Consider the following 57,671-nt stretch of genomic DNA (forward strand, 5'->3'; position numbering starts at 1 on the left):
CGTTGTGGGTATCTCGCACGAACGCGGATTGATTCCTGACATTCACGAGCCAGTTGCCAAACTGATTCACGATGGCGGTTATGATTCGGAGCAAAACCGGAACATCACGTGGGAGCACCACCTCCAGCAATCCAGCGAATGGGAAGGTTCGTTGTGGGGTAAAAATAGCGACTTCGTTGGGAAAGAAGCGTTTGGCCGTGGGGAGCGTAAACCCCGTACGCTCCAAAAACCCGGTACGTTCTATGAGTATAACGACGTGCGTATCAACCGGATGGCGCTTTCGCTGCTACGTCTCTGGAAAAAGCCTATCCCCGACGTAGTGCGCGACGAGATCATGAACCCAATTGGCGCATCGGATACTTGGCGCTACGTTACGTACCCAAACGCAGTAGCCGACATTGGCGGAAAACAGATGCCCTCGGTTAGTGGTGGCACGCGTTGGGGCGGTGGTCTCTGGATAAACACCCGCGACGAAGCTCGGTTTGGCTACCTGTTTCTGCGGCAGGGTCGGTGGGGGAACAAGCAGATTGTTTCGTCGGATTGGGTGAAACAGGCTACAAAGCCTAGCCCATACGGCCCGGATTATGGGTATTTGTGGTGGCTCAATACGGGCACCAGTTCTACTGGTAAGAAAGCCTGGCCAGATGCTCCAACCACAAGTTATGCCGCCATCGGCGCGGGTTCCAATATTATCTGGGTTGACCCGGAGCATGACATCGTGATTGTCTGGCGGTGGCACGACGGTAACCCTAATGAGTTGATAAAGCGGGTGCTGGCAGCGGTGAAGCAGTAAACGTCTGGGCCAAGCTGGAACGCCAGCCCGGTGGAACGCCAGCCCGGTGGAACGGCTTGGCCCCAGACGTTTACAAGTAGACTAATCCACTAATCTGCTTAGGTTAATACGTATTCTCTTCGGCATATGCATACCAGAGTCATCGTATTTAGTGGGGCAATTATCGGCGTGGGTTTGCTGCTTTCGTCGTTCCTGGGTTTGTTCGAGGAACGTGTCGACTTCAATACGCAGGTAAAACCGATTCTGAATAAGAACTGCATTGCCTGTCACGGAGGAGTCAAAAAGGCGAGCGGTTTTTCGGTATTGTTTCGCCACGAAGCGCTGGCTCCGGCAAAATCGGGCAAACCCGCCATCATCCCCGGCGATGCGGATGCCAGCGAAATGATACGTCGGTTGACACTCACCGATCATGAGGAACGGATGCCGCTGGAAGCTGACCCGCTTAAGCCGGAAGACATTGACATACTTCGTAAATGGATTGATCAGGGTGCCGAGTGGGGCGATCACTGGGCTTACACCCGCATCGAAAAACCGGAAGTACCCAAAATCGGTACGTTCTGGAGTCGTTTAGGAATCGCTGAGCATCAGGAACAGAATTGGGCAAAGAATGAAATCGATCATTTTATTCTGGAGAAAGTTCGCGAACACGATCTCAAACCATCACCCGAAGCGAATAAAGCCACTCTTATCCGCCGACTTTCTCTTGATTTAACTGGCATCCCCCCTACTGAAAAGGAGGTTGCCGATTTCATGAATGATACGTCGCCGAATGCCTACGAGAACGTAGTGAACCGGCTTCTTGCCTCGCCAGCCTATGGTGAACGCTGGACGTCGCTCTGGCTCGATCTGGCCCGTTACGCTGATTCAAAAGGGTACGAAAAAGATGCCCAACGAAGCCTCTGGCGGTACCGCGACTGGGTTATCAACGCGTTCAATCAGGACAAACCCTACGACCAGTTTACAGTCGAACAATTAGCCGGTGATTTGCTTCCCAGGCGCACCGAAGACCAGTTGATCGCAACGGGTTTTCACCGCAACACCATGACCAACGACGAAGGCGGTACGCAGGACGAAGAGTTCCGTACGGCCGCCCTCATTGACCGGGTCAATACAACCTGGGATGTTTTTCAGGGTACTACGTTTGCCTGTGTACAATGCCATAGCCACCCATACGACCCATTTACGCACGACGAATACTATAAATACCTCGCTTTTTTCAACAACACCCGCGACGAAGACGTAGAGAATGACACGCCTAAACTCCGGTTTTTTAAAGGCACAGATTCAGTGAACGTAGCGGAGTTGAAAACGTGGGTGCAATCGCACGCTTCGCAACCGCAGCAGGTGCAGGACTGGATGAATTTTGTTCGATTGAACGAGCCAAAAATCAATTCGCACGACTTCGATCAATATGTCAATTCATCACTTCTTGGCGCGCAGTATTACGGCTTTTACCACGGTGGTTCGTCACGTATCAAAAGTGTAAATCTCACCGGCATGAACCGGCTGGTCATGGCCATCGGGACAAAATCGGACAGTGCTACGTTGACGCTACGTCAGGACAGTCCGACAGGAAAACCGTTCCTGACGCTGCCCGTTCCGAAAACCGGCAGCCCCTGGAACGACTCAATTATGGTGCTGGCTCTACCAAAACTAGCAGGTCGGCATGATCTTTACGTAACGCTCGACAATCCGACAAAGCCGCAGGACTGGACCATGATCAAGTGGCTGTCGTTCAGGCCCGCTTTACCCGGTACACCTGCTACGTCACTGGCAGATGCCGACCAGAAACTTCAAACCATTCTGAATGGCAATCCCGAAACTACGCTTGTTCTTTTGGAAGGATCAGGCCGTTTTGCCCGTAAAACGCACGTTTTTGAGCGGGGAAATTGGCTGGTCAAAGGGAAAGTTGTGGAGCCGGACGTACCAAAATCACTACCCGCCTTCGCAACGCATACAGATGGAAATGACCGGCCCCGGAATCGGTTGGGCCTTGCGCAATGGATGGTTAGTCGCGAAAACCCGCTCACGGCCCGGGTAGCTGTCAATCGCTTGTGGGAGCAACTATTCGGCACAGGTCTGGTTGAAACGGTTGAAGATTTAGGTACGCAAGGCATTCCGCCCACGCATCGGGAGTTGCTGGATTATCTGGCCGCCGAGTTTATGGAAACGGATCAGTGGTCAGTAAAACGCCTGTTGAAACGCATGGTCATGTCGGCCACGTATCAGCAACGGTCGAATGTTTCAGCCGACGTATTGGCCAAAGATCCGTTCAATCGCTGGCTGGCACGGGGGCCCCGCGTGCGGCTCACGAGCGAGCAGGTTCGCGATCAGGCTCTGGCGGTCAGCGGGTTACTGAGCCACAAAATGTTTGGCCCAAGCGTAATGCCCGCTCAACCCGATGGCATCTGGCAATCGCCTTATAATGGGGAGAGCTGGAAGTTGAGCGATGGCCAGGATAAGTACCGTCGGGCTTTGTACACGCACTGGAAACGTACCGCCCCCTATCCATCGATGCTTACCTTCGATAGCCCGAGCCGCGAATTTTGTCAGATACGCCGGATACGTACCAACACCCCGTTGCAAGCGCTCGTTACGTTGAATGATCCGGTTTTTGTGGAGTCGGCGCAGGCGTTGGCGGCTGCGATGCAGCAACAGGGCAAAACCGCCGAGCAACAGATTCAGGCGGGTTTCCGGCAGGTGACACTACGTAACCCAAATCCGAACAAACTGGCGGTGTTGCTACGTTTATATAAGCAGTCCGAAACGTATTACAAACAACATCCAGCCGATGCGCAGACGTTTATGGGTTGTTTTGGTCCTAATGATACGCCTAGAACAACCCCCGAACTGGCGGCACTGACCGTAACGGCCAATACGATACTGAATCTGGATGAGGTGATTACGAAAGAGTGATATGAAAAAACTCCTTGAAGAACTCCAAGAAGCGGCTCTGCAACGCGAAACCCGGCGGCATTTTCTGCATACCTGCTCAACGGGTTTGGGCGCTATGGCGATGAGTACCGTACTCGGTAGCTGCGGTTTTTTTGGCGAATCGGAGAAGAAAGACGTGGCAAACACTACGTTGCCGGGTACCAGTGAAGGGGAACCGATGGATGTTCGGACGGCGCAGTTTGCGGGGAAGGCTAAACGGGTGATTTACATTCATATGGCTGGCTCACCTTCGCAGTTGGAGCTGTTCGATTACAAGCCCGAATTGCAGAAATACGACGGAAAAGATTGCCCGCAATCGCTGCTCGAAGGGAAGAAATTCGCGTTTATTCGCGGAGTTCCCAAGATGCTTGGCCCACAGGCCAAATTTGCTCAGCGGGGACAATCGGGTGCTTGGATTTCGGATTATTTACCGCACCTGCATCGGGTGGCTGATGAAATTACGTTCCTGAAGGCCATGCATACCGATCAGTTCAACCACGCTCCGGCGCAGTTGCTGATGCATACTGGTTCGGCTCGGTTGGGTCGGCCCAGTATCGGCTCGTGGGTGACGTATGGATTGGGTTCTGAAAACGATAATTTGCCAGGGTATATCGTACTAGCATCTGGCGGCAAACAACCTGACGCTGGCAAATCAGTGTGGGGAAGCGGCTTTTTACCGTCTGTTTATCAGGGCGTTCAATGCCGCACCGACGGCGACCCGGTTCTTTACGTATCGGACCCTGCCGGAATGCCCCGCGACATTCGGAAAGGAACCATCGACGCCATCTCCGAAATCAATCGCCAGCAATACGACGAAGTCAAAGATCCGGAAGTGCTTACTCGAATTGCTCAATACGAACTAGCCTTTCGAATGCAGATGTCGGTGCCCGACGCGATGGATATCAAAGGTGAGCCCCAATACATGCTCGATATGTACGGCGTTGATCCGAACAAAGGCTCATTTGCCCGTAACTGTTTGTTAGCCCGGCGGTTGGTGGAACGTGGCGTTCGATTTGTCCAATTATTCGACTGGGGTTGGGATGCCCACGGCACCGATACCAGTACCGCTCTCAATCTCGGTTTCCACGATAAATGCCGCCAGTCGGACCAAGCTGTGTCTGCTCTACTGACCGATTTAAAACAACGCGGTTTGCTCGAAGATACGTTGGTGGTTTGGGGTGGCGAGTTTGGTCGGACGCCGATGCAGGAAAATCGCGATGGACAAAATCTTCCTTTCAAAGGCCGCGATCACCATCTGGATGCGTTTACGGTCTGGATGGCGGGTGGTGGTGTTAAACGCGGTTTCTCGTTCGGCGAAACCGACGACATTGGCTATTACGGCGTGAAAGATAAAGTACACGTCCACGATTTACAGGCCACAATTCTGCATCTGCTGGGCTTTAATCACGAAAAATTCACGTATCAGTTTCAGGGCCGTCCTTTCCGCCTGACCGACGTAGCAGGAAAAGTAATTAAGCCTATTCTGGCGTAGCTCATGTAGCCTGGACGTCCACTCCCGGACTATATAATTATCAAAAAGCCAGACCGCTACGTTGGTCTGGCTTTTTGATTTTACAATCGGCCCAACGTAGCACAAGCAATCTTTTTTTCGCTATTGACTTACCTTTTCTTTCCTTCTCCGATATACGCTCGAAGTCTGTTACCACAATTACTACGTAGCGTATGAAACCTATTTACAAACGTTCACATAGTCTCCAATGGCTATATCTATTATGGGCCTTTTTTTTCTCGTTGCCCCTGAAAGCGCAAATAGACGCACCGCCTGCACTTCAGTGGCAACAAGTCATTAAAGGCAATGGACTTACATTCTTGGAAGATCTGTTCGTGGCGCAGGGCAGCGACGGGGGTTATGGCGTACTTCACAATCAGGGGTTAACTTATCTGAGTCCGTCAGGAGAGATTCGGCTACAGGTCGCTCTCCACGAAAACAAACAAGATTCACTCGTAAGGCGGACAGGAATAGTACCGACGGATGATGGAGGTTTTGTGGTACTGGGCAATAGCAGCTCGGAATTGTTAATGATCCGAAAAGACCGTGCTGGAAGAACCGTATGGAAACTGCCCTTAACTAACTCTCGGAGTTTGGCAGTACTTCCCTATCAGAATAACAACTACCTTGTTTTTACGAGCTACTACCAGGGAAACCTCTTTAAAAGATTGGCCCTGTTTGTTGTATCTGCCGACGGCCGATTGTTACAAAGCAAAGATGTAGTCAGTGATACTTATTTCAGAGATACCTACGATATCTCCTTTCAAAAAGTAGTCAGAACCCGCTCATCCTATGATTATAATTATTGGATCATCGGCGACTGTTCGTATAATCAGAAGTCTCGTGGGCTGATGGTTAAACTTGATGAGATAGGTAATTTACTCTCGGCGAGCGTTCGTTTTGATATAAGCTGGTTTATCGATGCTACGCCAAACCCCTACGAAAATGGCACAATGCTCGCGTTAGCGTCAATAAATACGGCCTCTCCTGGCGTTCATCCCTTTAAAACTCAGGATGGTGCGTTTATTCAAATGAGTTCGTATGCATTGAATTATCCGAATGAGGCATACGCAAAAATTGCCAGTGATGGCTCAGGCCAGCCACACTATGCGCTCCTTGAAGTTGGTACCCAAAATCGAAATGATTTTCAGTTGAGGGGATTCAATCAGCAGGGTAATGTACTCTGGACCAAAACGCTGGGAGGTTCAGGCAATGATACCCCCAGCCGAATTCTGACCACCAGCGATGGGTACTTACTTCTTGGGACTACTAGTTCCACGGATGGTGACGTCAAAGGGAAGCAGGATATCTGGGTGGTCAAATTACAAAAAACGGCCAATCCGCTGACTCCGTTAGCGCCAATCTATAGCTGCCAGACGGGTAACATTTTCTTCAAAACCAGCGGGGGCGATGGTTCGCCAATTACATTCCAGGCACCGGGCGTCCGGCGCGATTCGCCGACCAACAACTTTGGCGTTGTGGCCGATAGTCTCCGCAACGACCCCAACGTAATTCCCATCACAGCTACTCAAAACGCCATCAGTGTTACGTATAACTTTGACTTAAAAGCAGCCTGCACGAACGTATCAACGCCACAGTCTCCCCGACTACGTGAGCCTATTCCAGATCAGACGTTGGTGGCAGGTGTATCGACAGGATCAGGATTAGGTATTGATATAGGCAACTACTTCACCGATCCAAACACCGGACCCGGTTACAAATCAAGATGGGAGTTTACCACCAGCGATTTACCGCCGGGCCTCAAACTTTTCACCCTGCCCGTCTTTACAGAAAACTCTCCCTATGCCTATATCAACGGTTTACCAACTACGCCGGGAACATACCCTGTGGCCATCAAAGCCAGTACTGGTATTCTGCGAAACAGTCCTGTGGTGGCTCATTTTACGATTAGAGTCTTACCGAATCTGGAAACCAAGCTACTAGTCCTAACTCAACCTTATTACTCTTGTCAGTCGGGTTATATTGCCTTCAACACGCTTGGTGGCGATGGTTCGGACATTACTTTTAGAGCGCCTGGAGTTACCCGTGACGGAACATCCAGTAGAACCGGCGTAGTTGAGCAAGAACTTCGTAACGATCCTAAGCCCATCGCCATTACTGCTACTCAAAGTGGGAAAACTGCTACATATGTTTTCGACTTCGGCGCTTTTTGCAAAAGTACACAACCACCAATTCCACCTACGTCCAGCGTACTAACGTTACTGGCTCCTACCTATGATTGCAATACCGGGGCTTTCCGGTTCAATACCAGCGGAGGAGACGGTAGTTCAATCGATTATTTTGCCCCTGGCATAACCGGCTGGACTACCAACCCCAATCAGTTTGTCGATAAAGACAGCCGCATAGCCAATGATGTTCAGCCCTTTACGTTAACGGCCCGTCAGAATGGCAAAACCGTTACGTACGTTTGGAACCTGAAAACAGCCTGCAACCGGGCAAGAGCCGGTGTAGACGAGGTGGGTACAGGTTTAGATGTACGTGTATTGGGAAATCCTGTCGAAGGCAAGACCGTTGATATCGAAATCGGTGGCGTAGTGGGTAAAACCGTCCATCTACAACTCGCCGACAGCCGGGGACAGCTCGTCTATAAGTCTACGATTCAACAAGCCGACGTAGTACAGCACGTTAGTATACCCGTTGATCATATAATAGGTATCCTCTTGTTGCAGGTGAGTACCGATCAAGCTTACAAAAAACTAAAAATAGTAAAACGATAACACATAGGGGATTTCAATAGGAAAACCAGACTGTTTTACGGTCTGGTTTTTTCTTGGTTTCGAGCTGCCGGTACTGATTTCTTTTGCTTCTTACGATATATATCAAGTTCAAAGTTGAATACGTAATTTTAGGGCTGCACAATACTGATATACCAATCACTTCACTACGTTCTTTCCTAAAACTTGATGACATCAAATCTTCTCTTACACCCACAAACGCTACGTAGCGTTCGGCAATCACTACGTCTGTTTGCGCTGGTTTACGTCCTACTGCTCACGCACAACGTAGCAGCTCAATCACTCAAATCGGTTTCGGTTGATAGTATCGGCGCAATTGTTCAGAAGCATATGAACGCCAAACATATTCCGGGCGTTTCGATTGCGGTTGTTCAAAAGGGGAACGTAGTGCTGGCCAAGGGCTACGGTCTGGCGAATGCAGAGTTGAACGTAGCGGCTACTCCGCAGAGTGTTTATGCGATTGGCTCAGTCAGCAAGCAACTGATTGCCAGTGGCATTTTAATTCTGGCGCAGGAAGGCAAACTGAAACTGGATGACGAAATTCACCAATACTATCCCAAAGCTCCGCAAACCTGGCAGGGCATTACGCTACGTCATTTAATGTCGCATACGTCTGGCCTAATTCGGGAATCCCCAGCATTTGATGGCACCGAGATAAAACCCGATTCGGCATTGGTAGAAGCCGCCTTTCCGCTTCCGTTAGTGTTTCCGGTTGGCACCAAATGGCAATACTGCAATGTCGGTTATTTTGCGCTAGCCGATATTATCCGCAAAGTTTCGGGGAAATCCTGGCCTACATTCATGAAAGAGCGCGTTTTTACTCCGCTGGATATGAAGGCAACCCGAACCACTACGTTAACAGAGGTTATTCCAAATCGGGCCGATGGTTATACTTGGGAAAAAGACCATCGGCACCGGGCAATTTCTTACCGGGCGCTACGTCCGAGTGGTGCTTTTTTATCGACAGTGCTGGACCTCGCCAAATGGGATGCCGCTTTGTATACCGACAAAATCCTGACCCAAGCGAGTCGCAAACAAATGTGGACGCCCTTTGTCCTGACCGATGGAAAACCTCATCCCTATGGTTTTGGCTGGTATATTGATTCATTACAGGGTATTCCGCGCGTTCACCACGGTGGCTCACTACCCGGATTTCGGTCGGAGTACGCTCGTTTCCCAGATTCTGGTTTATCGGTTATTGTCCTGACGAATGCAGATGAAGCGCTGCCGGGAGTTATCGCGCAGGAAATCGCTACGTTGTATCTGCGTCCGGCGCGATCAAAAGTGGTGCGTGGTCGATAGAATACGTAGTGGTTTTTGTTTACTTTTTTATTCCCAATTATGATTGCTGTTATTCAGCGCGTTACGCAAGCTTCGGTACGTATTGACAACCAAATTAAAGGCCAGATTGAGGCAGGTTTTTTAATCCTACTTGGCATTACCCATACCGATACGCGAGAAGATATTGACTGGCTTAGTCGGAAAATCGTTGGCCTTCGCATTTTCAGTGACGACGAAGGGAAAATGAACCTCGACCTGGCAGCTATCGATGGCAATATTCTGCTAATCAGTCAGTTTACGCTCCACGCCAGCACCAAAAAAGGAAACCGGCCCAGCTTTATCGAAGCCGCCCGTCCCGACGTAGCGATTCCCCTCTACGAAACCATGATTGCTCAATTGTCGGCTGAATTAGGCAAACCGATTCAAACCGGTACGTTCGGTGCCGATATGAAAGTATCGCTGCTCAACGATGGCCCCGTTACGATCATCATCGACTCTAAAAATCGCATCTGATTGATAAGGATTTGGAATTTAGTCCGGTTGCTATTTTGTAGGTTTCTCAGATGAGTAGCTTACTACAAATTATGTGCAGAAAATAAACCCAGAAGCGAGCCAGGTTTGACGTACTTTTCGCTTCTGGGTTTATTAACTAATTGGTCTTGCTGAACTCCGCCGATACACGACCCAGTTGGTAGCCGGGAGGCAAAAATACATAGGAAGCCCAGTTCGGCGAGGTAGCCGGGGCAACGGGAGGGGCAATCACCAACTCGCTTCCCAACTGATTATTGGGTTGAGTAGGGTTCGTTTCCAGGGTCAAATAGTAGCCTTGTGGCTTGGTAAGCACATAAACTTTGGCATAGGTGGTATCTCTGGCGGGCGAATAAAAGCCGTTGGCAGGAGCTTGCACCTTAACTCGTACGGTGTCGGCCGAAACTCGTTCGATCCGAAATGTTATCGTTTTCCCATTGATGGGATAAGGCTTTACGTCAGGAATACGGACTAGATCTGCCGTGTAGGTACCCGCTATTACTGTGGCCGCGTCGGGGGCTACTACCGGCTGAACATTTGGAGCATCATGTTTGCAGGCCGTGCATAGGCCGATTCCCAGAATTACAAGTTGCTTTTTCATGTCGTTAAGTGGTTAGACAATTGCAAATACCTCAAAAATGTTCTATAATTCTTTTGTATAAGACTATTGTTAGTCTAAGTTAGACAGATTTAGCAAGATTATCTTCCGCATTGGCTAATATATTACAGCCGTGATAGCTCCCCGAAGAGGATTTACAATTAATTGCAGCCTTATAATTTTACCTCCTGAGTTGACATAGAACTAGCATAAGTATGCGCTTCAGACCATTTTTACGTACTAGATGCGCTTTTTCGACGTTCGTTTTCTAAAAACTCATTAATTTTACCTAAACCAGCCCATTTGTTACTACGTTGACTTACCCAGGTGAGGACGTAGCAATGGTCCGCCGAATGGATTTTTTGCCCTCCGACATAGCTACGTATGCAGAAGCCCACACCTCGCCCGAAGGTGAGCTGCTACGTCGGCTCAATCGCAATACACACGCGCACGTAATGGCTCCCCGAATGCTGTCAGGGCATTTACAGGGGCGATTATTGGCTATGCTGTCGCAGATGATACGTCCCCGACGCATTCTCGAAATTGGTACGTATACCGGCTACTCCGCCCTTTGCCTGGCTGAAGGCCTGACCGACGATGGGTTGCTGATTACTATTGACCAGAACGAAGAACTCGAATCGTTTGCCCGTTCTTACTGGCAGCAGTCTCCCTGGGGCAATAAGATTGATTTTCGCATTGGCTCAGCTTCCGACATAATACCTACCCTCAGCGATACCTTCGATCTGGTGTTTATCGACGCCGACAAACGAAATTATCCGCTGTACTTTGATTTGATTTTCAACAAATTACGTACTGGCGGTTTTATATTGGCCGACAACGTATTATGGAGTGGCAAGGTTGTTGAGAGAGTAAAACAATCGGATCTCGACACCCAATCCGTATTAGCGTTTAACCAACTGATTCAGAACGACCCGCGTGTAGAAAATGTGCTGTTGCCCGTTCGAGACGGGATTATGATGATCCGCAAACGTTGATGTTCAACTGACCCCAAAACAGACCGCCGAAGCGGTATACACATGAAAAAAATTACGTATCCCCTAACCCTTTTCTACGTACTAGTCAGCTTGCTGGCGTCGGCCCAAACACCGGTGCCGACCGTGCCCGAACAGCTTTCCTTTGCTGATATTTCGGTCAGGCTCGACCCCGACGCCCGACGTATCATTCAGCAGGATGTTAACGCCCTGCTGGCCAATCGGCAGTACTGGACTGCCAAACTCGACCGGGTTGTGCTTTATTTTCCCATGATCGAGTCGATTTTCATTGACGAAGACGTACCGACCGATTTCAAATACCTGGCCGTACAGGAGAGTTCGCTCACACCCGATGCCGTATCCTCCTCATCAGCCGTTGGTTACTGGCAGTTCAAGCGCGAAACCGCGATGGATTACGGAATGCGGGTTGACGACCAGATTGATGAGCGAAAAAACATCACAAGTTCGTCGCGGGGAGCGGCTAAGTACCTGAAAAAGAGCAACGCGCAGTTCAACAACTGGGTAGCTTCTCTGTATTCGTATTACCTCGGCGCGGGTGGCATTGCCAAATTGATTCCGCCCGACTGGTCATACGCCCGCGAAATTGCCCTCGACGGACGTACCGACCGCTACATACTACGTTTCTTCGCCCATAAAGTAGCCATTGAAAACGCGCTTCAGACGCACCAGACCAGCAATCGTTTCGCCTTGATTGAATACCCAAACGGGGGCGGCAAAAGTATGAAGGCCATTGCGGAAGAGCTTGACGTTGACGAGTTTGAGCTTCGGAAATACAATCGCTGGGTAATTGGTGAAAGCCTCCCAACCGACAAGCCTTACATCATGGCAGTGCCCGTAGCCAGCAATCAAATCAACGATGTTCGGCAAAAAATTGTAAACGTAGGCTCGAAGAAGACCCCGGATTTTGTGCAGAACGACGTTGGTTTTCCGGTACTACGTCGGGTTACAACTGGGTTGAGCAGCAAAAACGATCCGGTTCTTTACGAAATCAACGGATTGCCGGGCATTCAGGCACAGGCTGGCGATAATGCCGCTTCGTTGTCGCGGAAGGCAAAAATCAGTCTGTCAAGTTTCCTTCGTTACAACGACATGAGCGAAAAAGACCCCGTTATTGTCAACGATGTGTATTACCTCGCCAAGAAACGCAAGAAGGCGCTCGTCCCCTTCCACACGGTTCGCGACGGCGAAACCTCTCGTAGTATTTCGCAGCGCTACGGAATCCGGCTGAAAAAGCTGATGCGCTACAACCGTTTAGATCGCGTACAAAAACTGCTGACAGGCCGTGTGATGTGGCTCCGCGAACGACGCCCGGCCAATAAACCCGTTGAAGTTATCAACGCGCCAGCACCGCCAGTTTACGATCAGACACCAACACCAAGCCGTCAGGAAGTGGCCTCGATGAGCCCGTCGGCAGGCACAGCCCGTGCAGTAAGTGGCAGCAGCAACGTACCCAAAAACGCTTCGGAACGGAAGTTGTATCAACCAAAGTTAGTCGGTGGCGGTGTTACGCCCAGCGATGGAACGTCGGAACCCGCTTCGGCTCCACCCCGTACGGAGCCGCAACGCCCGTCCATTCAGCCGACCAGTACCCCCGCATCTACCAATCGCCCGGCCCCAACGACTAGCAGTCCGACAGATGCCGATGGCTCACAGCGGGTAGTCATTGTCCGGACACCAGATGCTACACAACCCGTTAAAGAAGTTCCGGTAGCGACAACGCCCGAGCGCGACAAAACGGCGGAAACACCTGTAACGGCTACACCAAAACCAAAAGCGACAGATGTAACGGCTACTACACAGCGCTCTAAACCGAACGTATCAGATTCGGATATGGGTCGTCCTGAATTGGGTCGCCCTGAACAGGGTAAGTATGAAGGCCCCCGCGAGCAGCAGGCTGATGGTTCGCTAACCGCCGTTACCAAAACGCCTTCACGGTCGACCAACGCTGACGTAGCAAAAAACGACACCCGGCCTGTAACTCCAGAACGTACTGTTCCTGAACGCACTACGCCCGCTAAAATCGAACGTACTGCCCCTGAAACGAAACCCGTTACTTCGGCACCCATCACCCCGGCAGCTACCCGTCCGGCTCCCACACCCACAACAACGGGCAGCGGTAAAAGTGCTACCGGAACGCACACCGTTGAAGCTGGTCAGACGTATTACAGCATCTCCAAACTTTATGGCCTCACTGTCGATCAACTGATGGCGATGAATAATTTAACGAATAACGACGTACTGGAAGTAGGCCAGCAATTGCTCGTGAAAGCCAGCCCGGCACGTAGCACTCAGGCATCGGCGCCAGCCAGCACCGCTACGTCGACAACCGGCGGTTCGGTAACGTATCACACAGTGGCCAAAGGCGAAACCATGTTCCGGCTTACCCAAATCTACGGTGTAACGGCTGAGCAGATTCAGTCGTGGAACAACATGACCGACAACAACGTGAAATTGGGTCAGAAGATCAAGATTGTGAAGTAGATCTATTGATAGACGTGCGTCAGATTAAAGCATCTGACGCCACATGGCTATCTGTCACTACGTATCAACCGAAAAAGCCATCCTGTTTACCGGGGTGGCTTTTTCAATGATTGACTTTTCTCTTCGCCAAATTTGGAGAACGATACGTATCTTTACGTATATGATTCTCCTGGATAATACCTGTATCAGCGACGATGTTGCTGAAAAGTTTTTCGTTTGCAATCTCGACAAATGCAAGGGCGCCTGCTGTGTGGAAGGCGATATGGGCGCTCCGCTCGAACCCGACGAATCGGCCATTCTCGACCGAATTTACCCTGACATCAAACCTTACCTTTCGCCCGAAGGCATCAACGTTATTGAACAGCGTGGTGGTCATGAGCCCGATGGTTTTGGCGGTTCGGTTACGACAACTGTAGGCGGACGCGAGTGTGTCTATGCCATCTGGGACGAGCGAGGCATTCTGAAATGCGGAATTGAAGAAGCTTATAACGATGGTAAGGTCGACTGGAAAAAACCGATTTCGTGCCACCTCTACCCTATTCGGGTAACCAAATACGAAGCCTACCACGCCCTCAACTATGACCGCTGGCCCATCTGCAACCCGGCCTGTGGTTTTGGCGAGCAGTTGAATGTACCCATCTACAAATTCGTTCGCGAAGCTCTGATCCGTGCCTACGGCGAAGAATGGTACAATCGTCTGTCGCAGGCTATCGAAGAGAAAAGCACTACGTAATGGCCGAACAGCGCGATTATTTCGAGGAGGTCTACGAAGTAGTACGTCTGGTGCCGCGGGGGCGGGTTACTACGTATGGCACCATTGCTCGTTACCTCAGTCTTCGGGCGGGCGCACGCATGGTGGGCTGGGCCATGAACGGCTGCCACAACCGCCCCGACGTACCGGCCCATCGAGTTGTTAACAGTGTAGGCGTTTTATCAGGTAAACACTTTTTTGGAGAGCCAAACGTCATGCAGCGGTTGCTTGAAAATGAAGGTGTTCAGGTTGAAAACGACAAGGTCGTCGATTTCAAAACGGTATTCTGGGACCCCTCTATTGAATTAGCTTTATAACAATATTCCTTACCAATTACTGCTGATCCTTTCTTTCGAAAGGATCATTTTATTTATAACTGGAACTCCTCTCTACAATACCACTTCTTCCGGTTCTTATGAAGGCACAAAGGTTAGCCGTACGTAGTTCCGCTATTTGGCTATGAATTTTCGGGTATGTATACAGCTAAATAGCTGGCTTCACTCTGGGTTGCAACAGCCGCCTGTCAAACGCCTTTTGGTTAACTTATACCACCGTCACAAGTATACTTTTTTGATTATTTATACACTAAATATCCATACAGGAGAATATATCTCCAAACAAGATACCTATATGTTCATTTGAGTAGAGTTTTTGTCCGATTTGGTAGAGTCTGTTGGCTGGCAAAATCTGAGTTTTGCCCTGCCTTAGTTCACAAGGTCTCCCTAATAAACTTATCAACTCGTTCAAAAAATGTCTTATGAAACAATCAATCCATTCACCGACTCCCGCCAGAATATTTTGCGCTTTTTATCACCAGTATCCACTCTTACTGTCAATTCGCTGACCAGTCTAGTTGTCTGAACTTACCAATATCTACTCCCGTATTTTGTTATGCAAACACCTTTATCTCTTCACAATATCCGACCAATTTATTCGCGATTCGTACTGATCGCCCTTGTTTTGGTCGTTAGTCTACACAGTCAGGTCTGGGCCCAGCTCTCCTACAGCTCCGTACCGCTGACGGCCTCCAGCTTCAACGCCGATGTGGTGGCCAACGGCTCGGCCGCGAACCCGCCCACCGCTTCTACAACTGCCGACATCGATAACGCGGGCTACTTCCTCTTCGCCCAGGACTACTATACCTCAAGCATCCAGCACACCTCCGGCCTGCCCAACAACGGGCTGATTCCAAATGCGATTGCTGGCTATTCGTCTCTGACGTACCAACTGGCCTCTTACAATGGTAACAACTCGCTACGTTTGGCTGGTACCAACAACGGCACCGTTACGTTTGTTACGCCACAGGCAGCTTCGGAGGTATACGTACTAGGTGCCAGCGGCAGCCTTGCCTCAACGGTAGATATGATCGTAAACTACTCCGACGGAACCTCCACCAGCTTTACAGGCAAAGTTTACAAGGACTGGCAAGCCTCATCAGCGAGCACAGATGTATTTGGGGCCACAGGCCGCAGCAACGTGGCTACACCTCTGCCATCGCCTTATACAGCTAATGGCTCGGCGCCCTATCTTGAGCAGGTGAAGCTGACGATTCCAGCCGAAAAGCTGAACAACCCTATTGTGAGCATCACGTTTAACAAAGTATCAACACAGGGGTTCCTCAATGTTATGGCGGTAAGTGTTGGCGTGGTGCCGCCTACCTACACCTCCGTACCACTAACAGCCACGAGTTTTAACTCCGATGTGGTAGCTAACGGCTCGGCCGCGAACCCGCCCACCGCTTCTACAACCGCCGACATCGATAACGCGGGCTATTATTTTATATCCCAGGATTATTATACCGCAAGCATCCAGCACACCTCGGGCCTGCCCGATAACGGATTGATTTCTAACTCGATTGCGGGTTATTCGTCTCTGACGTACCAACTGGCCTCTTACAATGGTAACAACTCATTACGTTTGGCTGGTACTAACAACGGCACCGTTACGTTTGCGACACCACACATAGCCTCGGAGGTGTTTGTGCTGGGCACCAGCGGCAGCCTGGCTTCAACAGTAGACATGGTCGTAAATTACTCCGACGGCACCTCTACTACCTTCCCAAACCAAACGTATCAGGACTGGCTTATGTCATCGTCGAGCACAAATGTATTTGGGGCTACAAGCCGAGGCAGCGTCGCTACACCCGTGTCATTCCCGTATACAGCTGCTGGCAGCAACCCCTATCTTAATCAGGTGAGACTGACGATTCCAGCCAACAAGCTGAGCACGCCCATTGTGAGCATCACGTTTAATAAAGTTTCGACACAGGGCTTTCTCAATATCATGGCCGTAAGTGTTAATGGGACGCCAATCTGTGTGGCTTCGGCTCCAACGCTGACAGCCAGCGCTCAGGTATCCAATCAGTCTATTTCTGTCACGGCTACCGGTTGCGCCGGAACAATAAACTGGGCACCGACAGGCGGCACCGGACAGGCTAACGGGACTATTTACACCTTTTCTCAGCCCGGTTCATACTCTCTGTCAGCCACATGCACACAGGGTAGCTGCACCAGCCCGGCTTCAAACACGGTCGCTCTGCAAATATTACCAGCCAGCTTTGCCATTACGTCGGTCAACATGATTCAATGCCAGCAGGTTAATACTAGCCGAGGTCAATATCTGGTTCGATTCAACCCGCTTTATTCAGGGGCTAATGCCAATCCGATTAGCTTCTCGGTTGTTAATGAGATGGTTACCACCCTCAATTCAGGGCCCTATACGTTAACTCTCTTCAACGATAACCCCAGCATTACACTGGTAGCAAATCAGCCTGGCAACGGCGAAACCCGGTATAGCTACAACTGGTTGGCTTCCTGTCAGACGGGCACCAGCCCCAACCAGACACCGACTACGTCGGGCATCCCGAATCAGAATCTGACGCAGAATCAGCCTTATCAGCTCAATCTGACCACTTATTTCTCTGATCCTGACGGTCAGCCGCTTACGTTCACGGCACAGGGTTTACCCGCAGGTTTAAGCCTGACTGGTTCGCTCATCAGCGGTACGCCCAGCACCACTGGTGTTTCTGCGGTCAGCATCACGGCGCTGGACCCCGGCGGACTTAGCGTGAGCACCAACTTCCAGCTTTCGATTAGTGCAGCCCCGGTTACTCCTCCTTCGGGTTTCGCGATCAGTGGAGTCAGTGCGGTTTCCTGCCAATTGCTTATTCCTAACCGATATCGGGTCACGTTTAATCCTCAGTACGTAGGTCGTGATGCAAGCCAGCCTTTCAGTTTCTCTGTTCAGAACGAACTGACGCCCACTAGTCAGCCCGGCCCTTACAGCCTGGATTTATACACCGACAATCCAACAATTCGTCTGGTAGCTAGTCAGGGAGCATCGGTAAGCCAGTATTCATATTCCTGGCTAAGTGGATGCGCTACGCCATTACGTCAGGGGGCAAGTGAACCCGGTACAGGTTTGCAGGTACGCGTGCTGGGTAATCCCGTAGCAGGTAACACGTTCGACGTAGAGGTTCAGGGAGCCGAAGCGCAACCGCTCATGCTGCGATTGGTAAATATGCAGGGGCAGTTGATTAGTACTAAAAATCTGGAACAGGCAACGAATCAGGAGCGTATTCGCCTGGAGGTAGGCTCAACGCATGGATTGCTGCTACTTCAGGTCAATACGCCTACCCAACAACGCCAGCTCAAAGTGCTAAAACGATAATACGTTCAGCGTTACCAAGTGCACTCTGATACAATACAGAATCGCCCGAAGGTTTGCTACGTTCGGGCGATTCTTAAAAAACAGGAAGATTAACAACGTAATAGGTTTGTCAACGTAACACTTTCGTAATCTCGTTCAGCTTTTCCATTTTCTGCACAAAGTCGCCTTTAAGCTGGTTACGGATGGCGGTCAGATTGTCGAGTGTTTCTTGCAGGCTATCGGGTAAAATATCTTCCAGCACTTCCCGGAACCGTTTGGCGAAAGTTGGTGATTTGCCGTTGGTCGAAACAGCGATTTTCAGATCACCTTTTTTCACGACCGAGCTCAGGTAAAAATCGCATAAATCAGGCGTATCTGCTACGTTGACCAGAATGCGATTTCGTTTGCAGTCGGCCTGTACCTGCCGATTCACAGCTTTATCGTTAGTGCCGACAATTACCAGGTCTTTGTCTGATAAATAAATTTCGTGGTATGGCTCCTGGATCAGTTCCAGTTTTGGAAACTGAGTAGCCAGCTCCTGAATTTCGCTACGTATGTCGGGGGCCACCAACGTAATACGTGCTTCAGGCGAATTGCCCAGCAGTGCCGTCAGTTTTTCGAGGCCAACGTAGCCACCACCAACAATTAGCGTATGCAGATTTTCGGCCTTAACGAAAATGGGAAACAGAGTATTCATGACAGTTGAAAGTCAATGCTGGTCTGAGTTGTTTGATACGTAGCACTACGTTTTGCCTTCGCCATATAGACGATTTATGCTGACAAACTTACAACTTTGACTATCGACTATTGCCTATTTTCAAATTCAAAAATAAAAAAGCCGCCCCGATGAAGGGGCGGCTTATCCACTACACTAATTTATTAGACTTAGAAGCGGAAACCGAGGTTGAAAGCCAGCATGTTACGTTTCGTATCGTTGTTATCGAAAACGTTTTGCAGACCTACATTATAAACGGCGTCCAGCGTCAGCGGTCCAAGGTTGATACCAACACCGCCCAAACCGTTCAACAGGGTACGGCGTACATCGTCTTTGCCAATACCAAACTCGTTACTCGAATTGATAACCAGCGCCGATAACTCAGCACCAACCTGAACCCGCAGTCCTAATGCACCACCTACACGCACCCCAACGTAAGCTGGAATGGCTACGAATTTCTGATCGATTTGACCACGGATTTCGCTAGGTGTTTGTGTTGTTTGACCTGCTCCCGAACGTACCAGATTCGACGTAGAAGTCCGGTATTCCACGCCTAACTGACCGAAGATCGTGCCGCCAGTACGTCCGTAAATACCAGCCTGCCAGCCAGCACGATAAGCGCCGTCAGGGATTGGTTCGTTTACAAAACGAGAGAAATTCACACCGGCATAAATACCGAATTTGCCTTCTTTACCCCACGATTTTTCGCTTTTCGACGAAGTGTTCGATGCGTTCATGTTAGCATCGGACGAACTATACGTAGTGGTCGTAGTGGTCGTAGTTTCCTGTGATTGAGTCGGCGCACTATTCATGTTGCTGTTACTCATAGTTGAGTTACTGCTGTTCGTAGCGGGCGCCATGTTGGTGCTGTCAGTAGTCATCGAAGATGACCGGTACGTAGTGTCGGTAGTGGCAGGAGACGTACTGTAAGTGCTGTTCGTTGTAGTGGTTGTTGTTGTCTGCGCCTGAGCCAGACCGAAACTGCCGAAGCACAAGGCTAGCAGTGGTACATAGGTTTTCATGATGTTTTAAGAACTCGTTGAGTTGTACAAAAATAAGACGTAATCGAAATTACACCCTATTAACAGGCTACTACGAAACATTGTTTTGAACTATTCTCTTTTTCCTGAATGGAGTGCCTTATTAGTAATTATAACAACTATAAATTATGCCAACAAAGCTTTTCATCCTAGAGTTAATATTGTTGAGTAGGGCTTCATGATGAACGGCCGTTTAAATACAGTACGAGCCAGCCTAACCAATCAGTAGTACATTTTTGCTAACCTGATCGTCAACACTGAACATCCGAGATAAATAATCCTACTTTTTCGTTTGTCAATTAGTTGACGATAACACATACGGTCTATGAGAATCGTTTATCTGGCTGCCTGCCTTCTGCTGGGCAGTACAATGAGCATAGCACAGGTCAATAAGAAAACGCCTAATCCTCCCGCGCCCGGCTTCGATCAGGCGGGTTCTGATGCACGGGCTGTACAGATTGCCGACGCTGTAATGGAAGCCATGGGCGGACGTACTGCCTGGGATGAAACCCAGTTAGTTGCCTGGACCTACGACGGCTTACGCAAATTTGTGTGGAATAAGTACTCGGGCAGTGTTCGTATCGATAACCTGAACGACGATCAGACCATTTTGCTGAACATCAATAATGACCTGGGACGCGTGTATCGAAATGGCGAAGAACTCACCCAACCCGATTCGGTTGCGAAGTACGTTAAACAAGGCAAAAGACACTGGCTCAACGATTCCCACTGGCTATTCATGCCGTTTAAACTGAAAGACACGGGCGTAACCCTTTGCTACCTTGGCGACGAGCCCACCCAATCCGGCAAATCTGCCGACGTATTGCAGGTTACGTATAAGGGGAATAGTAACGTACCGGGCGTTCAATATAAAGTATGGGTCGACAAGAAATCACGCCTAGTTTCTCAATGGGCTCATTTTCAAGATGGTATCGACAAAGAGCCCACCTTTACGTTGCCCTGGGATGGCTATGAACAGCATGGACCTATTTTACTGGCAACTGAGCGTGGCGAACGCGATCTGAGTGATATTATGGTTTTTACAGGCTTACCCGGCGAAGTCTTCAGCGATTTTACACGTACCGATCTAACCCGGTATCCGGAAGCGAAATGACTTATAAATGAGCGATGAACGATAAGTGACAAGTAGCGGGAACCCATCACTCATCACTTATCGTTCATCACTTATCACTCATTCCCTAGCATGGAAGTTTCTGCTGTACAATCCTCTAAACATAGTCAAAAAACAGTTGGCAAAACGGGCGTTTTGCTCGTTAACCTCGGTACGCCCGATAGCCCGGCCGTGCCTGATGTTCGTAAATACCTGCGCGAATTTTTAATGGACGGTCGGGTTATCGATATTCCACTGATTCCGCGCTCACTACTGGTCAATGGTATTATTGCTCCTTTTCGGGCTCCGAAATCAGCAAAAATCTACAAAGAACTCTGGACTGAAACGGGTTCACCGCTGAAGTACTACGGCCATCAGGTTGAGGAGAAATTACAACAACTACTTGGGAGTCAGTACGTAGTAAAACTGGCCATGCGTTACCAAAGCCCAAGCATCGAAGCAGGCCTGAGCGAATTTCAGCAATTGGGTTTAACCGATATTGTTGTCATTCCTCTGTTTCCGCAATACGCATCGGCTTCTACAGGTTCTGTTTATCAGAAAGTGATGGAGGTTGTAAAATCCTGGGACGTTATTCCCGCCATTCGGTTCGTCAATCGGTTTCTGGAGCATCCGAATTTTATCGAGGGCTTCGCTCAAACGGCCCGGAAATACATGGCCACCCACGATTTTGACTTTTTTCTGTTCAGTTATCACGGACTTCCCGAAAGTCAGATTCGCAAAGGCGACGTAACGAAAACCACCTGTCGATTTGGCGATTGCTGTGCTACGTTCCATGCGCAGAATCAGCATTGTTACCGGGCACAGTGTTTCGAAACCACCCGTTTACTGGTCGAAGCGCTACGTATCCCTGAAGGCAAATACGTTACGTCGTTTCAGTCTCGGCTCGGTAGTGATCCCTGGATTAAGCCTTATACCGACGAAGTTATCAAGGAGTTGCCTGGCAAGGGCATAAAAAGCGTGCTGGCCTTCTCGCCCGCATTTGTCGCCGATTGTCTGGAAACAACTATTGAAGTGGGCGTTGAATACAAAGAGATTTTTGAAAAAGCCGGTGGTCAGCACTGGCAACTGGTCGAAAGCCTGAATGACAGCCCCATCTGGATTGACGCGCTGGTTGATTTGGTAAAAACAGCGTAGTAGAAAATGTAAAATGACTACCGAGCAGACTTTTCATTGTTCACTTTACGCTATTCATTAAAAAAACAAGCCCGCTTCTCTTTCGGAGAAAGCGGGCTTTTCGTTACGGCAGATACAGAACCCCTATTTACAAGATATAATTTATTACAAGACTTCAATACTCGATAATCGGTATCTAGTTTACAGCAATATAGTTTTCCTTATAACCAGTAGTTGTATCTGCATGACATATTGTAAACGATGTCAACCGGATAGTGTTTTAAAAAAAGGTTGATTTTTCAATTGAACTCCTACTAACCCAATCCTTTAAACAACTGATATTCAGTTGTTTATTTGAATTACAAATAAAGAAAAATCCCAATCATAGTTGACTGGGACTTAGTACTGAATTCAGTATGAATGGAAGCTTAGGCAGCCATGCGTAAGGATGAATCCTGTTCTGAAGCCGGTGGAGCAAGCAGGGGAGCGATGATGGTGTTCATTCGCTCACGCACAAAACTCTCCTGAAGATATGACGGCAGCTTCGCGACAAGCTGACGATAAGCCTGAATGCCTAGCGCCTTGGCAATGTATGCTTCGTGTACAGAGTTGATATGAGCCACAATATTGACCAGACTTTCGTGAAACAACTTCACGTCGATATCGGAATCAACAAAGCGTTCGATCTCACGTGGACCACCGCCCCGGTTCGACGACGAGATACGCAGTCGGCTCAGCATATCGAAATACGTCGTATAGCCAATCTGTTTCGCTAGCTGCTTGTACTGTTCTATGCTGAATTTCTGTAAAATCTCACCCGTTTTGGGGCTACGTAGCGCTGTTTTCGGATTATTCTGAATCGCGTTACGTAGTGCCCGTACGCGCTGGTCACGTGTGGTTTTCAGAAACTGCGCTAACTCGGCCTGCACCGATCCTTCACGCGAAGGAAGCTGCAGATCTGATTTGCCCACTACGTTGAAACGACGGGACATTGGCAACCGTTGAATCCGATAATTATTAATAGGGCCCAGCGCATAATAGCCAATAGAAGCCGGATAATAACCACGCACGACCATATTGCCAATCCGTTTGCGGATCAACTCTTCGTTGCTGACATTAATGCCCTGAACGGCCAGAAACGCACGAGCGCTGAACAAAGCACTGTAATACGCCTGCGGGAACGTCCAGTGCAATGAACTTTGCAGATACTGTTCGTCATTCACAACGGGCGTGATACGTAACGCATACTCGGCACTCCAGCTGTTGAGCAACAGTTTCTCCAGCGACCTCCGCGTTTCGTCGGTCACCAATCCGTTAAACTGTTGAAATATCGGAAAACGAGCTATATCAAACAGGTCATTCTGATGATGGATGTGGTAATCCATCGCGAAAAAATGGTTCAGAAACACCTGCGCCGGAATGGACTTCCGCCAGTTGTCATCGAGTGGCAAATTGCCCGTCGAAGTTGGAGCAAGGGGTGCCTGAGCGTTCGGGGAATGTATCGTTGCGTTGCTTATCTGTTTCATATTTTATTAACGAAAAAAGCCCATTTCACGTTCATTTTTTCGCATTTATTTTCACCACTTAACTATCTGATTTACAGTTATTTTTAACGTTAAATTTAACACCAAATTTGATGTCATTTTTAGTGTTAAATTTAGCGTCAAATCGTCCCTTAAACGTATCATCCGATGCTTACTTTTTATGCATTTCGACGTACTTTTGCCCACTCATAGTACGTTGCTTTTACAACATGAAGTGGATTAAGTTTATAGTGTTTGCCAGTTGGCTATGCCTGTGGAATACGTTGCCATCCCTAAGTCAGACCAAGCCACCGACCCAGACTGTTGCTGACGACGGCATGGCTACAGTTACAGGAACCATATTGGATGCAGAAACCAAAAAGCCAGTCGTTGGCGCCACTATAGAGGCCAAAAATCAGAGCGGAATTGTACAGGATAAGCAACCCACGAACGCCAACGGTACCTATCAGATCAAAATTTCCCCAAGGCAAACCTACCTTTTTACTATGAAGGCCGATGGTTATGCTCCTTTTGAAGAATCATTTGCTTTTACTTCCGATCGGGTCAATAGCCTTACCAGAGTGCGCCCTACTCTGCTATACCGCCCTGGAAAACAACCAATAGCCCAACAAACGCAACCTACCACAACGGCATCGGCGGTAAGCCAAACAAAGGCTGCTCAGCAACCAGTCGATCTTCCTGAAATTACCGCCCGAGGAACAACGCAGACACCATCTTCGACTAGCAGCGCACGCGTAGCGCCCCCAAAGACACTCGACGCCAAAATTACCTACACCCCTCCCCCGCTGGTCGTTGTGCCCGGCAAAACCACGCAGTTGAAGGCAATCCAGTTTGTGCAGAGTAAAGCGGAGTTATTGCCTGATGCCCAGCCCGCTTTGGAGCAGCTTCTGGCCTACATGCGCGACCACGCTACAACAGAAATTGAACTGGCGGGGCATACGGACAATCAGGGTGATTTCGACGAGAATTTACGGCTTTCCAAGCAGCGCGTCGACGTAGTGAAAGACTATCTGGTTCAGAACGGTATTGCCGCCAACCGAATTACAACGCGCGGCTACGGCCCCACCCGCCCCATCGCCAACAACCGTAACGAAGCCTCACGCCAGCTAAACCGCCGGGTGGAGATGACCGTAGTGAAGCAGTAAAGAGGCATGGGCTGAAAACTGTTTTTACCCTATGCCTTCCGTCCCAAATAAAGCCCACCAATCACCAGGAACGTACCGGCAACTGTGTAGGACGTAATGGGTTCGTTCATGAGCAAGTATGAATAGGTGAAGCCAAAAATCGGGCAGAGATACAGCCAGAGTGACGCCCGAATTGGGTCTTGCTTAACCAGATAGAACCACAATTGAAGCGCGCCCACCGAAACAGGCAAAATCAGCCAGAACACCGACGCCCAGAAACGTTCGTCATAATGCGCTCCTTTGAAATCGGCGAACAGGATCGTGAAGGGCAGTAACAACAAGCCGCCAATGAGTACCTGCCAGCCGTTAATCACCAGATTCGGTAATCGCCAGTCGAACCGGGCGTAGTATACCGTTGCCGCCGACACCGAAACCATGCCCACCGACAGGATAAGCAGTCCTTCAATGGTCGCGTAGCTATTTTGCAGGAGTGGATACGTAGCAACTGCTACACCCAATAGCCCCAACGATAAGCCGCCAACTTCATTCCAGCGGGGTTTCCGACGTAGCCACAACGCCGAGAGCATGGTAATCAGCAGTGGATTCGTTGCCGTTGACAAACTTCCGATCCCCGCCGATACCTGCTTCAGCGCCAGCACAAACGCACCAAGATAAATCGTTGTATTGAGTAGAGCGAAAATAGTCAGTCGTTGCCACTCCGTGCGCGTGGGCCAGGCATTGGGCAAACGCTGGATGCCATACGCAACCAAAATCATTCCACTTCCTGCAATTAAAAAGCGAACATTAGCCAGTAGTAGAGGATGGACAGATTGAACACCAAATTTAGTGGCAACCGAGGCTGAAGCCCAGAGAGCCGCAAAAAGAAGACCGGGTAATACTTGACGCACAGTTAGAATTTCTGAACTCAGTTTTTATTCACAACAATACGGCAAGCTCCTTAAAACCCAATCTTACCCTTCCGACTGTTTGGCTTCTGCTCGGCGGCCCAATCGCGCATCTCGGCGAGTTCTTTCTCAAATCCACCCGATAGAATCGGGAAGCGGCACCACGAACGCGGATCCAGATTGTGGTCGTCGAGGTGAAAACTGGGGGCGTAACGTTCGCGTTTCCACTGATTGCGGCTCCACAGTTTGAAGAAGCGCTCGACCCACATCAGCAACTTTTCGCGCTCATGAACACCCGCGTAACGTACCTCTACGATACGTAGTACATCCACCGGCGGCTGTTTATCGCGTATGGCCGCTTCTTCGATGGAGTTTAGTACGTCATACGGCATCAGGTCGTCTTCGTCGGTCTGTTTTTTGTCTAGTGGCCGAAGTTCGGCGGTGGGTTGCAGATTATTCACGGCGCTCAACCCTTTCACTTTTATTAATTGATCGGACGAGTTGGGGTCTGAGACTGAGCCGGTTCGGTCGGCGGGAGTCCATTCGTTTTTCACGTTCAAACCAACCGTTTCGAGCCAACGTAGCCAGCCCCGCAGGAAATGTTTGTCTATGCCTGTAATTGGCGAAATACTGCCCGCCGTATCGCCGTCCATCGTGGCATACCCAACAGCCGCTTCGGATCGGTTCGACGTACTGAGTAACAGCGCGTTATTAATATTCGCCATCATCCAGATACCCGGAGCACGCACCCGCGCCTGAATGTTTTGCAGGGCTACGTCGTCGGTATCCCAGGAAAGTTTCCGGCCCAGTTGCTCCTCGATCAGTCCACGATACGTATCAACCAAGCCATTGATATTGATATTTAGGAACGTAGCACCAATGTCGTCGGCCAGCGTTTTGGCCGAGTTGAACGTATCATCCGACGAATTTTCGGTACCCTGATACATGACTGTCAGCAACTTACCAACCATCTCTTCCGACGTAGTACAATCCTGAATCGCTTTGATGTAATTCAGTTTCTTCTTAACTCCGTCGATACCGATATTTTCAACCGCCATACGTATCATCAGAAACACCAGAGCCGCAATAGCCGACGAATCAGCGCCCCCGCTCAGCGAGAGAACGTAGCTCTGCGAACGGCTTTTCCGCAAATAATCAAATAAGCCCAAGGCAACAGCGCGGGCAAATTCTTCTTCTTTCAGATACCCGCCCCGCTCCCAGGCTTCGAGTTCGGCTTTTTGAATAACTGGCGCAATATCAGGCCAGTCGAACGTAGTGGTTACGCGTAGGTTAGGGTACGCCAGCGCAACATTGCCCCGATTCTGCGTCTGACTCAGGCGAGTAGCATCAACGTCAACAACGGCCGGAACAATCAGGAAATCTTCGTAACTCAACCGCGCCCCGGACACCAGCAGTTCGCCGTTAGAAGCCACCATCGCATCGCCGTCGAAAATGATACGTCCCGATTCGTTGCCCAGCATATTGGCGTACACATAACTCACTCCAAACGCCCGCGATCCATCGACCACGAATCGTTCGCGCACCTGCGATTTCAGAAAGGCAAAATGACTGGCCGTAGGATTCAGAATAATATCGATGCCCCGTTCGTAAAGCATCCGGCCGGGTCGGTTCGATACCCACGCATCTTCGCAAATCTCGAACCCGATCCGCACACCCGACAGGTCAAAAACGAGATCGCCAAACGGGTACATGAAATCACCGATTTTGATTTCGTCGCGCACATACGCGGGCCAGGGCTGGAACCAGCGCGTTTCGTAATGCACGCCGTTGTTGGCCATATTCTGTTTCACCGCAAAACCCAGAATTCGTTTGTTAGAAATCAGACAAGCTACATCGTACGTACGGTTATTGTGACGTAACGGCAAACCAACGGCCACCGCAATGTCGTTTGTGTACTCTACAATATCGAGTAGTGAGGCAATGGATTGATCGATAGTATTTTGAGCAAAGAAGGCATCTTCGCAGCCATAACCCGAAATACACAACTCCGTCAGACACAACAGACTAACGTTCTGACGTTGTGCCTCAGTAATGGCATTGATAATGTTCTGTTTATTGGATTCCCAGGCAAGCGGGGTTTGATTCAGGACACCAGCGGCAATTTTTAGGAGCTTCATGTATGCAATGAGAGAATGAGCGAATGAGAGAAAGCGCGAATATGGACGTATCGGCTCAGTTCTCCATTCAGCGTGAACTATACTTCTGCAAGAATAACAAAATTGTGGGGGAAATGGGTTTGCCCAAAAATGAGCAATTTAGACGAGAAGCAGGATGTCTTGTAGTTTGCCTGTAGAAATCATGATTTGCTAACAGCAAAACTGTTTCCCGAAAATTCCTATTCATGTAACTTTGTAATCGACCTAACGTAGCGGAAATCAAATGGATACACGACGCGAGTTTCTGAAAAAAGCGGCACTATTAGCAGGTAGTACTGGACTATGGGATGGCTTACCAGAATCTATCAAAAAAGCAATGACGATTGCCCCAGCGCCGGGCAGTACGTATCTGGATGCCGAACACGTCGTTATTCTGATGCAGGAAAACCGCTCGTTCGATCATACGTACGGTACGCTTCAGGGCGTCCGGGGCTTCAATGACCCACGAGCCATTACGTTGCCCAACAGGAATAAAGTCTGGTTTCAGAGCAATCCGGCGGGCGAAACATACGCACCCTTCCGTCTGAACATACACGACACGAAATCTACCTGGATGAGTTCGCTGCCGCATTCGTGGGCTAATCAGGTCGACGCGCGCAACGGCGGCAAGTACGATCGCTGGCTCGAAGCCAAACCATCCGGGCACAAGGAGTATGCGCATATGCCGCTCACGATGGGGTATTACGACCGAAAGGATATTCCGTTTTACTACGCGCTGGCCGATGCGTTCACCGTCTGCGATCAGCATTTTTGCTCTTCACTGACCGGGACTACGCCAAACCGGTTGTATCTCTGGAGTGGCACCGTTCGCGAGGATCATTCGATGAACACAAAGGCGCGGGTACGTAACGAAGACACTGATTATGACCGGCTTGCCAGTTGGCCTACTTTCCCCGAACGCCTGGAAGACAACGGCATTTCCTGGCGCATTTACCAGAACGAAATTAACCTGTCGACCGGGTTTACGGGCGAGGAAGACGGCTGGCTTGCCAACTTCAGCGACAACCCAATTGAGTGGTTCGCTCAGTATAACGTCAAGTTTTCAGCTAATTATCAGCGGTATCGGGCTGAAGCGCTACGTTCGTTACCGGGCGAAATCAAAACGTTGGAGCAAAAACTGACTACGTTGGCCGAAAACAGTCCCGAAGCTGCAACCACACGTAAAACGCTTCACCAGAAAATAACGCAGCTTAAAGCTCTTACCGACGAAGCCGACCAATACGTAGCAAGTCAGTTTGAGAAGTTATCGGACCGCGAAAAAGCGCTTCACCAGAAGGCATTTACGACGAACGCCAACGACCCGCATTACCGTGAGCTGGACCGACTAACGTACCAGGATGGCGACGTAACACGTACCGTTGCGATTCCGAAGGGTGATACGTTGCACCAGTTTCGGGCCGATGTAGAAAACGGGAAGTTGCCAACTGTGTCGTGGATTGTGGCACCAGAAAACTTCTCCGACCATCCGGGCGCTCCCTGGTATGGCGCCTGGTATCTATCTGAAATTCTGGACATTCTGACCAAAAACCCAGACGTCTGGAAGAAAACCATTTTCATTCTGACTTACGACGAAAACGACGGTTATTTCGACCACGTACCGCCGTTTGTAGCTCCGCATCCGAACCGTCCTGAAACGGGTAAAGTGTCGAAAGGTATTGATACACAGTCGGAGCACGTCAACATGGAGCAGGAATTAAAACGGAACGTAGCAAATCCGAAAAAAGACGCTCGCGAAAGCTCTATTGGTTTGGGATATCGGGTGCCGATGGTAATTGCTTCGCCCTGGAGCCGGGGTGGATATGTTAATTCGCAAGTGTTCGATCATACATCGGTGCTGCAATTTCTGGAAGGGTTTCTGAGTCAGAAAACGAAAAAGCCGATTCAGGAAACGAACATCAGCAACTGGCGACGTACCGTTTGTGGTGATCTGACGTCGGTTTTTCGTCCATACAACGGCGAGAAATATTCGTTACCTACTGCGGTTCAACGTGATACGTTCATCGAAGGCATTCACCGGGCGCAGTTCAAGGATGTACCGTCGGGATATCGAGCACTGAGCAAAACGGAGCTGGACGAGCTGAATCAATCGAAATCATCGCTGATGGTGCAGCAGGAAAAAGGCACACGTCCGTCCTGCGCCCTCCCCTATCAGCTCTCGGCCGATGGCAGCCTCAGTACCGATAATCGCCAGTTCAACATCACGTTCGGCGTTCAAACCAATCGGTTTGGGAAAGCCACGGTGGGTGCACCATTCACGGTTTACAACATGGCCGACCATTCGGTACGTGATTATGCCGTTTCGCCCGGCGACGTACTGAGCGATACGTTTCCCGTAACGCCCAATGCTACGTATCATTTTCGGGTATATGGCCCCAACGGTTTTTTCCGGGAATTCACGGGCAAAGCTGCTTACCCACTCCTGACGATACGTTGCATCGATGATAGTCCATCGCTTACGACGCCCAAACTGACGGTCCAATTAAGTAGTCAGGGTGAAAAACCGTGGAAAATAAGCGTTGTCGATAACGCTTACAAGCAGGATACTCAACGACGCACACTCAGCGGTAAATCTACTACGTTGAATTTAGACCTGAAAAACAGCCACGGCTGGTACGATTTCAGCGTTCGCGTTGAAGGCGATACGTCGTTTGAGCAGCGGTACGCCGGACGTATCGAAACTGGAGCGAGTAGCATCAGCGATCCGCTTATGGGTGGTGTAATTTAGTCGTCATTTTTTAGTTGGCGAATGAACATAACCACCTAGCCTAAGCAGCTCATTAAAAGCATTTTAAAAACTTTAACTTCTAAATTCCCTGAAGGGACTTTAGAAGTTAATATAGTGACTTTGACTATCTTACAGATCATCAATGTTCTTGTGTGTTATTACATTACCATTTTCATCCAAAGGGATATATGGATTGTAAGCCACCTCAAGCACATTGTCTTCCACGTCAGCAAAGCAGAAAAAGTAACCGCCAAAAGGTGTGTCCTGAGGTTCTGCCAAGATTTTAACTCTTTTCGCGTGCAGTTCATCAAATAATACATCAACCTCTTCTTTCGAATTTACATTATAGGACACTGTGAGGGCCCGGAAACCATTTCCTGTAGCGGATACTCCGGCTCCCTGCGCCAGACTCTTTCGGTCGAAAAGGCTGAATAGAAAACCATTCATCTTGTAGAAGACAATGTCTTTATTTTCTGCCTCTGTCTGCCAGCCCAACGTTTCGGAGTAAAAATTCTTCATCGCGGCCAGATCGTCTGTGCCTAACGTAATAACACTTAGTCGCTGATCCATTTTATCAACTATTACACGTTGCTACTTCTAATGTAAGTAACTCGGTCTGAGTAGAAACAGTTAGACAAAAGCAATTTATAACGCGCTTGCTATCTGGCACTAAACCAACATTTTTGTTTTAAAAAACGGATTGTGGAGCAGGCGATTTGGCCGAAAAACGGCCTTTGAAATAGAAGAAGGAAGCAGCCACCAGCACAATGTAGAGTATGGCTAACGTATAAGCTCCGTAGATAAAAAACTCTCGATAGCTGATGTTCGCGTGACCAAAATTTTTGTAAAGCAATACGCCAACGCTTCCCAGATAGCCGTACCAGTCGGCCAACGTAACGATGAATCCAACCGTACTAACGTAGCGAAACGAAGCAATCAAGCGTTCAAAATAAAGGCCATTGCAGGGCACGTAGGCCATATATAGCCCTAAGCCAGTGAGCAGAAACCAGTTTCCGGGAGAGAGCGAACCCGTAGTATAAGCATACGTACTAAGTCCGACCAGTGCGCCACCAGCCAGCATGAGTACGTTCAGCAATGTAAAAGCGCGAAAATTATCCGTAACTCGCTGGAGCAACGCCATCACAATCAGAATACCTACCGCCACCATCGTTTCGGTTTTGGCGAAAATACTGGCGTTTTCTACACCCGCATCTTTCAGGATTTCAGGGCCGAAATTGTCGCGAAAATCACGGAAGGCGGAGAGCAGTACGTAGGATAAAATCAACAAAATCAGGCCCGGACGGAAGTTTTGTACGAACGTTCGGCGTTCGTCGGCATCCATCGGTTTGCGCGTGGTACGTAACGCCCGATCTTCGTCGGTGGGCGGTGGCAGCAGGGTCAGGCCGTAAATGGAAATGAGCATCGGAACGATGAACAGGCTACCCGTCACAAAAGGAAGCCAGAACTCCGAGACGCCCCAAGCGCTTTTGATGGTGAGCGCCACCGTTTTCACAAATCCCGACGCAAAAATGAACGAAGCGGTCAGGCCAGCCACCAGCGCATCCGTTTGCCGACGACCTTCCAGAAAACCCAACATAGTGCCGTAAATCAGGCCGAGAGGAAGGCCATTCAGAAACAGAAACACGATATTCCAGGGAGCGGGCACCAGCGCAAAACACAGCAACGCCAGCAAAGCCACGGCCACATAAATCAGAATATTGACGGCACGTTTTGCCGGCGACATTTCCGAAACCACTTTCACGCCAATCCCCTTCGAGACAGCATATCCAAACACTTGTGCCGTAACCAGCCAGATTTTATAGCTCACGCCGGCAAACGTCATTCCATCGAACGTAACGGCAGTAATACCCCGTCGGAAGGCATACATGCAGGCATACGTGCAAAAGGCCACGACGGCCCCATAAATAACGAACGTAGTGGAGTTACGGAGAAAAGCGGGTGAACGCATAGTTTGTTGAATAAGCTTCTATTCTTCTGAAGCCTGACAAAATAGCAAATAATGGCCAGCTCACCAACGCTACGCTCCCTGGCATACGTAATGACCTAATAACCAGCGCTACGTTGACAAATAGCCATGTAGTAGTCCATATCGGGCGTGGGCAGTTGGGGAATTTTGGCCTGTTCGTCCCAGGTACGTAGTAATAGAATCCCTTTAAAATACGGGTTCGTTTCGAAAGCTGCGGCCTCTCCTGCCGTCATTGGTCCACCCTGAAATTCGAGCGTTTTTAGACTTGCCTCCGACAGACGGGCAAAGTAGTTTGGATTCTTAAAAACCAGATATCGTTTGGCATTAACGTGGTTTTCAATCAGTTGCGCTACTTTTTCCGAAAACCCGCGCTCACGCAAATAATCGGCGCCCAGTTTTTCGTGATCGACTGTACCGTAGCCATCCATGTAATTACCAGCCAATTCGGGCGGCAGCAAATGGCCAATGTCGTGTAAAAAAGCTGCTGCGATGGTATCATCATCAGCACCCGATTGCTCGGCTAAAAGAGCACATTGCAAAGCGTGTTCAAGTTGGGTAATAGGTTCGCCAAAATAGGCATCCTCACCACTCTGCGCGAATAAATTTCGTATCGATTCCATGCGAATTAGCTGTATTGCAGATAGGTACGTTCTACGGTGCCGTCGTCGTAAAGGTCAAAAAGTGCGTAGCCCGCTTTGGTTTGCTGATACGTATCGGCTTTCCACCAGTTTCCGCTTACGGCGCCGTTGCAGAGATACGTAACGCCATTATAATCAACCCGGTCCAACAAATGCATATGGCCACTCAGGGCTGCTTTTACGTTTGGATGCTGATAAAATAGTTTGATAAGCTCCGGTGTATTCGACAACACCAGTCCGCCCGAAATAGACCAGTTACCATTCTTCACATTCTGTTCGCTGAAGAAACCAGTTGGACTGAAAATGGGAATATGCGACAGAATCAGTACGGGCGTTTTGGCGTCAGTTTTGGCCAGATCACCTTTCAGCCACTCCATTTGCTCCGGATCAATAAAACCGGTGTACCACTTATTTTCAGGAGTAAGTTGTACACTATCGAGAATGATAAAATGCCAGCCGTTTTTGTCGAAACTGCGATAGCGATTGCCAATTTTCATCAGATCGACAGCCCATTTTTTGCCATACATCGGATCGCTTTTGGCTTGCTCGTACCCCCAGATGTCGTGATTACCAATGCAATACTCAATCGGTAATGAATTTTCGGCTTTGGCTACCGTATGCCAGGCATCCCACTGTTTCTGAACCTCCGCCCGATCCACTTTCAACGCATCCATAATCACATCGCCCCCATGCAGAATAAACGACGGTTTGTCGCCCTGACTCTGCACCTGATGAAAGCATTTGGCAACGCCCTGCATCGGTGTGGTTTCCGGTGTTATATGCGTATCGCCCATGTAGGCAAAGCGTAACGAGCGTTTGCGGGCGGCCACAACCGGCGTCGGCTGGGTCAGTGATTCAGGTAAAAAAGGAAGTAGCGAAGCAGATTTGAGGAGGGTTCTACGGTTCATAAAGCCTTAATGAGTGATCAATTATAAACGATGAACGATGAATGACAAACAAAGGTAGCTTGATAATGAACCCGTTCATCATTCATCGCTCATCACGTATCGCTAAATTATTTCAGCAACCACATTGTGTCGTTAATATCGTCTTTACCAGCATATTGGCTCTGTATCGACGTAGTATAATTTGTGGTGTTATACGAGCGCTCGGATGTTGGGTACTGCCACCGTTTCGGAATGCGCTGACTGTTGCCCGTGCCAGGACCGATCAGAAAGGCAGGCACACCCGTACGACGCTGATTATAAAATGCTTCCAATCCTGAATTCTGAAAAAATGCCAGGTATTTCTGCGTTAGAATCTGCGACAGACCAGCGGCAGAATTACCCGCATATTTTACCGATGACTGAGCGTAGTACGTAGCAAAATTGACATTTACCTGATACGTAGTGAAATTCCGATAGCCGCCATCAGCCGAGAAAAATACGTCGTTGTTTCCGTCTTTCAGGCCATAAAACGCCCAAGATTCCTGAATTCCTTTCTGGTAATACGTTTCGGCATTGCCGTTGGCCCAGCCCCGGTTGATGCCTTCGGCAATGTTGAACAGAAGTTCGGGATAGCCGATGAGTATGTACGGCTCGGCAGTGTACGTACTGTAATACCGCTTCCGGTTCTGAAACGAATAATCACCTTTGTTGGCTTTTGACGACATATCGGCCAAATCCTCGCCTGACGATGCGCCTACAAAAGCCGCAAAATCAGTTGGTTTAACCCCTGCGGCCAATTTGGTGGCTGCGGGCTCAGCTACGACAAACGTACGTGGGTCGTTCAATGAGGTCAACGTACCGAGATACGTAGCGGCCATGTTCTCCCGGGTGGCGTTCTGCCCGAAATTATCCGGATTGCGTGGGTATTTGTTGAACGTACTGTTGTAAACGTACTGAAGGTTATCGTCAGCACTGGTCATTACCGGAAACTTCGTTGGATTCCCCAGTACTTCCGCGAAACGCTGTTTTACGTTTAAATCCGAATCGGATTCTTTCTTACTTAGGCTGATAAGCACACGCAGTTTATACGTATTAACCGCTTTCTGCCACTTGCTCAGGCTGTTGCTAAAATAAATATCGCCTTGCTGGTTGTTGTCGTTTTTGGCGATCAGCGCAGCCAGATCGGTGTTAGCGTCATCGAGCCATTTTAGCGCCTGTACGTAAATGTCTTTCTGCGTATTGTAAGTCGGCGTCAGGTTGCTTTGTCCTTTAAGGGCGTCAGTCAGCGGGATATCGCCCACGCGCTGGCTCATATTCACGAAATAATACGCCCGGAAAAACTTACCCAGCGCCGAATATGGATTCACGTCGGGCAAACCAATTCGCTTGGCCTCTTCTTCCATTTTCACTACGTTCTTCAGTGTTGTGTACTGAAAACCAGTAGTGGTCCAGGTGTATTCGTTGGTAGCGTAATAGTTGTAATTACTGGCGTAAAACTGATTCCAGCGTTGTTCGGCTCCCCAGCCACCGCTACCAGATGATGAATACAAATCATTCAGTATGCCGTTGAAAACAAGTGCAGGAGTCGCATTCGTCGGCCGGTTTGGGTCTTTTTCGAGTTCTTCGAACGACTGCTCACAACTCACCAGCACGAGCGCGAAGAAGGGAAGAATGAGTTTATAAAGTTTCATAGTTGTAAAGTCGATTATGTAGGCTCCGACAGGCTCTGGCTGTCGGAGTTGCCGGATGGCTCGTAGCTAGAGGGTTAGCCGCTATGCGACTCTGACAGCCGGAGCCTGTCAGGGCCTTTATTAGAATGTCAGATTCAGGTTAATACCGTACCGGCGTGTGGTTGGCGTTTGCAGATCAGACGTACCACCGGTAACGAACTGATCGAGGTCGAGGTCGTTACGTTCGGCGAAGTAGAGCAGGTTGCGACCCACCACCGACACCGTTGCCTGACGCACACCAACGCGACTGAGGAACGTATTAGGCAAGGTATACCCAATCACCACTTCACGCAGTTTGGCGTAACTCCGGCTAATCAGGAAGGCTTCGGTTTGTCCGTAAACCCGTGCTACGTAGTCCTGCGCGAAGGTTTTCGTGGCATTCGGTACGTATTTTAACTCACCATAATTCACTACGTTGCCTAATGGATCGTAGTTGATCGTACCGCTGCTGAGCTGCACGCCTTCGCCCAGATAGGCCTTCACACCCTGCACGTCCTGTTTACGGGCTTCGCCAATAGCACCCTGTGTCGTTTCGAGGTTACGACCGCCCTGATACGTCTTCTGTTTGATGTAATCGCCAATGACACCACCAACCCGACCATCGAACTGGAAACTCAAATTCCAGTTTTTGTAAGCAAACCGGTTGTTGACGCCCCACACGAATTTGGGATTGACATACCCCAAAAACTGCGACACCGGATTAACGATAGGCCGACCACCGGCATCATTAATAAGTTGTCCGTCGGGCGTACGCACGAACGCGCCGGAGTAGTAACCATCTGTCCGGTCGCCCGCCGAAATGAATCGGCTCGAACTGCTTCCGCCCACGAAGAAATTCGACGCCAACGTATTGATATTTCCTTCCGGATAAACCTCTTTCAGCTTCTCCGTATAAGTCGAATAATTGGCCACTACGTCCCAGCTCAAACCGCTCGTAGTACGTAGCGCTTTACCCGTTACCGACACCTCAACCCCTTTCTTTTGGGTACTAATACCATTGACCAGACGTTCGGTATAACCCGTTGTTTCTGAAGTAGGTAGCTTGAAAATCCGCGGACCGTCGTTGCTCACAAAATAAGCCGCGTCAAGTGCAATCCGGTTGTTCAGAAAGCGAGCATCCAGGCCAAGCTCTATCTGCGACGTTGAGTTGGGTTTCAGGTTCGGGTTGTTCATCGAATTGGTGTAATACGCGGCCGGGCGGTTGTTGTACACCAACGGCACCGAATACACCGCTGCGTTTTCATACGTAGGACCACCGTAAGAAGAAGCGTAATTATCGCCATACCCGAGTGGGAACGACAGCCCCGGCGTCGAGCCAATTGTCGCGGCTGTCAGACCGTCTTTTACGTTGGCATACGACGCCCGCAGTTTCAGGAACGACACTACGTCCGGCAGATGGATGTAATCCGAAATCACCGTGCTCAACGCCACCGATGGATAGAAGTACGTATTGTTACCTTTGGGCAGGGTCGAGAGTTTATCCATCCGGCCCGTGGTCGATAACGTAGCGAGGTTACGGAACGTAAAGTCAGCGGAGTAATAGGCCGATAGCACCCGCATGTTGGCCGTGTAGTTGGTCGCCATCACGGGGTTCGACGAGTTGGCGAAGTTATACACACCCGGTACGTTCAGGTAGTTGGTGCTGGCGAAATCGGAATTATAATTCAGCACACGTAACTCGCCACCAGCCAGGGCGTTGATAGCCAGGTCAGGCGTTACGTTCTTGTTATACTGAAGCAACACCTGATTGATGTTGTCCGACAGATTCCGGCGGTCTTCGCGGTAATCGCCACGCGCTTCCTCACGGCCATACACCGTCATCGAATACGGGAATTTTTCGGTACGTAGCAGGTTCCAGCTGGTCAACTGGGTTTTGGCGGTCAGTTGCAAACCATCAGCAATCTGGTAACGTAGCGAGGTGTATCCATACAGGTCATTTTTGTAGTGACCGCGCAGCCAGTATTCGGCCATGAACCAAGGGTTATTGTAGCGCTGGTATTCGGCGTAAATCTGCTGCGTTCCTTCTTTGCCCGGCTGCCAGATTTGCTTCATGTCATCAACGTTCCAGTCGGCCCCGCCCCAGATCGCCATGTTGTAAATCAGCGAGTTCGGACCGTAGTTGATGTCAGGAAAGTTGGGGGTAGCCTGGCGACTGTAGTTGATGTTCGATTCGAACCGAAGTTTGGGTGAGAAATTATAACCCAGCGACGTATTGAAGTTGGTGATATTCAGCTTCGAATTCGGAACCAGACCGCGCTGGTAATTATGCGACAGCGAAAACCGCAAATCATGTTTCTCACCCGACGACGAAACGGCGATATTATTCGTCGAGAGAATCCCCGTCTGAATGAACCGGCGAAGGTTGTCTTTCCCGCGCGGAAGCCAGGGCGTTGGTGTGCGCTTGCCCGTTGCTGGGTCAATCGGGCTGTCATACTGCGGTAACAAACGACCATCGAGTGGTGGACCCCAGATGTCGTAATCACCGTCGTTTTTACCGTTGCCTTTGCCATCCACGAACTCATAAACACCGTGATCACCAGGACCGTACGCGTCCTGTAATTTTGGGATAGCAATAAATCCCTGATCAAACTGCTGACTCGTATTTACTTCGACCGAGAAACCGCGTTTGTCTTTCGAACCGCGTTTGGTCGTGATCAGAATCGCGCCGTTTTTCCCCCGAAAACCGTACAGCGCCGACGCCGATGCGCCCTTCAATACAGTGTAGGTTTCAATGTCGTCGTTGCTGATGTTCCACGTATCGGAGTTGATGGGCACACCGTCGACTACAAACAATACGTCGGTGTTACCACGTAGCGAAATCGTCGGGCGACGTAGCAGTTCAGCCGAAGGACCGATAGTCAGACCGGCCACCTTACCAACCAGCGAGTTGATTGGGTTTGGCTCACGCGCTTTCACCAGCGACAATCCATCGACAGTCTGAATGGCTACACCCGTATTTCTGACATCTTTTTTGATCCCGAGAGCGGTCACCACCACCTCGTTCAACGCTTTTGGGCTACCCATCAACGTAACGTCGATGGTGCTGCGATTGCCAATGCTGATTTCCTGCGTTTCGTAACCGATAAAAGAAAACGTCAGCACGTTGTTGGCTGATGTGTTGATCGAATACGTACCGTCAGCGCGCGACGTAGTACCGGCCGTAGTGCCTTTGACCACAATCGATACGCCGGGAAGTGGCTGATTATCATCGGCGGAAAGAACGCGTCCGGAGATGGTTTGGGCTATAACCGATAGGCCCGATAATAGGCAGAATAGCGAAACCACCAGTATCCGACGCAGCGCGCGAATGGGCGGTAACGATGAACGTAGCGTATGCTTCATACAAGTGCAGGTTAGTGACAGATTAAGTCCTTCCTGCAAAAGTAGGCTAAGTCAAAAAGAAGATTAAAGAATGATTATCAAGGCTTTATGAATAGATTTTAAAAAATTTCATAAATGTTTAACTTAAAATTGATCTTGTATTAACTCACTAGTTTTCAGATTTTCTGTAACCCAATACCGAAATCGAAGTTTCCAGCGAAATCGAAATCAAATGGGTAGCAACAAATATTATGTATGGGCCGGGCTATCGGCCTGCTTTTATCTTGTACTCTATTTATGTTCCTTCGGCCAGACTACGCCGACAAACTCAAGCAAATATCAATCCTCCAAAGAAATTGATACGTTTCTGCAAAAACAGATGAAGGAACGCAGGATTACCGGCCTTCAGCTAGCAGTGGTTCAGCATGGAAAGATTGTGCTATCGAAGTCGTACGGCATCGCGAATGTGCAGGATGACCTTCCCGTCACGAACCGGAGCATTTTCCCGATCAATTCCTGCACAAAGGCATTTACGGGTGTAGCCATCATGCAGCTTGTGGAGGATGGAAAAGTAGACCTTTCGGCCCCGGTATCCCGTTATTTGGATGGGTTACCACAAGCCTGGCAACCGGTCACGATTCGGCAATTGCTGACCCACGTTTCGGGTTTACCCGATATCAACCGGCTTTTAAATCCTGGTACGTACGGGCTTGCAGGTGTTGGTACGGAAGAAGCAACTTTTGCCAAAATTCAGACGTTTCCGATGGATTTTCAGACGGGAACGCAGTTTAGCTATAACCAGACCAACTACCTGCTGCTTGGCAAAATCATTGATAAATTTCAGGGCAAGCCGTTTGCGCAGGTCTTTCAGGAAAAGCAGTTCGACGTAGCAGAAATGCCCGGCACCGGCTTTGGCGATTCGCGTGATATCATTCCGGGAATGGTGCAATCGTATCGCTACGTAACGAACCTCGACGGCAAAGCACTTGGCAAAGAAAAACTGATTATCAATTACGCAGAGTTTCCGCCGATGCGCCGGACGGCTTCAGGCATGAATAGTACGGCGGAAGATATGGCACGTTGGATTATAGCGTTGCAGCAGGGCAAGCTTTTAAAAACAAAAGAAGCGCTAAAAACACTCTGGACAGCAGGAACTTACAACGATGGAAAGCCAACGCAATGGGCGCTCGGCTGGGTACTCAAACCACGTCCTAAACATGACGCTGTTGTAATAACGGGTGGAGGCCGGTCGGCCATGTTTGTCTATCCCAACGACGATCTGGCCATTGTGGCGCTCACCAATCTGGCGGGTACGTATCCCGAAGAGTTTGTCGATGAACTGGCCGGTTTCTTTAATCCAGCCATTCCGGCATCCGACCCCATTACTGCGCTACGTATGCAGTTGGAGAAGCGTGGTTTCGACCAGGCTCCCACCATCTTCGCCGATCTGAAACGAACAAATCTGACTTTTCAACCAACCGAAAATGACCTGAACGACTGGGGTTACCGACTAATGAATGGGCAAGGAAAACCAAAAGAAGCACTAGAAGTCTTCAAGTTAGTCGTCAACCAATACCCCGACAGTTGGAATGCGTATGATAGTCTGGGTGACGCCTTGTTACATAACGGAGAGAAAACTCAGGCAATTAGCATGTATCAGAAGTCGGTCGCGCTAAATCCTGATAATCAAAACGGCAAGAAAGTATTGGAGCGAATTATGAAGTAAAGGAAGTTGTAAGGTTATAATGTTGTAGGGTTGTAAAGTTGGCTGACGGGAAAGCAGTCTATGCGTCAGCCAACTTTACAACCCTACAACGTTATAACCTTACAACTTCCTTTATCCTACTACGTTCATCCACTCCCGAACGCTCTGTTCGGCGTAACCCGCGCCCGAACTCATGCCTTTTCCCCCAATACCGGTAACAATACGTATATTCTCGTCTACGTCATACTCGAAAATCTCCGCTTTAGTCTGGCTGTAATAACCAGCCCATGTTTTTTTGGTCAGCAGCGGGAACGTAACGATACGTTGTGCTTCGTCCAGCATCAGGTCGTTGATGAAATCCTGCGTGTAAAATCCTAAATCTTCGGCCTGCGTAGCATCAGCGTATTCATGCGAATCGCCCACGATGATGGAACCGTCGGCGGCCTGTTTAAACAAAATATGAATGCCCCACTTTTGGAGTTCGGCGTAGTGTTCGGGCGACTGAATGGAAGAATATGACGGACAAGCTTGAAAAGCTTCATACCGACGTATGGTTAGCCCGGTCAGAATATTACCCGGCAGGTTCAGCCCGGCTACAGGAGCCATCAGTAACATTTGTAATTTGCTGATTACCAGACCAGCATCAGTCAACACATCGGGAAACAACAAACGGACTTCATGGCCGCTGCAAATCAGCACGCGACCGGCCTGATACCGTTGTCGGTTCGCCAGCGTCAGAATGGCGCCGGAATAGTTTGATTGCACGTCGATTACGGCAGCACCCGACTGATAATCAACGTTGTATTTTTTCTGGATATAGGCAATTAACCGGTGAATCATCTGATCCGGCTCTACGCTCATTTCACCGGGGAAAAACAGCCCACCAACCGGATAATCGGGCTGTAAAGTCGGGTATTTTTCCAGGCATTGACTTTTGGTGAGCAGTTCACAGGGGTAATTCAATTGCTGATAACGGTCGTACAATTCGTTAGCGAGTGTCCATTCATCGGTATCCGACGCTACGTAGATCGTACCATTTTGACGTACGCTAAGGTCCGTTTCCTGTTGAATGTGCTGATAAATCTCCAGACTTCGGCGTCCGTAATCGAACCAGCGGCCATCCAGTCCCGACGGAACTACCTGCCCAAAATTCCGAACGGTAGCGCCCACCGGATAGCGATCTTTCTCAAGCAGCAACACCCGCAAACCCGCTTTAGATGCATGATACGCATGGAACGTACCAAGTGCTCCGGCACCCACAACAATCAAATCGTACATAGTTGATTAATAAATAATGCAAATGGATAATGAGCAATAAAAACAAAGCGCAATAAGCTTATAATAAACCTATTACACATTTCCCGTTAGGCATTATTCATTTCAAGTGACTGACGACTCTCGACTAAATCCGGCAACTCCTGAAGCGAGGAAATTAATGCATCGTGTGGGTAATCTTCCAGTTGTTCGCGGGTATGCGTACCGTTTGTAATGCCCAAATTTAACCCCGCGCCGGCCGCCCGCCCTGACAGCAAATCAGAAGGTGTATCGCCGATGTTTACCACCGCTTTAGAATCGGTAACGCCGAGCAATTTCATGGCGCGTTCAATCATGTGCGGATACGGACGTCCGCGCTCTACTTCGTCGCTGGCAATCGACAACTGAATCAGGCTATCTGGTCCGCCGATACGTTGGTCATTCAGGCCATCGAGCCAACCCAATTTTTCCAGAATAATATCAGTCACTACGCGGTAAAAACCGGTTGTCAGGGCAATTTGTATTCCCCGTTCGCGTAACCAGGCAAACGCATCGAGGCACCCTTCAGTAGGGGTTGCTCCGTGTGTTCGGTAGTGGTTTTCAAGTATCTCGCGGAACGTATCGTATGATTTATCGACGTACTGCGTTATGACCGTATTCTGACCGCCAAGCTGTTCCTGCCAGAGCGTTTCAAAGACGTAGCGTTTTGATAACCCCTGCATGGCCAGAATCCGTTCGTCTGATACGGTCAAACCTGTTTCTTTAGCGGCTTCGGCAAAGCAACGTTCCACTTCGTGATGGTCGGTTACGGTCGTACCGGCCATATCAAAAACTACCAGTTCCACGGATTTCATAGCATGCGGAGTTTGTGCATTCATCCGGTAAAAAAACCAATAATCTACGTAGCGTCCTATTAAGCGTCTGTTAAATCAGCGAACTCTGTTTTAACCGCTGCTGAACATGCGCATTGAATTGAGAAGAGAATTTCTCCGAACCGTCAACGTAGCAATGCCACACTACCAACGCGCTGGACATACGTATTGCCTTTCAACAGTACTTCGGCTTCGAAGGTGTAGCTTCCGGCGGGCATCGGCGTACCGTTGAACTTACCATCCCAACACTCGCCGGGTTGGCTACTATTGGCCGGAAAATTCGTTTGTTCAAACACCACTTCGCCCCATCGACTGCGCACACGTAGCACAATAATTTTCTCGATACCCGCCCCAAATAGCGTCCACGTTTTGCCGATGTTGTCGGTTTCGTTTGGTGTAAACGCATCAGGAATAAACACTTCGCAGGCAATGGCACTCCCTACCGGCTGCGGTCCTGCCGTGCCCTGACAATCGCCCCCGCCCGACGTAGCAACCAGCGAAACGCTATACTGGCCCGGCTGCGACAACGTTAGATCAACCGACTGTCCGGTCAACATCCGACCATCACTAACGTACCATTGCCAAGTATCGGCGTTGGTAGCCGCGCCCGTCAGTCGAACTTTTCCGGGAGCGCACTGTTCGGGGCTACCTTCTATCGCAATAGTCGGCTGCGGCTTCGGACGTACTGTAACGTCGCGGGTATATTTGTTCTGACAAGCCGACGAATTGCCCAAAAGTGTCATCGTAATGGTGTAACTGCCGGGTCGGGCATACGTGTGTGCTGGCGTATACGTCACCGAATCCACAACAGAACCATCGCCGAAATCCCAGCGAAAACGGGTTACAGGATTAGTCGTATTCGTAATCTGCGCCACCTGCCCCTGACAAATGGCGGGTGATTTCAATTGAAAATCGCCAGTGGGCGCGGCAATGGTACGTATCGTTTTCCGGGTCGAGTCGAAGCCGCATTCGGTAATGGCGGTGAGCGAAATCGCGTAGGTTGTATTAGGCTGCGTGAACGTCTGTTGCGGATTGGCCTGCGTAATCACCTGGCCGTTGCTAAATCGCCAAATCCACCGGACCGGTTTTGGCGTTGTCGCGTCGGTAAACGTAACCGACTCACCAGGGCAGGGTGTCGGATTGCTAATGGTGAACAACGGCCGGACAATTGTCGGTGATACCCGAATAGTTACCTTACTGGTATCCCGGCCACATTCGTTGGTTGCAACAAGCTGAACCTGAAATGTTTTCGTACTGTCACGTGCCGAAAACTGATGCGTCAACGTATCGGTTGCCGAGCTGAATGGACTCCCCCCGTCGCCGAAAAGCCAGGTTGCCGGCTGGCTTTGCCCCGTTGAGCGGTTCGAGAATTTCACACGGGCGGGCGAGCAACGAAACGTTGTCGAATCGACCCCAATTTCAGCTTTAACCAACGGCCGTACCGTAATAACTCTTGAAAATGACTGGGTGCCGCAGCTATTCGATGCCGTTAAAATAACCAGAAAATTCTGAGGCTGGCGGGACTGGTTGCGGTACGTGTGCGCGGGCGACTGGAAGGCCGAACTGGTAGGCCCATCACTGTAATTCCAGGTGTATTGCACATCTGGGTTGGCCGTGCCCGTTACGCTAAACGAAACCGACATCGGCGAACAGCCCGTGGTTTGGCTGGGCGTGAACGTAACGGGAGCCGGAGGAGCAACCAACCGAATCGACCGGCTCAACGTATCAGAGCAACCGCCCGAACCAACCTGTAATAGCAACTTATTTTGCCCGGCTGGCAACGTAATAGTCGGTTGTCGGTCGGTAGAAATCGGTGTTGTTTGCCCATTCAGAAACCACCGGAACGTAGTAGCCGCCGTCGACGTGTTCTGAATCTGAATCGCCGATCCACTGCAAGCGCCTGTTACCGTGAAAAGGGCTTTCGGCCGACCAATCGACACGGTTGCATCATCGCGGGCGGGGCAACCGGCGGTACCAATTGACAGTTCGTAGGTCAACTGAACCTGAGTCGCCGTGATGCCGTTCAGATACAACGTATCATTCCGGACGGCATTCGGGAACGTAGCACTTTTCCAGACACCGCCGGGTGTTGAACTACGTAGTTTGACAAACGTAGCGCTCCCACAGATCGACGTATCATAAGCCGTCACCTGCCCTCCTTCTACCGCAATTCGAATGGTATCGCTACGTCGGCAAACCCCATTGCCGCGCGAATAAATCAAGTCATACTGCCCGGTTGTACGTGGATTGAAAAACGTATTGGCGCCCTGCGTTTCGAGCAATGCTTTTCCGGTGCCACTCCAAACGCCATTGGGCAGGTTAGCCTGGACGGTAATTCGGGACGTACCAGCACAGACTGCCGTCTGGCGGCCGGGCGCAGTCAGAACGGGCGCCGTGATACGAATCGCTTCAGGGGCCTGTACGTAAAACGTATCGCGAACGGTGCGCGTCCCGCATTGGCCAGAAATCTGTGCCTGAACTATATAAGGCGTTGGCGAAACAGGCACTTCGACTTCAGCATTTGTTGCCAGCGGCTGCCCGTTAAACGTATACGTAGCATTCGCAGTAGGACTGACAATTCGGTATCGGAAGGCGGTACAGCTATCGGGTTGAGGCACCAGCGACAAAGGCGGCAAATCAATAACACGATGCTGACAGACAAACGGTTGCGACGTACCGCAGTCATTAAGAGCTACTAACGTAATGGTATAATTTCCAGTCCGCGTAAACTGAATTTTAACCACTGGCGACCCTGAACCGGTATTCTGAACGTATCGATACGTATTGGGCGTAATGGTCCATTGGTAGCGTGACGCATCAATAGACATGGTGGCATCGAGCGATAAAACGCCACCATTCGATAAACAGACGCCTAACGTATCCTGCGCTTTAAAATCATAGCCAGTAGCAGAATAACTGGCCACCGGCGTTTTTTTGATAGGTACCGTAAACTGCTTACTATCCGTGCCGCAGGAATTGGAAGCGGTTAAACTGACTACATAGGAGGATTTCGTCGTTGGAAACGTGTGTCGGGGATCCCGTTCGGTAGAGGTTGCATTATCCCCGAAATCCCATTTGTACTCGATGTTATTAACGATGTCGGTAGAACTCGGACAGGTATTGTTGCGGAACGTAATTGGCTTATTCTCACAGACATCCGGAATATCCAACTGAACTCTCGGTTTTACCAGAAATACCAGATCGCGGGTAATGTTGTCACCCTGGCAGTCGGTCACAATCTTGATTTCATATTTCAAAACGCCCCCATTCCGGCAATCTTTAGCAAAATTCCCCAGTTTGTAGGTGTGCTGCACCTGCACTGGGCCAGGGCCATTTTTGGTTTCAACCGGTGTATTATCGCCCCAGTTAATGGTAAATTTTTTGTAGGAGCAAATAGAGGCCGGAATCACATTGAAACACATGACGTAGGTGGTATCATTCTCCGATACGCAACGGGTCAGGTTCCCCTGGCAGGCATTTACATCGACGAGCTGGGCACTGGCCGAAAACGGTTTACAGACAAATAGAAGGGTTACAAAAAGGCAAAAGAAACAACGCCAGAGAGTGGAGAAACGCATTTTGATCGCATGGTATAGATAGTATCGTAAATATATGGAATCTGACCAGATTATTCATTTACTTTACAGTGACCCGTTTTTCTGGCCTGATAAGCCCCAAAATCGATTTGTCAGACTACGTTATAAAACCACACCATGCAGCATTTTTTACTGACCGTATTACTTACCGGTTTATGGGCGAGTTCTGTATTCGCACAGGACCCCCAGTTCTCGCAGTTTTACGCCAACCCTTTATATCACAATCCGGCTTTCGCGGGTAATTCTGGCGCATCGCGGCTCATTCTGAATTACCGAAACCAGTGGCCAGCGCTGGGTACTAACTATCAGACCGTAGCGGCATCATTCGATACGTACCTGGAAGCCGACCGGGGACCGGTTGGACTGGGTTGGGGCATCCAGGCGATTCACGACCAGCAGGCCAGTTTCGGACGTACCAGCATCGTTAACGTCATGGCCGCCCCCGACGTAACGCTGTTCCAACAGTCGGGCCGAACGTGGCGACTCATTGGCGGGGCGCAGGTGTCGCTCATGTCGAGTCGGTACAACCCAAGCGGACTCACATTTGTCGATCAATATTCACCGAGTGGATTAACCAGTCCGACCAGTGCCGATCCGCTTTCGGCAGCCAGCATCAGCCGGAATTTTCTGGATTTATCGGCGGGTGTCCTGCTGGAAAGCCAACCCGACGATCGTGATCAGGCGTCGTTCTGGTTTGGCAGTACGTTGCACCATATCGGCAAATCGACCGCCATCGGGCGCGATGATTGGGTTGGGCAACGGTTCAGCGGCCAGTTTGGCATCCGATTACCACTCGGTTTATCGATAGGCGAGCACGGGTTAGGCCACGAGGCCAGCCGCGACAAAAGCGTTACGTTCACCGCGAATTATCGTCGACAGGGTAATAATCAACAGCTAGATGCGGGGCTTAATTTTACGTATTCGCCTGTTATGCTGGGCGTATGGTACCGCAATATTCCCTTTCGACGATACAATCAAACGTCTCAGCGCGACGCTCTGGTGAGTTTAGTGGCGGTTCAGTTAGAGCGAATTATGGTCCAGTATAGCTACGACATGACAATTTCTTCGCTCAGTTGGGCATCGGGCGGAGCGCACGAAATCACCATCTGGTACGGCTTCGATTCGCTGTTCAGTTTCACCAGTCGGCGTGGCAATGCCCGTCGGCAGCGAAAATGTCTTAATTTTTAAGTGTTGGCTCCGACAGATTCTGGCTATCGGAGCCGGCTCATCACTCGCCCCTCAACTTCAGAATCAATTCAGTTTTCAGGTCGTGTAGATTTTTTTCCAGGCCCACCGGATATAGGTGCGGATTGACAAATCGTTTCACACCCGGATGTAAATTTGCCAGTTGCGTTTGCACACGGGCACGTACTGCATGAATGTCCGGAGTTTCATACAACTGCTTACCGTTCTCAAATACAGTCACTAATAAATCTTCGTGCGGCTGTCCAGCGTCAAAACGGCGACGCTTGGTAAAGTCGAGCGGGTCGATCATCACGGACGCTTTATCCGCCGAGTGTCGGTCCAATCCATCCATTTCCAGGTCGTAGATCATGTCGGAGATAAAGCCGCGTTCGTTCTTAAACCGACGTACCTGCTGAATTCCCGGCGTCGAAATTTTAATGGCCTGTTCCGAAAGCTTCATTTTATAAGCCCAGCCCCCTTTTTCGTTGCGCAGGGCCGCCAGTTTATAGACACCACCCAAAGCTGGCTGATCGTACGCAGTCACTAGTTTTGTGCCTACGCCCCAGATATTGATTTTGGCCCCCTGTTGCTTCAAACTATTGATGATGGTTTCGTCGAGATCGTTACTGGCAACGATGGCCGTATCCTGAAAACCAGCCTCATCCAGTAATTTCCGGGCTTCGATACTCAGGTAAGCCAAATCGCCGGAGTCGAGCCGAATACCCGCCAGCTTGTGTCCCTGTTCCTTCAATCGACGGCCCGTTTCGATGGCGTGCCGAACACCCTGCAACGTATCATACGTATCGACCAGCAGCGTTACGTTGTTGGGCAGTACGTTGGCATACGTATCAAACGCCTGCTGTTCGTCATCAAACGACATCACCCAGCTGTGCGCGTGCGTACCGCGGACAGGAATATCGTATAATTTTCCCGCCAGTACGTTCGACGTAGCATCACAGCCGCCGATGTAAGCCGCCCGACTGGCCGTCATCCCCCCATCGACACCCTGTGCCCGGCGCAAACCGAACTCCAGCAACGTATCGGTTTCGGCCACCAAACGTAACCGGGCTGCTTTCGTCGCAATCAGTGATTCAAAATTGATCAGATTCAGCAACGGGGTTTCCAGAAGCTGACACTGAAGAATGGGACCCCGTACCCGAATCAGCGGCTCGTTCGGAAAAACCACGGTGCCTTCGGGAATCGCGTCGATGGTGCAGGTCAGTTTTAATTGGGCCAGATACTCAATAAACGCTTCTTCGAAGAGCGGTCTGCCATCATTTCCGGTTAGGCTTCGTAGGTAACGTAAATCTTTTTTTGAGAAGCCGAAATGGTTGATATATCCAATTACGTTGGCCAGTCCACAGGCAATGGTGAAGCCCCCGCCGAATGGATTTTTCCGGAAATACAGGTTAAAAACGGCCTCTTTCTCAGCCGTTTTCGATTGCCAATAACCATAAGCCATCGTTACCTGGTACAAGTCGGTGAGCAGGCTTAGCGACGTATCATAAAGCTTGTTTGTCATGGGCGCGAAGGTACAATTTCAGCGGGGAACAGAAAATTTATAGGCCAAAAACAAAAATCTAACTATTTTGGTCTGATAATTGCGCAGGGCAAATTTGCCTATCACCAAATACTCGACGTAGCGCGCACAACATCTACAGCTTATAGCACCACCATGCAAAAGTTAAGCCTTGCCCAATCCCTACAGCAGAAGCTATCTCCGCAGCAGATTCAGTTTATTAAACTGCTGCAGATCCCAACAGCTGAGTTAGATGCTCGTATTGAAGAAGAACTTGAAATCAACCCGGCCTTAGAAGAAGGCATGGACGAAGAATTTGACCAAAAAGACGATGATTCGTACGATGAGGTAGATGATTATAAAGACAGCGACAACGATCTGGACATCGACAGTTATATCCAGGACGAAGACTACGCGGGTTATAAAATGCAGGGCGATGGGAATTACAACGATGAAGATCGCGAAATGCCGCTGGCTACCAGTTCGAGCCTGACGGATTCACTGCTTCAGCAATTTGGCTACCTCAATCTAACTGAAACACAAGATATTATTGGCATGCAGCTCATCGGCAGTATCGAAGCCGATGGCTACATTCGTCGGCCGCTTCAGGCTATTGTCAACGATCTGGCTTTCGGTCAGAATGTATTGACCGATACGGACGAAGTTGAGGAAGTGCTAATCAAAATTCAATCGTTCGACCCGCCGGGTATTGCCGCGCGTTCGCTGCAGGAATGTTTATTATTGCAGCTTCACCGCAAAGATCCATCTGACCCATATAATCTTCTTGCCATTCGGATTATCGAGGATTATTTCGACGAATTTTCGAAGAAACACTACGATAAAATTCAACGACGGCTGAATATCAGCGATGATTCGCTGAAGAAAGTCATCGACGTGATTATCAAGCTGAACCCAAAACCCGGTTCGGTAGAAAGCGAAGACGGTACTGCGCAATACCTGCTTCCCGATTTTATTCTGACCAACAACAACGGCAAACTCGAATTGTCGCTGAACGGAAAGAATGCCCCCGAACTACGTATCAGCCGCTCGTTTGCCGATATGCTCGATACGTATGACAAGAGCAGCAAACAGAATAAAGCGCTGAAAGAAACGGTCTCGTTTGTGAAGCAAAAGCTCGACGCAGCCAAATGGTTTATCGACGCGATCAAACAACGCCAGCAAACGCTGTTGAAAACCATGAACGCGATTGTCCAGTTTCAATACGATTTCTTTCTGACGGGCGACGAATCGAAGCTTAAACCCATGATTCTGAAGGACATCGCTACGTTGATCGACATGGACGTATCGACCGTATCGCGGGTGGCCAGCAGCAAATCAGTACAAACCGAATTCGGTTTATATCCGCTCAAATATTTCTTCTCCGAAGGTATCTCGACCGATACGGGGGAAGACGTCAGCAGCCGCGAAGTGAAAAATATTCTCCGCGATTTAATCGATGCTGAACCTAAATTAAATCCCCTTTCGGACGACAAACTCGAAAAAATCTTAAACGACCGGGGTTACAACATTGCCCGACGAACCGTGGCTAAATACCGCGAGCAACTCAACATTCCCGTGGCCCGATTGCGGAAACAGTTATAAAAAGTGATGAATTATGAACGATGAGTGATGAGTGACTTCCAGTACGATTAACTTTGTAGTATAAAAGCTATGTTCTGGCAAAGCACCCATCGTTTATCGTTCATCACTCATCACTTATAATTCGTCATTGACAAAGTCTTTTGCCAATTTCCTTTCGGTTGTATTTCATCCGTTACTGATGCCGACGCTGCTGTTCGGCCTGCTGTTATTTCAAACACCGAGCGTTCTGAGTATGGACGCTATATCCAGTACGGCACGGCTGAGCCTGCTGGTATTGATTTTCATCGGTACGTTCGCCGTACCTTCTCTGCTAATTTATTACCTATACCGAAGCGGGCACGTCCGCAGTCTGCAACTTACTACGTTGGCTGACCGGCGTTTGCCTTATTTTTTAACGGCTTTTATCTACACGTTTCTGGCGTATTTATTCCGGTTTCAGATGCAGGGGATATCGACGCTGGCTCCCGAAATTGGCATTCTCATTGCCAGTATCGCCGTTTCCATTTTACTAGTCGGATTCATTAGTCTGAGTTGGCAAATCAGTGCGCATAGCGTGGGCCTCAGCGGTGTGGTGGGCGTTATTAGTGGATTTATTCTCCGCTACAGCCTGACTGACTTATTTGGTACGTTGGTTTTGCTAATTATGGTAACGGGTCTGGTGGCGAGCGCCCGGCTCAGACTTAATGCTCACACCCTCAATCAGGTAGGCGCGGGATTAGTACTCGGCCTGAGCGTTAGCCTTATTACTGTGTATTGGCTCATTTAATTTGTTTCAGGTTATGTCAGGTTATGGGTGCGATAGCCAAGAACCCTGACGTAAACCTGGAATCTGAAACTTGATACCTTTTATGTTCGAAAACCTCCTTTACGAAACGAACAACGGTGTTTGTCGAATAACCCTCAACCGCCCTCAGGTATATAACGCCCTCAGTCCAGGCCTGATTCGGGACATAACGGCCGCTATTGAAGCCGCCGGAACTGACAGTCAGGTACGCGTGGTAGTCGTAACAGGCGCGGGCGATAAAGCATTCTCGTCGGGTGCCGATTTGAAAGAGGGCGTTGCCGAAGTTGCTTCGGGTGGGCAGCTAGCCTTAGGCGAGTCGTTGCGGTCAACGTATCACCCAATGATACGGGCGATACGTCACTTACCTAAGCCCGTCATCGGACGTATCAACGGCGTGGCTGCGGGAGCAGGTTGCTCTCTGGCGCTAGCCTGCGACGTAGTGATTTGCGCCGATGAAGCCTATTTCAGCCAGATTTTCGTAAACATCGGGTTAATGCCAGACGCGGGTTCTACGTTCTTTTTACCTCGGCTGGTAGGTCCGCAACGAGCGTTCGACTTGTGCAGCACTGGCCGACGCGTCTACGGACCTGAAGCTGCCCAAATCGGCTTGGTGAGCCGTTCAGTTCCTTCTATTAATCTGGACGAAGCCGTCGAAGAAGTACTACGTTACTACGTATCGGCCCCTACGCGGGCCATTGGCGCCATGAAGCAAGTATTGAATCAATCATTTTACGCTACCCTCGACCAGCAACTTGAACAAGAAGCTGACAATCAGGACAAGTTAGGCCGTTCGGCGGATGCAGTCGAAGGAATTAGTGCATTTCTATTGAAGCGAAAAGCAAATTTTTCCGGTCAATAGGTTGACAGAGCCTTTTTTTATCTCTACTTTTGCACTCCCAATCAACGGGAACGCCATAGTGCAATGCATTCGTAGCTCAATTGGATAGAGCACCTGACTACGGATCAGGAGGTTTGGGGTTCGAATCCCTACGAGTGCACTTGATAATCAGCCACTTACATTGATTTGTAAGTGGCTTTTTTTATGAGATTGCAATACAACTTGCAATACATTTTGATACATTGCAAGTTGTATTGCAATCTCCTTAATTGTCTTATTGTGCCTTCATAACTTCTAGGAGATATTTTTATAAATGAGAATATGCTTTATGTATATTGTAACTATCAATTTGTTATCTCTCCTAGACCTGTGGCACTCAAGATCTGTCACTGCTATTGTTTAAAGGCAAAAAATGTGTCACAAACTCAACCATAGCGTTATAAATGATACTTTGATACGTGAGATGGCAAATTGAGACTTTTGAATCAATCGAATGGTAGTATTCGGTCGAGCTTGATATTGTTCCTGAAAATAGGGGTTTAATACGACGACCCAGTGAGATGGATCCAGAAAACAATAGAAATGTTACCAGATCAAATTCTGACTAATCCAGCTAAATTAAGTTGGGTATGAACTAACTAATCCATCAGCCAGTTACTATCTAAACAGTCACTCACCTGTCAAGCGTATTTCCTCACTCGCTAGTATTCTGGTTGTTTTCGTAAGCCGCTCTATAAACCGACTTGCCGTTTAGCTCCCTTCTTTTAGCCGGTCCGGCATTTTCATCTCCATTCCGTTTTTCAGTTTAACTCAACGTTCTAAGTTTTTCATTTCACGTCATCCGTATCGAGCATTTCTAACCAACACGTATTCTCATTAAGATCATCGGTCAACTAGTCTCTGGCTGTAAACTAGCCGCCAATAACCGATTGCTTGATCCGTTTGATCCTTGTTTCACTTCTGCCTCGGCTTAGGCTAATCCCTGACTCGGTTCAGCAAACGCCTACTGACCATGACTACGAGTGATACCCGTGACCTCCCCGTTGAGCCAGATTTATTTTTAATTCGAAAGGCCTTGTCGATGATCTGCGGCAAATGGCGGCTCTACATAATTCTGATGCTGGGCGAGCAGACGCTGCGCTATAGCCAACTGGGCGAACAGCTACCCAACGTGAGCGAAAAAGTGCTAGCCGATGAATTAAAAGCGCTGGTCGCTCTGGGCGTTATGCAGCGAACGATCTATGCCGAAATTCCGCCCCGGGTGGAATATACACTTACCGAAAAAGGCCGTTCTGCCTTACCTCTGCTGACGCAGATTCAACAGATCGGCCAACTCATCTCCTAACAGCATTTCATGGCAACCAAACTTAAATTCACCAATACGGGCCGATCCCCGTTTTTCGCTACGCTTCGCGGGCGGGTCGATGCGTATTTTACTCAGCAGGCCATTTCGCCCCATGCTAACAGAGCCATGTGGGCCAAGGCGCTCTTTTTCCTGATCGGCTACGGGCTAATCTATGGACTAATTCTGTCCGATCAGTTCGGTATCTGGACGATGCTTGGGCTAGTAGCTTTACTGGGCGTATTTGCCGCCTGCATTGGCTTCAATGTTTCCCACGATGCCCTGCATGGCGCCTTCTCAGCTCACTCCTGGGTGAATAAATTCTTAGGCGGCAGTTTTTATCTATTGGGGGCTAACCCTTACGTCTGGAAAATTACCCATAATATTGTCCACCATACCTTTACCAATATTCCTGGTCATGATGAAGACATTGACGTAGCGCCGGGACTGGTCCGACTGGACCCTGAAGAGCCCCTGAAGTCATGGCACCGCTACCAGCAGTGGTATACGTTTCCCTTGTATGCCCTGGCCTCACTCTCGTGGGTGCTACGGAAAGACTACGTCAAGTTCTTTAAAGACCGGATCGGCCAGCACGATACGCCCAACCATCCCCGTCGTGAATACATCAAACTGTTTGTTTCTAAAACGCTTTACTACGTTTTCTTTCTGGTGTTGCCTTTGGCCATACTCAGTCTGACCTGGTGGCAGGTACTGATCGGGTTTCTGGTGATGCACCTAGCCGAAGGGCTGGTATTAGGGCTGGTTTTCCAGTTAGCCCACGTAGTGGAAGGCACTACGTTTCCCCTGCCCGACGAAACCGGGAACATGCCCGATGCCTGGGCCATTCACCAGTTGTACACGACAGCCAATTTCGCGCCCCGCTCAAAAATAGCCGCCTTTATCTGTGGGGGCTTAAACCGCCAGATTGAGCACCATTTATTTCCGAAGGTTTGTCATATTCATTACCCCGCCATTACCGCTATAGTCAAGCGAACGGCGCACGAATTTGGTTTGCCTTACCTGGAGAATCGCAGCTTCGGCTCGGCGCTTTACTCCCACTTTCGCCTGTTGCAAACCCTGGGCCGACCCGCCTAGGACGCCGTAACGGTATATCTGTACGTATCGAATCACTCGCTTATCCACTTTCCGTATGGCTTCTCAACAAGACCTCGATTTCACCTACACCACCATCGATAAAATCTTTCGGCTGAGCATGGGCCAGACCGGCGATTACAGCGGGGCCCTGTACAACGGTGATTTTTCGCTCACGCTGGAACAGGCTCAGCGCCAGAAACACGAGTTTATTGCCGATAGTCTGCACATCAGTGCCGGTTCGCGGGTGCTGGATCTGGGCTGCGGCTGGGGGCCCTTTCTTCAATTCGTAATGGAAAGGGGGGCTATTGGTCAGGGCGTAACGCTTTCACAAGGACAGGCTGCAGCCTGCCGGGCCAACGGGCTGGCGGTCGATATCAAGGATTGTCGCCAGATTAGACCCGCTGATTACGGCCGGTTCGATGCCATCAGCAGCGTGGGAGCGATGGAACACTTTTGTTCGGTCGAACAGTACCAGGCCGGCCAGCAGGATACGGTTTACGCCGACTTCTTTACCAAACTAGCTGATTTACTGCCCGTCGGGGGAAGAGCTTACATCCAGACCATGGTTTTTGGTAAGAACATGATTCCCTTCGAGCAGATCAGCCTGGATGCGCCCAAGGATACGCCTTCGTACGCCCTGGCGCTGATGATCACCCAGTTTCCGGGTTCCTGGCTACCCTACGGAGCGGAGCAGGTCATCCGCAATGCGCAGCCGCATTTCAAGCTGATCTCCAAGAGCAGTGGGCGGCTGGATTATATCCAAACCATTGGCGAGTGGCGGAAACGGTTTCGGGCCTTTAACCTGCACAAATACGGCCTGTATGCTTCCCTGCTGCCTAAGCTGTTAACCAGCAAAGCCTTCCGGGACTTGCTAGCCGTGTTTCGGGTCAGCCCCAACCGGGTGTGTTTTCAGCAGGAAACGATGGAGCATTACCGGATGGTTTTTGAAAAAGTCTAGTGCCCTGATTCTAACCTTCGTTCCCGCATGGCCATTCGTGTTGAGCTCATTCATCAGACCCGCTATCAGTACGAGAGGCCGGTTTTTTTATCTCCCCAATGGCTACGGCTCAAACCGGCCGCCCATAGCCCGGCGGTGATCGAGTCGTATCAGCTAAGCATTGAACCGGCTAATCACGTTCTGCACTGGCAGCAGGACCCCTTTAGTAACAGGGTGGCGCGGGTTGATTTTTCTGGTTCGGTAGCTGCAATGATCATTCAGGTTCAGTTGATAGCCCGTTTGGAGCCGGTTAATCCCTTCGATTTTCTGATCGATTCATACGCCAGTTTCTTTCCGTTTGCTTATGAAGATGCTCTTAAGAAAGAGCTGACATCGTACCTGGAGATTACCGAGCAGGGGCCCCATTTAGCGCAGTGGATCAGCCAAATCAGACACCATCCCCAGCGAGACACGGTTGATTTTCTGATTGGCCTCAATCAGCAGGTTAACCAGGCCATTGCTTACCAGATCCGCCTGCAGGCTGGCGTGCAACCCGCTGACGTAACACTCCGACGGGCCATGGGCTCGTGCCGGGATTCGGCCTGGCTGCTGGTGCAGTTAGCTCGAGGATGCGGACTGGCAGCCCGGTTTGTTTCGGGTTATCTTGCCCAGGTAGCTGGGACAGACAATGGGCTCAGGAACGTAGCGGATTCATTGGATTTACACGCCTGGGCGGAAGTATACCTCCCCGGTGCGGGTTGGATTGGTCTTGATCCGACGTCAGGCATGCTCGTTACGGAAGGTCATATTCCTTTAGCTTGCGCCCCCGATCCGGCGGGAGCCGCTCCCGTGAGTGGCACATCGGAATTAGCCGAAACGGAGCTTACCTATAGGAGTACCTTGACTCAACTGACGTAACCAACGCCGGATGGATAAGCCGGGCTGGTCGAATGATAGAGAGGGGATAACCGGTTGATCAACCCATCGAAACGAAAAAACATGCCATTTGGCATGTTTCAACAATTCTATACAGATCAATAAGGGAATTTAAACCACTTCAACATCGACTGCATTGACGCCCTTCTTGCCTTCAATCACATTGTACTTCACTTGGTCATTTTCCCGGATTTGATCAATCAGACCGGAGACATGAACAAAGATATCGGGTTGCCCATCCTTGGGACTGATAAAGCCAAATCCTTTGCCTTCATTAAAAAATTTAACAGTTCCTACTTGCATTCTTCTACTAATTAAGATTTAGTAAATCTACGTTTATTACACCAGCTATCCTATTGATTTTTAAAATATTTCAAAAAACAATAGTTCATTCTTCGCTTTCCCTAACTAATAGAAAAAATTGTAATCTTTTTAGTTGCTGGCGCGTTTATAGTTTACTACGTTGTTGCGTGTGTACTAACCGGCGGTCAAATGCCTTACTCATGATAGACTACCGGATTTCCAGTTGGATTAACTGTTTCCTTTCTGCTACGCAATTAGTTACGGCCAACGCTGCACTATTCACCCAACGGAGCCGGATGGTGTTCAACACGATCGTGCAACGTTTAGCTGGACAAACCGGGCAGCCTGACCGATACATTTTTGCTACCCGAG

42 protein-coding genes and 1 tRNA gene (2 of these 43 only partly in view) are annotated in these 57,671 nt (G+C 49.6%); 26 read left to right on the plus strand and 17 right to left on the minus strand.

Annotated elements, in window-relative coordinates; all coding sequences use genetic code 11:
• From ACYVF1_RS15595 to dtd, 6 genes are all read left to right on the plus strand, one after another.
• Positions 1 to 793 carry the 3' portion of a serine hydrolase domain-containing protein gene (locus ACYVF1_RS15595; RefSeq protein ID WP_461080318.1) on the plus strand. 383 nt of this gene lie to the left of the window's left edge, so 793 of the gene's 1,176 nt are visible here — the last part of the coding sequence; its start codon lies off the left edge, out of view; it ends in the stop codon at positions 791 to 793.
• Between the two features lie 126 nt (positions 794 to 919).
• A complete protein-coding gene (locus ACYVF1_RS15600; protein ID WP_461080320.1) occupies positions 920 to 3,709 on the plus strand; it encodes a DUF1553 domain-containing protein in 2,790 nt (929 codons plus the stop codon).
• 1 nt (position 3,710) lies between these two features.
• The gene (locus ACYVF1_RS15605; RefSeq protein WP_461080322.1) at positions 3,711 to 5,219 is read left to right on the plus strand and encodes a DUF1501 domain-containing protein; all 1,509 of its coding nucleotides are present in this window, start codon (positions 3,711 to 3,713) and stop codon (positions 5,217 to 5,219) included.
• Positions 5,220 to 5,410: 191 nt separating this feature from the next.
• Positions 5,411 to 7,975, plus strand: a complete 2,565-nt coding sequence (locus ACYVF1_RS15610) for a hypothetical protein (protein WP_461080324.1) — start codon at positions 5,411 to 5,413, stop codon at positions 7,973 to 7,975.
• Positions 7,976 to 8,161: 186 nt separating this feature from the next.
• On the plus strand, positions 8,162 to 9,295 hold the full coding sequence (locus tag ACYVF1_RS15615) for a serine hydrolase domain-containing protein (RefSeq protein ID WP_461080326.1): 1,134 nt from the start codon (positions 8,162 to 8,164) through the stop codon (positions 9,293 to 9,295).
• 39 nt (positions 9,296 to 9,334) lie between these two features.
• Complete coding sequence (gene dtd / locus ACYVF1_RS15620; RefSeq protein WP_461080328.1) at positions 9,335 to 9,787, plus strand: D-aminoacyl-tRNA deacylase; 453 nt, start codon at positions 9,335 to 9,337, stop codon at positions 9,785 to 9,787.
• Positions 9,788 to 9,923: 136 nt separating this feature from the next.
• Here the strand turns inward: dtd and ACYVF1_RS15625 are convergent, their stop codons facing one another.
• Entirely contained in the window at positions 9,924 to 10,403 is a 480-nt protein-coding gene (locus ACYVF1_RS15625; protein ID WP_461080330.1) for a hypothetical protein, read from the minus strand.
• A 350-nt stretch (positions 10,404 to 10,753) separates the two neighbouring features.
• Here ACYVF1_RS15625 and ACYVF1_RS15630 point away from each other — a divergent pair, with 350 nt between their 5' ends.
• The 5 genes from ACYVF1_RS15630 to ACYVF1_RS15650 all read left to right on the plus strand — a co-directional run bounded on the left by ACYVF1_RS15630 (position 10,754) and on the right by ACYVF1_RS15650 (position 18,314).
• A complete protein-coding gene (locus ACYVF1_RS15630; protein WP_461080768.1) occupies positions 10,754 to 11,395 on the plus strand; it encodes an O-methyltransferase in 642 nt (213 codons plus the stop codon).
• A 42-nt stretch (positions 11,396 to 11,437) separates the two neighbouring features.
• Positions 11,438 to 13,894 (plus strand): LysM peptidoglycan-binding domain-containing protein, encoded by a 2,457-nt coding sequence (locus tag ACYVF1_RS15635; protein WP_461080332.1) that lies wholly within the window; start codon positions 11,438 to 11,440, stop codon positions 13,892 to 13,894.
• 160 nt (positions 13,895 to 14,054) lie between these two features.
• The gene (locus ACYVF1_RS15640) at positions 14,055 to 14,627 is read left to right on the plus strand and encodes a DUF3109 family protein (RefSeq protein ID WP_461080770.1); all 573 of its coding nucleotides are present in this window, start codon (positions 14,055 to 14,057) and stop codon (positions 14,625 to 14,627) included.
• On the plus strand, positions 14,627 to 14,962 hold the full coding sequence (locus tag ACYVF1_RS15645; protein ID WP_461080334.1) for an MGMT family protein: 336 nt from the start codon (positions 14,627 to 14,629) through the stop codon (positions 14,960 to 14,962). Before ACYVF1_RS15640 ends, ACYVF1_RS15645 begins: the two co-directional genes overlap by 1 nt.
• 574 nt (positions 14,963 to 15,536) lie before the next feature.
• Positions 15,537 to 18,314, plus strand: coding sequence for a T9SS type A sorting domain-containing protein (locus ACYVF1_RS15650; protein WP_461080336.1), 2,778 nt, complete (start codon positions 15,537 to 15,539; stop codon positions 18,312 to 18,314).
• A 109-nt stretch (positions 18,315 to 18,423) separates the two neighbouring features.
• Here ACYVF1_RS15650 and ACYVF1_RS15655 read toward each other — a convergent pair whose 3' ends face one another.
• Positions 18,424 to 18,990 carry a precorrin-2 dehydrogenase/sirohydrochlorin ferrochelatase family protein gene (locus ACYVF1_RS15655; RefSeq protein WP_461080338.1) on the minus strand — a complete coding sequence of 189 codons (567 nt, stop codon included), beginning with the start codon at positions 18,988 to 18,990 and terminating at the stop codon, positions 18,424 to 18,426.
• Between the two features lie 188 nt (positions 18,991 to 19,178).
• Positions 19,179 to 20,030 (minus strand): outer membrane beta-barrel protein, encoded by an 852-nt coding sequence (locus tag ACYVF1_RS15660; protein WP_461080340.1) that lies wholly within the window; start codon positions 20,028 to 20,030, stop codon positions 19,179 to 19,181.
• A 343-nt stretch (positions 20,031 to 20,373) separates the two neighbouring features.
• Between ACYVF1_RS15660 and ACYVF1_RS15665 the strand changes: the two genes are divergently transcribed.
• Both ACYVF1_RS15665 and hemH read left to right on the plus strand, forming a co-directional pair.
• Complete coding sequence (locus ACYVF1_RS15665) at positions 20,374 to 21,162, plus strand: hypothetical protein (protein ID WP_461080342.1); 789 nt, start codon at positions 20,374 to 20,376, stop codon at positions 21,160 to 21,162.
• Between the two features lie 90 nt (positions 21,163 to 21,252).
• Positions 21,253 to 22,314, plus strand: coding sequence for a ferrochelatase (gene hemH / locus ACYVF1_RS15670; RefSeq protein WP_461080344.1), 1,062 nt, complete (start codon positions 21,253 to 21,255; stop codon positions 22,312 to 22,314).
• Between the two features lie 407 nt (positions 22,315 to 22,721).
• Here the strand turns inward: hemH and ACYVF1_RS15675 are convergent, their stop codons facing one another.
• Positions 22,722 to 23,819 carry a hypothetical protein gene (locus ACYVF1_RS15675; protein WP_461080346.1) on the minus strand — a complete coding sequence of 366 codons (1,098 nt, stop codon included), beginning with the start codon at positions 23,817 to 23,819 and terminating at the stop codon, positions 22,722 to 22,724.
• A 227-nt stretch (positions 23,820 to 24,046) separates the two neighbouring features.
• Between ACYVF1_RS15675 and ACYVF1_RS15680 the strand changes: the two genes are divergently transcribed.
• Positions 24,047 to 24,982, plus strand: a complete 936-nt coding sequence (locus ACYVF1_RS15680; RefSeq protein ID WP_461080348.1) for an OmpA family protein — start codon at positions 24,047 to 24,049, stop codon at positions 24,980 to 24,982.
• Between the two features lie 29 nt (positions 24,983 to 25,011).
• Here the strand turns inward: ACYVF1_RS15680 and ACYVF1_RS15685 are convergent, their stop codons facing one another.
• Positions 25,012 to 25,869, minus strand: coding sequence for a DMT family transporter (locus tag ACYVF1_RS15685; protein WP_461080350.1), 858 nt, complete (start codon positions 25,867 to 25,869; stop codon positions 25,012 to 25,014).
• Between the two features lie 50 nt (positions 25,870 to 25,919).
• Positions 25,920 to 28,004, minus strand: a complete 2,085-nt coding sequence (gene nadE, locus ACYVF1_RS15690; RefSeq protein ID WP_461080352.1) for an NAD(+) synthase — start codon at positions 28,002 to 28,004, stop codon at positions 25,920 to 25,922.
• A 262-nt stretch (positions 28,005 to 28,266) separates the two neighbouring features.
• Between nadE and ACYVF1_RS15695 the strand changes: the two genes are divergently transcribed.
• Positions 28,267 to 30,768: a phosphocholine-specific phospholipase C gene (locus ACYVF1_RS15695; RefSeq protein WP_461080354.1), complete on the plus strand. Its 2,502-nt coding sequence runs from the start codon at positions 28,267 to 28,269 to the stop codon at positions 30,766 to 30,768.
• Positions 30,769 to 30,897: 129 nt separating this feature from the next.
• Here ACYVF1_RS15695 and ACYVF1_RS15700 read toward each other — a convergent pair whose 3' ends face one another.
• The 6 genes from ACYVF1_RS15700 to ACYVF1_RS15725 all read right to left on the minus strand — a co-directional run bounded on the left by ACYVF1_RS15700 (position 30,898) and on the right by ACYVF1_RS15725 (position 39,352).
• A complete protein-coding gene (locus tag ACYVF1_RS15700) occupies positions 30,898 to 31,338 on the minus strand; it encodes a VOC family protein (RefSeq protein ID WP_461080356.1) in 441 nt (146 codons plus the stop codon).
• A gap of 118 nt (positions 31,339 to 31,456) precedes the next feature.
• Positions 31,457 to 32,737, minus strand: coding sequence for a DUF5690 family protein (locus ACYVF1_RS15705; protein WP_461080358.1), 1,281 nt, complete (start codon positions 32,735 to 32,737; stop codon positions 31,457 to 31,459).
• A gap of 95 nt (positions 32,738 to 32,832) precedes the next feature.
• Positions 32,833 to 33,375 (minus strand): phosphonate degradation HD-domain oxygenase, encoded by a 543-nt coding sequence (locus tag ACYVF1_RS15710; RefSeq protein WP_461080360.1) that lies wholly within the window; start codon positions 33,373 to 33,375, stop codon positions 32,833 to 32,835.
• Positions 33,376 to 33,380: 5 nt separating this feature from the next.
• Positions 33,381 to 34,301 carry a metallophosphoesterase family protein gene (locus ACYVF1_RS15715; RefSeq protein ID WP_461080362.1) on the minus strand — a complete coding sequence of 307 codons (921 nt, stop codon included), beginning with the start codon at positions 34,299 to 34,301 and terminating at the stop codon, positions 33,381 to 33,383.
• A 107-nt stretch (positions 34,302 to 34,408) separates the two neighbouring features.
• Positions 34,409 to 35,971 carry a SusD/RagB family nutrient-binding outer membrane lipoprotein gene (locus tag ACYVF1_RS15720; protein WP_461080364.1) on the minus strand — a complete coding sequence of 521 codons (1,563 nt, stop codon included), beginning with the start codon at positions 35,969 to 35,971 and terminating at the stop codon, positions 34,409 to 34,411.
• 120 nt (positions 35,972 to 36,091) lie between these two features.
• Positions 36,092 to 39,352, minus strand: a complete 3,261-nt coding sequence (locus ACYVF1_RS15725) for a SusC/RagA family TonB-linked outer membrane protein (RefSeq protein ID WP_461080366.1) — start codon at positions 39,350 to 39,352, stop codon at positions 36,092 to 36,094.
• A gap of 211 nt (positions 39,353 to 39,563) precedes the next feature.
• Here ACYVF1_RS15725 and ACYVF1_RS15730 point away from each other — a divergent pair, with 211 nt between their 5' ends.
• Positions 39,564 to 41,057, plus strand: a complete 1,494-nt coding sequence (locus ACYVF1_RS15730) for a serine hydrolase (RefSeq protein WP_461080368.1) — start codon at positions 39,564 to 39,566, stop codon at positions 41,055 to 41,057.
• Positions 41,058 to 41,168: 111 nt separating this feature from the next.
• Here ACYVF1_RS15730 and ACYVF1_RS15735 read toward each other — a convergent pair whose 3' ends face one another.
• From ACYVF1_RS15735 to ACYVF1_RS15745, 3 genes are all read right to left on the minus strand, one after another.
• Entirely contained in the window at positions 41,169 to 42,314 is a 1,146-nt protein-coding gene (locus tag ACYVF1_RS15735) for a TIGR03364 family FAD-dependent oxidoreductase (protein WP_461080370.1), read from the minus strand.
• An 86-nt stretch (positions 42,315 to 42,400) separates the two neighbouring features.
• On the minus strand, positions 42,401 to 43,144 hold the full coding sequence (locus ACYVF1_RS15740; RefSeq protein WP_461080372.1) for an HAD family hydrolase: 744 nt from the start codon (positions 43,142 to 43,144) through the stop codon (positions 42,401 to 42,403).
• A gap of 143 nt (positions 43,145 to 43,287) precedes the next feature.
• Positions 43,288 to 46,740, minus strand: a complete 3,453-nt coding sequence (locus ACYVF1_RS15745; protein ID WP_461080374.1) for a PKD domain-containing protein — start codon at positions 46,738 to 46,740, stop codon at positions 43,288 to 43,290.
• 135 nt (positions 46,741 to 46,875) lie between these two features.
• Between ACYVF1_RS15745 and ACYVF1_RS15750 the strand changes: the two genes are divergently transcribed.
• On the plus strand, positions 46,876 to 47,946 hold the full coding sequence (locus ACYVF1_RS15750; RefSeq protein WP_461080376.1) for a PorP/SprF family type IX secretion system membrane protein: 1,071 nt from the start codon (positions 46,876 to 46,878) through the stop codon (positions 47,944 to 47,946).
• A 40-nt stretch (positions 47,947 to 47,986) separates the two neighbouring features.
• On the opposite strand, the gene ACYVF1_RS15755 is transcribed toward ACYVF1_RS15750, so the two are convergent.
• Complete coding sequence (locus ACYVF1_RS15755) at positions 47,987 to 49,465, minus strand: nicotinate phosphoribosyltransferase (RefSeq protein ID WP_461080378.1); 1,479 nt, start codon at positions 49,463 to 49,465, stop codon at positions 47,987 to 47,989.
• 153 nt (positions 49,466 to 49,618) lie between these two features.
• On the opposite strand from ACYVF1_RS15755, the gene rpoN reads away from it, so the two are divergent.
• From rpoN to ACYVF1_RS15795, 8 genes are all read left to right on the plus strand, one after another.
• Positions 49,619 to 51,064 carry an RNA polymerase factor sigma-54 gene (gene rpoN / locus ACYVF1_RS15760; protein WP_461080380.1) on the plus strand — a complete coding sequence of 482 codons (1,446 nt, stop codon included), beginning with the start codon at positions 49,619 to 49,621 and terminating at the stop codon, positions 51,062 to 51,064.
• A gap of 127 nt (positions 51,065 to 51,191) precedes the next feature.
• On the plus strand, positions 51,192 to 51,830 hold the full coding sequence (locus ACYVF1_RS15765) for a hypothetical protein (protein WP_461080382.1): 639 nt from the start codon (positions 51,192 to 51,194) through the stop codon (positions 51,828 to 51,830).
• An 82-nt stretch (positions 51,831 to 51,912) separates the two neighbouring features.
• Positions 51,913 to 52,707 carry an enoyl-CoA hydratase/isomerase family protein gene (locus tag ACYVF1_RS15770; protein WP_461080384.1) on the plus strand — a complete coding sequence of 265 codons (795 nt, stop codon included), beginning with the start codon at positions 51,913 to 51,915 and terminating at the stop codon, positions 52,705 to 52,707.
• A gap of 65 nt (positions 52,708 to 52,772) precedes the next feature.
• Positions 52,773 to 52,846, plus strand: a tRNA-Arg gene (locus ACYVF1_RS15775).
• An 852-nt stretch (positions 52,847 to 53,698) separates the two neighbouring features.
• Positions 53,699 to 54,031: a winged helix-turn-helix transcriptional regulator gene (locus ACYVF1_RS15780; protein ID WP_461080386.1), complete on the plus strand. Its 333-nt coding sequence runs from the start codon at positions 53,699 to 53,701 to the stop codon at positions 54,029 to 54,031.
• Between the two features lie 9 nt (positions 54,032 to 54,040).
• Positions 54,041 to 55,123, plus strand: coding sequence for a fatty acid desaturase family protein (locus ACYVF1_RS15785; protein WP_461080388.1), 1,083 nt, complete (start codon positions 54,041 to 54,043; stop codon positions 55,121 to 55,123).
• 55 nt (positions 55,124 to 55,178) lie between these two features.
• A complete protein-coding gene (locus tag ACYVF1_RS15790) occupies positions 55,179 to 56,081 on the plus strand; it encodes an SAM-dependent methyltransferase (protein WP_461080390.1) in 903 nt (300 codons plus the stop codon).
• Between the two features lie 27 nt (positions 56,082 to 56,108).
• A complete protein-coding gene (locus tag ACYVF1_RS15795) occupies positions 56,109 to 56,978 on the plus strand; it encodes a transglutaminase family protein (protein ID WP_461080392.1) in 870 nt (289 codons plus the stop codon).
• A gap of 129 nt (positions 56,979 to 57,107) precedes the next feature.
• On the opposite strand, the gene ACYVF1_RS15800 is transcribed toward ACYVF1_RS15795, so the two are convergent.
• Positions 57,108 to 57,299: a cold-shock protein gene (locus ACYVF1_RS15800; protein ID WP_461080394.1), complete on the minus strand. Its 192-nt coding sequence runs from the start codon at positions 57,297 to 57,299 to the stop codon at positions 57,108 to 57,110.
• Positions 57,300 to 57,499: 200 nt separating this feature from the next.
• On the opposite strand from ACYVF1_RS15800, the gene ACYVF1_RS15805 reads away from it, so the two are divergent.
• Positions 57,500 to 57,671, plus strand: partial view of a hypothetical protein gene (locus ACYVF1_RS15805; RefSeq protein ID WP_461080395.1) — the 5' portion only. It continues 95 nt past the right edge of the window; 172 of the gene's 267 nt are visible here — the first part of the coding sequence; it begins with the start codon at positions 57,500 to 57,502; its stop codon lies off the right edge, out of view.

This window comes from Spirosoma flavus (assembly GCF_054778555.1).

Coding starts and splice junctions, on each gene's coding strand:
- hemH (WP_461080344.1), top strand. CDS start 21,253: ATGGAAGTTTCTGCTGTACAATCCTCTAAACATAGTCAAAAAACAGTT.
- ACYVF1_RS15725 (WP_461080366.1), bottom strand. CDS start 39,352: ATGAAGCATACGCTACGTTCATCGTTACCGCCCATTCGCGCGCTGCGT.
- ACYVF1_RS15660 (WP_461080340.1), bottom strand. CDS start 20,030: ATGAAAACCTATGTACCACTGCTAGCCTTGTGCTTCGGCAGTTTCGGT.
- ACYVF1_RS15740 (WP_461080372.1), bottom strand. CDS start 43,144: ATGAAATCCGTGGAACTGGTAGTTTTTGATATGGCCGGTACGACCGTA.
- ACYVF1_RS15785 (WP_461080388.1), top strand. CDS start 54,041: ATGGCAACCAAACTTAAATTCACCAATACGGGCCGATCCCCGTTTTTC.
- ACYVF1_RS15770 (WP_461080384.1), top strand. CDS start 51,913: ATGTTCGAAAACCTCCTTTACGAAACGAACAACGGTGTTTGTCGAATA.
- ACYVF1_RS15605 (WP_461080322.1), top strand. CDS start 3,711: ATGAAAAAACTCCTTGAAGAACTCCAAGAAGCGGCTCTGCAACGCGAA.
- ACYVF1_RS15635 (WP_461080332.1), top strand. CDS start 11,438: ATGAAAAAAATTACGTATCCCCTAACCCTTTTCTACGTACTAGTCAGC.
- ACYVF1_RS15700 (WP_461080356.1), bottom strand. CDS start 31,338: ATGGATCAGCGACTAAGTGTTATTACGTTAGGCACAGACGATCTGGCC.
- dtd (WP_461080328.1), top strand. CDS start 9,335: ATGATTGCTGTTATTCAGCGCGTTACGCAAGCTTCGGTACGTATTGAC.
- ACYVF1_RS15665 (WP_461080342.1), top strand. CDS start 20,374: ATGAGAATCGTTTATCTGGCTGCCTGCCTTCTGCTGGGCAGTACAATG.
- ACYVF1_RS15800 (WP_461080394.1), bottom strand. CDS start 57,299: ATGCAAGTAGGAACTGTTAAATTTTTTAATGAAGGCAAAGGATTTGGC.
- nadE (WP_461080352.1), bottom strand. CDS start 28,004: ATGAAGCTCCTAAAAATTGCCGCTGGTGTCCTGAATCAAACCCCGCTT.
- ACYVF1_RS15645 (WP_461080334.1), top strand. CDS start 14,627: ATGGCCGAACAGCGCGATTATTTCGAGGAGGTCTACGAAGTAGTACGT.
- ACYVF1_RS15640 (WP_461080770.1), top strand. CDS start 14,055: ATGATTCTCCTGGATAATACCTGTATCAGCGACGATGTTGCTGAAAAG.
- ACYVF1_RS15655 (WP_461080338.1), bottom strand. CDS start 18,990: ATGAATACTCTGTTTCCCATTTTCGTTAAGGCCGAAAATCTGCATACG.
- ACYVF1_RS15695 (WP_461080354.1), top strand. CDS start 28,267: ATGGATACACGACGCGAGTTTCTGAAAAAAGCGGCACTATTAGCAGGT.
- ACYVF1_RS15720 (WP_461080364.1), bottom strand. CDS start 35,971: ATGAAACTTTATAAACTCATTCTTCCCTTCTTCGCGCTCGTGCTGGTG.
- ACYVF1_RS15710 (WP_461080360.1), bottom strand. CDS start 33,375: ATGGAATCGATACGAAATTTATTCGCGCAGAGTGGTGAGGATGCCTAT.
- ACYVF1_RS15715 (WP_461080362.1), bottom strand. CDS start 34,301: ATGAACCGTAGAACCCTCCTCAAATCTGCTTCGCTACTTCCTTTTTTA.
- ACYVF1_RS15625 (WP_461080330.1), bottom strand. CDS start 10,403: ATGAAAAAGCAACTTGTAATTCTGGGAATCGGCCTATGCACGGCCTGC.
- ACYVF1_RS15730 (WP_461080368.1), top strand. CDS start 39,564: ATGGGTAGCAACAAATATTATGTATGGGCCGGGCTATCGGCCTGCTTT.
- ACYVF1_RS15630 (WP_461080768.1), top strand. CDS start 10,754: ATGGATTTTTTGCCCTCCGACATAGCTACGTATGCAGAAGCCCACACC.
- ACYVF1_RS15705 (WP_461080358.1), bottom strand. CDS start 32,737: ATGCGTTCACCCGCTTTTCTCCGTAACTCCACTACGTTCGTTATTTAT.
- ACYVF1_RS15680 (WP_461080348.1), top strand. CDS start 24,047: ATGAAGTGGATTAAGTTTATAGTGTTTGCCAGTTGGCTATGCCTGTGG.
- ACYVF1_RS15735 (WP_461080370.1), bottom strand. CDS start 42,314: ATGTACGATTTGATTGTTGTGGGTGCCGGAGCACTTGGTACGTTCCAT.
- ACYVF1_RS15790 (WP_461080390.1), top strand. CDS start 55,179: ATGGCTTCTCAACAAGACCTCGATTTCACCTACACCACCATCGATAAA.
- ACYVF1_RS15615 (WP_461080326.1), top strand. CDS start 8,162: ATGACATCAAATCTTCTCTTACACCCACAAACGCTACGTAGCGTTCGG.
- ACYVF1_RS15780 (WP_461080386.1), top strand. CDS start 53,699: ATGACTACGAGTGATACCCGTGACCTCCCCGTTGAGCCAGATTTATTT.
- ACYVF1_RS15795 (WP_461080392.1), top strand. CDS start 56,109: ATGGCCATTCGTGTTGAGCTCATTCATCAGACCCGCTATCAGTACGAG.
- ACYVF1_RS15745 (WP_461080374.1), bottom strand. CDS start 46,740: ATGCGTTTCTCCACTCTCTGGCGTTGTTTCTTTTGCCTTTTTGTAACC.
- ACYVF1_RS15755 (WP_461080378.1), bottom strand. CDS start 49,465: ATGACAAACAAGCTTTATGATACGTCGCTAAGCCTGCTCACCGACTTG.
- rpoN (WP_461080380.1), top strand. CDS start 49,619: ATGCAAAAGTTAAGCCTTGCCCAATCCCTACAGCAGAAGCTATCTCCG.
- ACYVF1_RS15610 (WP_461080324.1), top strand. CDS start 5,411: ATGAAACCTATTTACAAACGTTCACATAGTCTCCAATGGCTATATCTA.
- ACYVF1_RS15750 (WP_461080376.1), top strand. CDS start 46,876: ATGCAGCATTTTTTACTGACCGTATTACTTACCGGTTTATGGGCGAGT.
- ACYVF1_RS15600 (WP_461080320.1), top strand. CDS start 920: ATGCATACCAGAGTCATCGTATTTAGTGGGGCAATTATCGGCGTGGGT.
- ACYVF1_RS15650 (WP_461080336.1), top strand. CDS start 15,537: ATGCAAACACCTTTATCTCTTCACAATATCCGACCAATTTATTCGCGA.
- ACYVF1_RS15675 (WP_461080346.1), bottom strand. CDS start 23,819: ATGAAACAGATAAGCAACGCAACGATACATTCCCCGAACGCTCAGGCA.